The organism is Streptomyces sp. DT2A-34, from assembly GCF_030499515.1.
Taxonomy (GTDB): Bacteria; Actinomycetota; Actinomycetes; order Streptomycetales; family Streptomycetaceae; genus Streptomyces.
The window spans coordinates 966577-1022750 of the sequence record NZ_JASTWJ010000001.1 but is presented as its reverse complement, the minus strand read 5'-3'; the positions used below and the strand labels follow the sequence as shown (position 1 = coordinate 1022750).

At 70.9% G+C, this 56174-nt stretch carries 54 protein-coding genes, 1 tRNA gene, 2 pseudogenes and 1 riboswitch (1 of these 58 running past the window's edge); of the genes and pseudogenes, 40 read left to right on the top strand and 17 right to left on the bottom strand.

Annotated features, from left to right (window positions below):
- The first annotated feature begins 4 nt into the window (after positions 1-4).
- From shc to QQM39_RS04340, 8 genes are all read left to right on the top strand, one after another.
- The gene (gene shc, locus QQM39_RS04375) at positions 5-1993 is read left to right on the top strand and encodes a squalene--hopene cyclase (RefSeq protein ID WP_301995298.1); all 1989 of its coding nucleotides are present in this window, start codon (positions 5-7) and stop codon (positions 1991-1993) included.
- Positions 1993-2634, top strand: a complete 642-nt coding sequence (locus QQM39_RS04370; RefSeq protein WP_301995297.1) for a 1-hydroxy-2-methyl-2-butenyl 4-diphosphate reductase — start codon at positions 1993-1995, stop codon at positions 2632-2634. Before shc ends, QQM39_RS04370 begins: the two co-directional genes overlap by 1 nt.
- A gap of 5 nt (positions 2635-2639) precedes the next feature.
- The gene (gene hpnH, locus QQM39_RS04365; RefSeq protein WP_301995296.1) at positions 2640-3662 is read left to right on the top strand and encodes an adenosyl-hopene transferase HpnH; all 1023 of its coding nucleotides are present in this window, start codon (positions 2640-2642) and stop codon (positions 3660-3662) included.
- A 4-nt stretch (positions 3663-3666) separates the two neighbouring features.
- Positions 3667-4842, top strand: coding sequence for a flavodoxin-dependent (E)-4-hydroxy-3-methylbut-2-enyl-diphosphate synthase (gene ispG, locus QQM39_RS04360; protein WP_301995295.1), 1176 nt, complete (start codon positions 3667-3669; stop codon positions 4840-4842).
- A gap of 31 nt (positions 4843-4873) precedes the next feature.
- Entirely contained in the window at positions 4874-6937 is a 2064-nt protein-coding gene (dxs, locus tag QQM39_RS04355) for a 1-deoxy-D-xylulose-5-phosphate synthase (protein WP_301995294.1), read from the top strand.
- Entirely contained in the window at positions 6934-8319 is a 1386-nt protein-coding gene (locus tag QQM39_RS04350; protein WP_301995293.1) for an aspartate aminotransferase family protein, read from the top strand. The genes dxs and QQM39_RS04350 overlap by 4 nt, the downstream gene beginning before the upstream one ends.
- A gap of 121 nt (positions 8320-8440) precedes the next feature.
- Positions 8441-9070: a helix-turn-helix domain-containing protein gene (locus QQM39_RS04345; RefSeq protein WP_301995292.1), complete on the top strand. Its 630-nt coding sequence runs from the start codon at positions 8441-8443 to the stop codon at positions 9068-9070.
- The gene (locus tag QQM39_RS04340) at positions 9067-9186 is read left to right on the top strand and encodes a DUF6126 family protein (protein ID WP_301995290.1); all 120 of its coding nucleotides are present in this window, start codon (positions 9067-9069) and stop codon (positions 9184-9186) included. The genes QQM39_RS04345 and QQM39_RS04340 overlap by 4 nt, the downstream gene beginning before the upstream one ends.
- A gap of 73 nt (positions 9187-9259) precedes the next feature.
- Here the strand turns inward: QQM39_RS04340 and QQM39_RS04335 are convergent, their stop codons facing one another.
- Positions 9260-10057 carry a tyrosine-protein phosphatase gene (locus QQM39_RS04335; RefSeq protein ID WP_301995288.1) on the bottom strand — a complete coding sequence of 266 codons (798 nt, stop codon included), beginning with the start codon at positions 10055-10057 and terminating at the stop codon, positions 9260-9262.
- A gap of 180 nt (positions 10058-10237) precedes the next feature.
- On the opposite strand from QQM39_RS04335, the gene QQM39_RS04330 reads away from it, so the two are divergent.
- From QQM39_RS04330 to QQM39_RS04310, 5 genes are all read left to right on the top strand, one after another.
- Positions 10238-12307 carry an alpha-galactosidase gene (locus tag QQM39_RS04330; RefSeq protein WP_301995287.1) on the top strand — a complete coding sequence of 690 codons (2070 nt, stop codon included), beginning with the start codon at positions 10238-10240 and terminating at the stop codon, positions 12305-12307.
- Positions 12308-12612: 305 nt separating this feature from the next.
- Positions 12613-12770, top strand: a riboswitch (cyclic di-AMP (ydaO/yuaA leader).
- 4 nt (positions 12771-12774) lie between these two features.
- Positions 12775-13737: a LysM peptidoglycan-binding domain-containing M23 family metallopeptidase gene (locus QQM39_RS04325; RefSeq protein ID WP_301995286.1), complete on the top strand. Its 963-nt coding sequence runs from the start codon at positions 12775-12777 to the stop codon at positions 13735-13737.
- A 219-nt stretch (positions 13738-13956) separates the two neighbouring features.
- The gene (locus QQM39_RS04320) at positions 13957-15018 is read left to right on the top strand and encodes a GDSL-type esterase/lipase family protein (RefSeq protein WP_301995285.1); all 1062 of its coding nucleotides are present in this window, start codon (positions 13957-13959) and stop codon (positions 15016-15018) included.
- 156 nt (positions 15019-15174) lie between these two features.
- A complete protein-coding gene (locus QQM39_RS04315) occupies positions 15175-15894 on the top strand; it encodes a DUF6250 domain-containing protein (RefSeq protein ID WP_301995284.1) in 720 nt (239 codons plus the stop codon).
- A 145-nt stretch (positions 15895-16039) separates the two neighbouring features.
- Positions 16040-16825, top strand: coding sequence for an SGNH/GDSL hydrolase family protein (locus QQM39_RS04310; RefSeq protein WP_302003471.1), 786 nt, complete (start codon positions 16040-16042; stop codon positions 16823-16825).
- A 99-nt stretch (positions 16826-16924) separates the two neighbouring features.
- On the opposite strand, the gene QQM39_RS04305 is transcribed toward QQM39_RS04310, so the two are convergent.
- Positions 16925-17545, bottom strand: coding sequence for a TetR/AcrR family transcriptional regulator (locus QQM39_RS04305; RefSeq protein ID WP_301995283.1), 621 nt, complete (start codon positions 17543-17545; stop codon positions 16925-16927).
- A 67-nt stretch (positions 17546-17612) separates the two neighbouring features.
- A complete protein-coding gene (locus QQM39_RS04300) occupies positions 17613-18791 on the bottom strand; it encodes a Glu/Leu/Phe/Val dehydrogenase dimerization domain-containing protein (RefSeq protein WP_301995282.1) in 1179 nt (392 codons plus the stop codon).
- Between the two features lie 319 nt (positions 18792-19110).
- Here QQM39_RS04300 and QQM39_RS04295 point away from each other — a divergent pair, with 319 nt between their 5' ends.
- Positions 19111-20286 carry an MBL fold metallo-hydrolase gene (locus QQM39_RS04295; RefSeq protein WP_301995281.1) on the top strand — a complete coding sequence of 392 codons (1176 nt, stop codon included), beginning with the start codon at positions 19111-19113 and terminating at the stop codon, positions 20284-20286.
- 290 nt (positions 20287-20576) lie between these two features.
- Here the strand turns inward: QQM39_RS04295 and QQM39_RS04290 are convergent, their stop codons facing one another.
- Entirely contained in the window at positions 20577-21779 is a 1203-nt protein-coding gene (locus tag QQM39_RS04290) for an IS110 family transposase (RefSeq protein WP_302003442.1), read from the bottom strand.
- Positions 21780-22585: 806 nt separating this feature from the next.
- On the opposite strand from QQM39_RS04290, the pseudogene QQM39_RS04285 reads away from it, so the two are divergent.
- The 12 genes and pseudogenes from QQM39_RS04285 to QQM39_RS04230 all read left to right on the top strand — a co-directional run.
- A pseudogene (locus tag QQM39_RS04285) lies at positions 22586-24448 on the top strand (ATP-binding protein); the annotation flags it as partial.
- Between the two features lie 890 nt (positions 24449-25338).
- Entirely contained in the window at positions 25339-25773 is a 435-nt protein-coding gene (locus QQM39_RS04280; RefSeq protein ID WP_301995280.1) for a roadblock/LC7 domain-containing protein, read from the top strand.
- 2 nt (positions 25774-25775) lie between these two features.
- Positions 25776-26147: a DUF742 domain-containing protein gene (locus tag QQM39_RS04275; protein ID WP_301995279.1), complete on the top strand. Its 372-nt coding sequence runs from the start codon at positions 25776-25778 to the stop codon at positions 26145-26147.
- Positions 26125-26724, top strand: a complete 600-nt coding sequence (locus QQM39_RS04270) for an ATP/GTP-binding protein (RefSeq protein WP_301995278.1) — start codon at positions 26125-26127, stop codon at positions 26722-26724. Before QQM39_RS04275 ends, QQM39_RS04270 begins: the two co-directional genes overlap by 23 nt.
- A gap of 61 nt (positions 26725-26785) precedes the next feature.
- Complete coding sequence (locus tag QQM39_RS04265) at positions 26786-27361, top strand: GAF domain-containing protein (protein ID WP_301995276.1); 576 nt, start codon at positions 26786-26788, stop codon at positions 27359-27361.
- A gap of 35 nt (positions 27362-27396) precedes the next feature.
- Positions 27397-27603: pseudogene (locus QQM39_RS04260) on the top strand (gfo/Idh/MocA family oxidoreductase); the annotation flags it as partial.
- 152 nt (positions 27604-27755) lie between these two features.
- Complete coding sequence (gene tdh / locus QQM39_RS04255) at positions 27756-28784, top strand: L-threonine 3-dehydrogenase (protein WP_301995275.1); 1029 nt, start codon at positions 27756-27758, stop codon at positions 28782-28784.
- Positions 28785-28855: 71 nt separating this feature from the next.
- Entirely contained in the window at positions 28856-30049 is a 1194-nt protein-coding gene (locus QQM39_RS04250; protein ID WP_301995274.1) for a glycine C-acetyltransferase, read from the top strand.
- A 38-nt stretch (positions 30050-30087) separates the two neighbouring features.
- Positions 30088-30990 (top strand): LysR family transcriptional regulator, encoded by a 903-nt coding sequence (locus tag QQM39_RS04245; RefSeq protein ID WP_301995273.1) that lies wholly within the window; start codon positions 30088-30090, stop codon positions 30988-30990.
- 46 nt (positions 30991-31036) lie between these two features.
- Entirely contained in the window at positions 31037-31621 is a 585-nt protein-coding gene (locus QQM39_RS04240) for a helix-turn-helix domain-containing protein (RefSeq protein ID WP_301995272.1), read from the top strand.
- Positions 31618-32130: a GNAT family N-acetyltransferase gene (locus QQM39_RS04235; protein WP_301995271.1), complete on the top strand. Its 513-nt coding sequence runs from the start codon at positions 31618-31620 to the stop codon at positions 32128-32130. The genes QQM39_RS04240 and QQM39_RS04235 overlap by 4 nt, the downstream gene beginning before the upstream one ends.
- Positions 32131-32223: 93 nt before the next feature.
- Positions 32224-32745 carry a YfbM family protein gene (locus tag QQM39_RS04230; RefSeq protein WP_301995270.1) on the top strand — a complete coding sequence of 174 codons (522 nt, stop codon included), beginning with the start codon at positions 32224-32226 and terminating at the stop codon, positions 32743-32745.
- Here QQM39_RS04230 and QQM39_RS04225 read toward each other — a convergent pair.
- Positions 32700-33528, bottom strand: a protein-coding gene (locus QQM39_RS04225) for an IS5 family transposase (RefSeq protein ID WP_302003470.1) whose coding sequence is annotated in 2 segments (ribosomal slippage) — positions 32700-33192 and positions 33191-33528 — 831 coding nt in all. Because the reading frame shifts where the segments join, the coding sequence is not laid out codon by codon here. The genes QQM39_RS04230 and QQM39_RS04225 overlap by 46 nt on opposite strands.
- 147 nt (positions 33529-33675) lie before the next feature.
- Between QQM39_RS04225 and QQM39_RS04220 the strand changes: the two genes are divergently transcribed.
- The 3 genes from QQM39_RS04220 (at position 33676) to QQM39_RS04210 (ending at position 34743) form a co-directional block, all read left to right on the top strand.
- The gene (locus QQM39_RS04220) at positions 33676-34035 is read left to right on the top strand and encodes an MmcQ/YjbR family DNA-binding protein (RefSeq protein ID WP_301995269.1); all 360 of its coding nucleotides are present in this window, start codon (positions 33676-33678) and stop codon (positions 34033-34035) included.
- Positions 34036-34159: 124 nt separating this feature from the next.
- Positions 34160-34233 (top strand) — tRNA-Pro (locus tag QQM39_RS04215).
- Positions 34234-34380: 147 nt separating this feature from the next.
- Positions 34381-34743, top strand: a complete 363-nt coding sequence (locus QQM39_RS04210) for a DUF2218 domain-containing protein (RefSeq protein ID WP_301995268.1) — start codon at positions 34381-34383, stop codon at positions 34741-34743.
- A 66-nt stretch (positions 34744-34809) separates the two neighbouring features.
- Here QQM39_RS04210 and QQM39_RS04205 read toward each other — a convergent pair whose 3' ends face one another.
- The 5 genes from QQM39_RS04205 to QQM39_RS04185 form a co-directional block, all read right to left on the bottom strand.
- Positions 34810-35865: an FAD-binding oxidoreductase gene (locus QQM39_RS04205; RefSeq protein ID WP_301995267.1), complete on the bottom strand. Its 1056-nt coding sequence runs from the start codon at positions 35863-35865 to the stop codon at positions 34810-34812.
- Positions 35846-36373 carry an NUDIX hydrolase family protein gene (locus tag QQM39_RS04200; protein WP_302003469.1) on the bottom strand — a complete coding sequence of 176 codons (528 nt, stop codon included), beginning with the start codon at positions 36371-36373 and terminating at the stop codon, positions 35846-35848. Before QQM39_RS04200 ends, QQM39_RS04205 begins: the two co-directional genes overlap by 20 nt.
- Positions 36374-36616: 243 nt before the next feature.
- On the bottom strand, positions 36617-37426 hold the full coding sequence (locus QQM39_RS04195; protein WP_301995266.1) for an SAM-dependent methyltransferase: 810 nt from the start codon (positions 37424-37426) through the stop codon (positions 36617-36619).
- A 135-nt stretch (positions 37427-37561) separates the two neighbouring features.
- Complete coding sequence (locus QQM39_RS04190) at positions 37562-38386, bottom strand: hypothetical protein (protein WP_301995265.1); 825 nt, start codon at positions 38384-38386, stop codon at positions 37562-37564.
- A 109-nt stretch (positions 38387-38495) separates the two neighbouring features.
- Positions 38496-39200 (bottom strand): response regulator transcription factor, encoded by a 705-nt coding sequence (locus QQM39_RS04185; RefSeq protein ID WP_301995264.1) that lies wholly within the window; start codon positions 39198-39200, stop codon positions 38496-38498.
- A gap of 361 nt (positions 39201-39561) precedes the next feature.
- Between QQM39_RS04185 and QQM39_RS04180 the strand changes: the two genes are divergently transcribed.
- From QQM39_RS04180 to QQM39_RS04145, 8 genes are all read left to right on the top strand, one after another.
- Positions 39562-40746, top strand: a complete 1185-nt coding sequence (locus tag QQM39_RS04180; protein WP_301995263.1) for a sensor histidine kinase — start codon at positions 39562-39564, stop codon at positions 40744-40746.
- A gap of 210 nt (positions 40747-40956) precedes the next feature.
- Positions 40957-41613 (top strand): helix-turn-helix domain-containing protein, encoded by a 657-nt coding sequence (locus tag QQM39_RS04175; protein WP_301995262.1) that lies wholly within the window; start codon positions 40957-40959, stop codon positions 41611-41613.
- Positions 41614-41658: 45 nt separating this feature from the next.
- Positions 41659-42999 carry a Xaa-Pro peptidase family protein gene (locus QQM39_RS04170; protein ID WP_301995261.1) on the top strand — a complete coding sequence of 447 codons (1341 nt, stop codon included), beginning with the start codon at positions 41659-41661 and terminating at the stop codon, positions 42997-42999.
- Positions 42999-43976 (top strand): thiamine pyrophosphate-dependent dehydrogenase E1 component subunit alpha, encoded by a 978-nt coding sequence (locus tag QQM39_RS04165; protein WP_301995260.1) that lies wholly within the window; start codon positions 42999-43001, stop codon positions 43974-43976. Before QQM39_RS04170 ends, QQM39_RS04165 begins: the two co-directional genes overlap by 1 nt.
- Positions 43964-44944 carry an alpha-ketoacid dehydrogenase subunit beta gene (locus tag QQM39_RS04160; protein ID WP_301995259.1) on the top strand — a complete coding sequence of 327 codons (981 nt, stop codon included), beginning with the start codon at positions 43964-43966 and terminating at the stop codon, positions 44942-44944. The genes QQM39_RS04165 and QQM39_RS04160 overlap by 13 nt, the downstream gene beginning before the upstream one ends.
- Positions 44945-44966: 22 nt before the next feature.
- Complete coding sequence (locus tag QQM39_RS04155) at positions 44967-46319, top strand: amidohydrolase family protein (protein ID WP_301995258.1); 1353 nt, start codon at positions 44967-44969, stop codon at positions 46317-46319.
- Entirely contained in the window at positions 46316-47191 is an 876-nt protein-coding gene (locus QQM39_RS04150) for a cupin domain-containing protein (RefSeq protein ID WP_301995257.1), read from the top strand. Before QQM39_RS04155 ends, QQM39_RS04150 begins: the two co-directional genes overlap by 4 nt.
- Positions 47188-47877 (top strand): SDR family oxidoreductase, encoded by a 690-nt coding sequence (locus QQM39_RS04145; protein WP_301995256.1) that lies wholly within the window; start codon positions 47188-47190, stop codon positions 47875-47877. Before QQM39_RS04150 ends, QQM39_RS04145 begins: the two co-directional genes overlap by 4 nt.
- A gap of 21 nt (positions 47878-47898) precedes the next feature.
- Here the strand turns inward: QQM39_RS04145 and QQM39_RS04140 are convergent, their stop codons facing one another.
- From QQM39_RS04140 to QQM39_RS04120, 5 genes are all read right to left on the bottom strand, one after another.
- Positions 47899-48729 carry an SAM-dependent methyltransferase gene (locus tag QQM39_RS04140; RefSeq protein ID WP_301995254.1) on the bottom strand — a complete coding sequence of 277 codons (831 nt, stop codon included), beginning with the start codon at positions 48727-48729 and terminating at the stop codon, positions 47899-47901.
- Positions 48730-48778: 49 nt separating this feature from the next.
- On the bottom strand, positions 48779-49426 hold the full coding sequence (locus QQM39_RS04135) for an endonuclease (protein WP_301995253.1): 648 nt from the start codon (positions 49424-49426) through the stop codon (positions 48779-48781).
- Entirely contained in the window at positions 49423-49755 is a 333-nt protein-coding gene (locus QQM39_RS04130) for a DUF3140 domain-containing protein (RefSeq protein ID WP_128436752.1), read from the bottom strand. Before QQM39_RS04130 ends, QQM39_RS04135 begins: the two co-directional genes overlap by 4 nt.
- A gap of 107 nt (positions 49756-49862) precedes the next feature.
- Positions 49863-50345 (bottom strand): Dps family protein, encoded by a 483-nt coding sequence (locus QQM39_RS04125; RefSeq protein WP_301995251.1) that lies wholly within the window; start codon positions 50343-50345, stop codon positions 49863-49865.
- 125 nt (positions 50346-50470) lie between these two features.
- Positions 50471-51280: an alpha/beta hydrolase gene (locus QQM39_RS04120; RefSeq protein WP_301995250.1), complete on the bottom strand. Its 810-nt coding sequence runs from the start codon at positions 51278-51280 to the stop codon at positions 50471-50473.
- Between the two features lie 138 nt (positions 51281-51418).
- Between QQM39_RS04120 and QQM39_RS04115 the strand changes: the two genes are divergently transcribed.
- Positions 51419-52606, top strand: coding sequence for a thiolase family protein (locus QQM39_RS04115; RefSeq protein ID WP_301995248.1), 1188 nt, complete (start codon positions 51419-51421; stop codon positions 52604-52606).
- 100 nt (positions 52607-52706) lie between these two features.
- Positions 52707-53480, top strand: a complete 774-nt coding sequence (locus QQM39_RS04110; protein ID WP_301995246.1) for a sulfite exporter TauE/SafE family protein — start codon at positions 52707-52709, stop codon at positions 53478-53480.
- Here the strand turns inward: QQM39_RS04110 and QQM39_RS04105 are convergent.
- Positions 53466-54278 carry a TIGR01458 family HAD-type hydrolase gene (locus tag QQM39_RS04105; protein WP_301995245.1) on the bottom strand — a complete coding sequence of 271 codons (813 nt, stop codon included), beginning with the start codon at positions 54276-54278 and terminating at the stop codon, positions 53466-53468. The genes QQM39_RS04110 and QQM39_RS04105 overlap by 15 nt on opposite strands.
- Positions 54279-54313: 35 nt before the next feature.
- Entirely contained in the window at positions 54314-55780 is a 1467-nt protein-coding gene (locus QQM39_RS04100; RefSeq protein WP_301995244.1) for a hypothetical protein, read from the bottom strand.
- 175 nt (positions 55781-55955) lie between these two features.
- Between QQM39_RS04100 and QQM39_RS04095 the strand changes: the two genes are divergently transcribed.
- Positions 55956-56174: the start of a cobalt-precorrin-6A reductase gene (locus tag QQM39_RS04095; RefSeq protein ID WP_301995243.1), read on the top strand. Its footprint extends 528 nt past the window's final position; the window shows 219 of its 747 coding nt (coding positions 1-219); its start codon is at positions 55956-55958; the stop codon falls past the right edge of the window.

Here is a 56174-nt window from a genome sequence, read left to right as displayed (position 1 = left end):
AGCCATGACAGCGACGACCGACGGAAGCACCGGGGCACTCCCGCCCCGGGCAGCCGCGGCCAGCGACACCGAAAACCCCGGGGCGGCCGGGGTGCACGAAGCCGCCGTACGCGCGGTCCGGCGCGCCACCGACTTTCTGCTGGCGAAGCAGGACGCCCAGGGCTGGTGGAAGGGCGACCTGGAGACGAACGTCACCATGGACGCCGAGGACCTGCTGCTCCGTCAGTTCCTGGGCATCCGCGACGAGCCGACCACCCACGCCGCCGCCCTGTTTATCCGCGGTGAGCAGCGCGAGGACGGCGCCTGGGCCACCTTCTACGGCGGCCCGGGCGAACTCTCCGCCACCATCGAGGCGTACGTCGCCCTCCGCCTCGCCGGCGACGCGCCGGACGCCCCGCACATGGCCAAGGCCTCCGCCTGGATCCGCGAGCAGGGCGGCATCGCCGCCGCCCGGGTGTTCACCCGGATCTGGCTGGCTCTGTTCGGCTGGTGGAAGTGGGAGGACCTGCCCGAACTCCCGCCGGAGCTCATCTACTTCCCCAAGTGGGTCCCGCTCAACATCTACGACTTCGGGTGCTGGGCCCGGCAGACCATCGTCCCGCTGACGATCGTCTCCGCGAAGCGTCCGGTACGGCCCGCGCCGTTCCCGCTCGACGAACTGCACACCGACCCCGCCAACCCGAACCCGCCCAAGCCCCTTGCTCCGGCGGCCAGTTGGGACGGTGCCTTCCAGCGGCTCGACAAGGCGCTGCACCAGCTGCGCAAGGTCGCCCCGCGCAGGCTGCGTAAGGCCGCGTTGAACAGCGCCGCCCGCTGGATCATCGAGCGGCAGGAGAACGACGGCTGCTGGGGCGGCATCCAGCCGCCGGCGGTCTACTCGATCATCGCTCTGCACCTGCTCGGCTACGACCTCGAACACCCCGTGATGCGCGAGGGGTTGGCGTCGCTGGACCGTTTCGCCGTCTGGCGCGAGGACGGGGCCCGGATGATCGAGGCCTGTCAGTCGCCGGTGTGGGACACCTGCCTGGCAACCATCGCGCTCGTGGACGCCGGTGTGCCGGCCGACCATCCGCAGCTCGTCAAGGCCGCGGACTGGATGCTGGGCGAGGAGATCGTCCGGCCCGGCGACTGGGCGGTCAAGCGGCCCCAACTGCCGCCGGGCGGCTGGGCGTTCGAGTTCCACAACGACAACTACCCCGACATCGACGACACCGCCGAGGTGGTCCTCGCCCTGCGCCGGGTCAAGCACCACGACCCGGAGCGGGTGGAGGGCGCGATCGGGCGCGGGGTGCGGTGGAACCTCGGGATGCAGTCGAAGAACGGGGCGTGGGGCGCCTTCGACGTCGACAACACCAGCCCGTTCCCCAACCGGCTGCCGTTCTGCGACTTCGGCGAGGTCATCGACCCGCCGTCGGCGGACGTCACCGCGCACGTCGTCGAGATGCTCGCCGTCGAGGGCCTCGCCCACGACCCGCGCACCCGGCGCGGCATCCAGTGGCTGCTCGCCGAACAGGAGCCGGACGGGTCGTGGTTCGGGCGCTGGGGCGTCAACTACGTCTACGGCACCGGGTCGGTCGTACCCGCCCTGGTGGCGGCCGGGTTCCCGGCCTCGCACCCGGCGATCCGCCGAGCCGTGAGCTGGCTGGAGTCCGTCCAGAACGACGACGGCGGCTGGGGCGAGGACCTGCGCTCCTACAAGTACGTCAAGGAGTGGAGCGGCAAGGGCGCCTCGACCGCCTCGCAGACCGCGTGGGCGCTGATGGCCCTGCTGGCCGCGGGGGAGAAGGACTCCAAGGCCGTCGAGCGCGGCATCGAGTGGCTCGCGGCCACCCAGCGGGAGGACGGCTCCTGGGACGAGCCGTACTTCACCGGGACCGGCTTCCCGTGGGACTTCTCGATCAACTACCACCTCTACCGGCAGGTGTTCCCGCTTACCGCACTGGGCCGGTATGTGCACGGAGAGCCCTTCTCCAACCGGCACAAGGGCAGCTGATGAGCCCCCGGCCCGCCCCGGCCCCGCTGCTGATCGCCTGCGCGCTCGGCATCGAGCAGTTCGCCCTGCGCACCAGCGACCGTGGCGGCGCCGGCGGGCCGGTCACCGTCCTGCGGACCGGCATGGGGCCCCGGGCGGCCGAGCGCTCGGTCACCCGTGTGCTGGCCGACCCGGTTCTCGGCGGGGCCGCCGTGCTCGCCACGGGCTTCTGCGCGGGGCTCGCCCCCGGTATGCACCCCGGCGACCTGGTCGTCGCCGAGGAGACCCGGGATCCGGGCGGAACCGTTCCGTGCGTCGGAACGGGCCTACTCGTCAAAGAGCTCGCGCGCGCCGTCCCCGGCCGCACCGTCCACACCGGACCGCTCACCGGTTCCGACCACATCATCCGTGGTCAGGAACGGTCCGATCTGTGCGCGACCGGCGCAATCGCGGTCGACATGGAGTCGGCGGCCACGCTCCTGAGCGCCGTCCGCGCGGGCGAGCGCCCGGTTGCGGCCGTCCGGGTGGTCGTGGACGCTCCAGAACATGAACTCGTCCGGATCGGCACGTTGCGCGGTGGAATATCAGCTTTTCGTGTCCTTCGTTCCGTTCTCCCCGCTTTCTTCGAATGGCACCGTTCTTTGCTGCTCCCCAGGAGGTGAGCCAGATGGCCATGCCGCTGCGTCAGTCCATCAAGGTCGCTACATACTTGGCCGAACAGAAGCTCCGTAGGCGGGAGAAGTTTCCGCTGATCGTCGAGCTGGAACCGCTCTTCGCCTGCAACCTCAAGTGCGAGGGCTGCGGCAAGATCCAGCACCCGGCCGGAGTGCTCAAGCAGCGCATGCCGGTCGCGCAGGCGGTGGGCGCGGTGCTCGAATCCGGTGCGCCGATGGTGTCCATCGCCGGCGGTGAGCCCCTGATGCACCCTCAGATCGACGAGATCGTGCGGCAACTGGTGGCCAAGCGGAAGTACGTGTTCCTGTGCACCAACGCCATGCTGCTGCGCAAGAAGATGGACAAGTTCACGCCCTCGCCGTACTTCGCCTTCGCGGTCCACATCGACGGCCTGCGCGAGCGGCACGACGAGTCCGTGGCGAAGGAGGGCGTCTTCGACGAGGCCGTGGAGGCGATCAAGGAGGCCAAGCGGTGCGGCTTCCGGGTCACCACCAACTCGACCTTCTTCAACACCGACACCCCGCAGACCATCATCGAGGTCCTCAACTACCTCAACGACGACCTCAAGGTCGACGAGATGATGATCTCGCCCGCCTACGCCTACGAGAAGGCCCCCGACCAGGAGCACTTCCTCGGCGTCGAGCAGACCCGCGAGCTGTTCAAGAAGGCCTTCGCGGGCGGCAACCGCAGGAAGTGGCGGCTCAACCACTCGCCGCTGTTCCTCGACTTCCTCGAGGGCAAGGTCGACTTCCCGTGCACCGCCTGGGCGATCCCGAACTACTCGCTGTTCGGCTGGCAGCGCCCCTGCTACCTGATGAGCGACGGGTACGTCCCGACGTACCGCGAGCTGATCGAGGACACCGACTGGGACAAGTACGGCCGCGGCAAGGACCCGCGCTGCGCCAACTGCATGGCGCACTGCGGCTACGAGCCCACCGCCGTCCTCGCCACCATGGGCTCGCTCAAGGAGTCGCTGCGCGCCATGCGCGAGACGGTCTCCGGGAACCGGGAGTGACACCATGACCGCCATCTCCTTGGGCGTCCCCGAGGTACCCCTCCGGCCGATCGCCGAGCGGCGCGTGTCGCGGCGGATCCAGGTCGGCCCGGTGGCGGTCGGGGGCGGTGCCCCCGTGTCGGTGCAGTCGATGACGACGACCCGTACGTCCGACGTCGGCGCCACCCTCCAGCAGATCGCGGAACTCACCGCGTCCGGCTGCCAGATCGTCCGCGTCGCCTGCCCCACGCAGGACGACGCGGACGCCCTCGCGACCATCGCCCGCAAGTCGCAGATCCCGGTGATCGCGGACATCCACTTCCAGCCCAAGTACGTCTTCGCCGCGATCGAGGCCGGCTGTGCGGCCGTACGCGTCAATCCCGGCAACATCAAGCAGTTCGACGACAAGGTCAAGGAGATCGCGCGGGCCGCCAAGGACCACGGCACGCCGATCCGCATCGGCGTCAACGCCGGGTCGCTCGACAGGCGGCTGCTGCAGAAGTACGGCAAGGCGACGCCGGAGGCGCTGGTGGAGTCGGCGCTGTGGGAGGCCTCGCTCTTCGAGGAGCACGACTTCCGGGACATCAAGATCTCGGTCAAACACAACGACCCCGTGGTGATGGTCAACGCCTACCAGCAGCTCGCCGAGCAGTGCGACTACCCGCTGCACCTCGGGGTGACCGAGGCCGGTCCTGCCTTCCAGGGCACGATCAAGTCGGCCGTCGCCTTCGGGGCGCTGCTGTCGCGGGGCATCGGCGACACCATCCGGGTGTCCCTGAGCGCTCCGCCCGCCGAGGAGGTCAAGGTCGGCATCCAGATCCTTCAGTCGCTGGGCCTCAGGCAGCGGCGTCTGGAGATCGTCTCCTGCCCGTCGTGCGGGCGTGCGCAGGTCGACGTCTACAAGCTGGCCGACGAGGTCACGGCCGGCTTGGACGGCATGGAAGTGCCGTTGCGTGTCGCCGTCATGGGGTGTGTCGTGAATGGCCCCGGTGAGGCGCGGGAGGCGGATCTGGGGGTCGCCTCCGGCAACGGCAAGGGGCAGATCTTCGTGAAGGGCGAGGTCATCAAGACCGTCCCCGAGTCGAAGATCGTCGAGACGCTGATCGAAGAGGCGATGAAGATCGCCGAGCAGATGGAGCAGGACGGGGCCGCATCGGGCGCCCCCACCGTCACGGGGAAACCAGAAGTGACTGTGAGTTGAAGCAAGGCACGGACCGAGAGGGGGCCCGAGCGTGACGATTCTGGAGAGCATCCGGGGACCACGTGACCTGAAGGCGCTGTCCGAGGCGGAACTCGGTGAACTGTCCGACGAGATCAGGGAGTTCCTGGTGCACGCGGTCGCCAGGACCGGCGGACATCTCGGGCCCAACCTGGGGGTGGTGGAACTCTCCATCGCGCTCCACCGGGTCTTCGAGTCACCGGTCGACCGCATCGTCTGGGACACCGGTCACCAGAGCTACGTACACAAGCTTTTGACGGGACGTCAGGACTTCTCCAAGCTGCGCGGCAAGGGCGGTCTGTCCGGCTATCCCTCGCGCGAGGAGTCCGAGCACGACATCGTCGAGAACAGCCACGCCTCCACCGCGCTCGGCTGGGCCGACGGCCTCGCCAAGGCCCGGCAGGTACAGGGGGAGAAGGGCCACGTCGTCGCGGTGATCGGCGACGGGGCGCTCACCGGCGGCATGGCCTGGGAGGCGCTGAACAACATCGCCGCCGCCAAGGACCGGCCGCTGATCATCGTCGTCAACGACAACGAGCGGTCCTACGCCCCGACCATCGGGGGCCTGGCCAACCACCTGGCGACCCTGCGCACGACCGACAGCTACGAGAAGGTCCTGGCCTGGGGCAAGGACGTACTGCTGCGGACCCCGCTCGTGGGCAACACCATCTACGAGTCCCTGCACGGCGCGAAGAAGGGCTTCAAGGACGCCTTCGCCCCGCAGGGCATGTTCGAGGACCTGGGCCTGAAGTACGTCGGCCCGATCGACGGGCACGACATCGGGGCCGTCGAGTCCGCGCTCAGGCGTGCGAAACGCTTCCACGGGCCCGTCCTCGTCCACTGCCTCACGGAGAAGGGGCGCGGCTACGAACCGGCCCTCGCCCACGAGGAGGACCACTTCCACACCGTCGGCGTGATGGACCCACTGACCTGCGAGTCGCTCGCGCCCTCCAACGGGCCTTCCTGGACTTCGGTGTTCGGGGACGAGATCGTGCGGATCGGCGAGGAGCGGGAGGACGTCGTGGCGATCACGGCGGCCATGCTGCACCCGGTCGGGCTCGGCAGGTTCGCGGAGCGGTTCCCGGACCGGGTGTGGGATGTCGGGATCGCCGAGCAGCACGCGGCCGTGTCGGCGGCGGGGCTGGCGACGGGCGGGCTGCACCCGGTCGTCGCCGTGTACGCGACGTTCTTGAACCGGGCCTTCGACCAGCTGCTGATGGACGTCGCGCTGCACCGCTGCGGGGTGACGTTCGTGCTGGACCGGGCGGGCGTCACCGGCGTGGACGGGCCCTCCCACAACGGCATGTGGGACATGTCGATCCTCCAGGTCGTGCCCGGCCTCAGGATTGCCGCGCCGCGCGACGCCGACCAGCTGCGGGCACAGCTGCGGGAGGCCGTGGCCGTCGACGACGCTCCTACGCTCGTGCGGTTCCCGAAGGAGCCGGTCGGGCCGTCGATCCCCGCGGTCGACCGGGTGGGCGGCCTGGACGTGCTGCATCGGGACGCCGGCGAGCCGGATGTCCTGCTGGTCGCCGTCGGCGTGATGGCCCCGGTGTGCCTCCAGGCGGCCGAGCTGCTTCAGGCCCGTGGCATCAACTGCACCGTCGTCGACCCGCGTTGGGTCAAGCCGGTCGACCCCGCGCTCGCGCCCCTGGCCGCACAGCACCGGTTGGTGGCCGTCGTGGAGGACAACAGCCGCTCGTCCGGGGTCGGTGCCGCCGTGGCGCTGGCGCTGGGCGACGCCGATGTCGACGTGCCCGTACGGCGGTTCGGCATCCCGGAGCAGTTCCTCGCGCACGCCAAGCGGGGTGAGGTGCTCGCCGACATCGGGCTCACGTCCGTCGAGATCGCCGGACGGATCAGCGCGAGCCTGGCCCTGAAGGAGGCCGAGGACGGCCTCGCCGGGGCTGAGCGGGGCGACGGCGGCCAGGTCGGTCGTGGCGTTGTACCGGTCAAGGAGAAAGCCGTGTCGGGCAACGGGAAAGCCGTGTCGGGCAGGGAGAAGGCTGTGTCGGGCAAGGGGAAAACCGTGTCGGGCAGGGAGAAGGCCGTGTCGGTCAAGGAGAAGGCGGAATGACCACCGAGTTCGACCTCGGCAGACTCCTGTCCGAGCGCGGAGCCGAGCGCTACGAGCTGCATACCAGGTACCTCAACCACCAGCTCCCGCGCATGCTGCACACCATCGGCTTCGACAAGGTCTACGAGCGGGCCGAGGGCGCGTACTTCTGGGACGCGGACGGCGACGACTACCTGGACATGCTCGCCGGGTTCGGGGTGATGGGCCTGGGGCGCCACCACCCCGTCGTCCGCAAGGCGCTGCACGACGTCCTCGACGCCTCCCTCGCCGACCTCACCCGCTTCGACTGCCAGCCGCTGCCCGGGCTGCTGGCCGAGAAGCTGCTCGCGCACAGCCCGCACCTGGACCGGGTGTTCTTCGGCAACAGCGGTACGGAGGCGGTGGAGACGGCGCTGAAGTTCGCGCGGTTCGTCACCGGCAAGCCGCGGGTCCTGTACTGCGACCACGCCTTCCACGGGCTGACCACCGGTTCCCTGTCCGTCAACGGCGAGTCCGGCTTCCGGGACGGCTTCGCCCCGCTGCTGCCCGACACGGCCGTACCGCTCGGCGATCTCGACGCCCTGGCACGGGAGTTGACCAAGGGTGACGTCGCCGCCCTGATCGTCGAGCCGATCCAGGGCAAGGGCGTGCACGAGGCTCCGCCCGGATATCTGCGGGCCGCCCAGGAGCTGCTGCACCAGCACAAGGCGCTGCTCATCGCCGACGAGGTGCAGACGGGCCTCGGCCGTACCGGCGACTTCTACGCCTACCAGCACGAGGACGGTGTCGAGCCGGACCTGGTGTGCCTGGCCAAGGCGCTCTCCGGTGGCTATGTGCCGGTGGGCGCCACCCTCGGCAAGGACTGGATCTTCAAGAAGGTCTACTCGTCCATGGACCGCGTGCTGGTCCACTCGGCGAGCTTCGGGTCCAACGCGCAGGCCATGGCGGCCGGGCTCGCCGTGCTGTCGGTCATGGAGAACGAGCAGATCGTCGCGAACGCGCGGGCGACCGGGGAGCTGCTGAAGTCCCGGATCGCGGCACTGACCGACAAGTACGAGCTGCTCGCCGACGTCCGTGGCCGGGGCCTGATGATCGGCATCGAGTTCGGCAGGCCCAACTCGCTGAAGCTGCGCGGCCGTTGGACCATGCTGCAGGCCGCGCGCAAGGGCCTGTTCGCGCAGATGGTCGTCGTACCGCTGCTGCGGCGGCACCGGATCCTCACCCAGGTCTCCGGGGACCACCTGGAGGTGATCAAGCTGATTCCGCCGCTGATCATCGGCGAGCGGGAGGTGGACCGGTTCGTGGACGCCTTCACGGACGTGATGGATGACGCGCACAGTGGGGGCGGGCTGATGTGGGACTTCGGCAAGACGTTGATCAAGCAGGCGGTTGCCAACCGGTGAGGGCCGGGTAGCCGGGGACGGTTGGGGTCGCCGGGGACGGCTGGGGTGGCCGGGCCGGAGGTTTTTGCCTGAGAGGCAAGAAATTTGCCTGTGAGGCAAGCCCTCCGGCTGAATGAAGAGCATGAGCTCTTCCGAGATCGAGCCGGAGGCCGATTCGACGGGGCTGGAGGCCCTCCCCGTCGTCGCGCCCCAGCTCCGTGCGCTGCGCCGCCGCGCCTCCCTCACCCTGGAGGCCGCGGCCCGCGCCGCCGGGCTGTCGCCGGCCCACCTGTCCCGCCTGGAGACCGGGCAGCGCCAGCCCTCGCTGCCGATGCTGCTCGCGCTCGCGCGCATCTACGGTACGACCGTGTCCGAGCTGCTCGGCGAGACGGTCGCCGACCGGGACGCCGTCGTGCGCGCCGCCGACATGGAGCCGACCTCGGCGGGCGGCTGGACGTACTGGCAGGCGGGCGCGCCCGGGCGTGGGATGCAGGCCCTGCGCGTCCATGTGCCGTACGGCGCGCAGGGCGACATCGTGCGCGTGCACCCCGGCGAGGAGTGGCTCCACGTGCTCCAGGGGCGGCTTCGGCTGCGCTTCGGGGACACCACGCACCGGCTCGCCCCCGGCGACAGCGCGCACTTCGACTCGCTGACCCCGCACCGTATCGCCGCCCAGGACCAGGGCGGGGTCGAGCTTCTCTTCGTCCACACCCTGCTGCAGAGCCCCACGGCCACGCTGTGCCTGGGCCCCACCCCTGGAGTGACGCCATGAGCGACATGGAGGAGAGGTTCCCCCGCGCCCTGTGGGTGCGGCTGATCATCTACATCGCGGTGGGGCACGTCTTCGCGGCCTTCATCTACCTGCTGTTCGAGGTGGGAGCGAAGTAGAGGTGCGGAGCGAAGGAGTAGATGCGCGGAGCGAAACACAGGCGCGGGGTGGGTGCGAGGCGGCGGCCGGGGGTCAGTCGAGCAGCCGCTCCCGGAGCCGCTCCCGGATCTCCGGGGTGACTCCCAGAGCCTGCTCCAGGTAGGCGTCGACGCCGCCCCATGTCTCCTCGATCGTCTCGAAGGCCGCCGTGAGGTATTCGGCGCGTGCGTCGAAGAGCGGGCTGAGCAGCTCCATGACCTCGGGGGAGTAGGCCGAGGCGGAGCTGCTGCTGCGGTGCACCTTGTAGCGGCGGTGCTTGGCGTTGGACTCCAGGTAGTCGGTGAGGATCGCCTCGCGCTCGACGCCGAGGGCGAGCAGTGTCACGGCGATGGACAGCCCGGCGCGGTCCTTGCCGGCCGCGCAGTGCATCAGGGCGGGCACGCTGTCCTCCGTGAGCGCGTGCAGCACCCGGGAGTGCTCGGCGGTGCGCTCCTTGATGATCGTGCGGTACGAGGCGATCATCCGGCCCGCGCCCTTGCCGTCCGCCAGGATCGCCCTGAGCTGGTCGAGGTTGCCGTCCCGGACCATCTTCCAGAACTCGGCGCCGTCCGCGGGATCGGACAGCGGCAGGTTCACATTGCGTACGCCCGGCAGCTCGACGTCCGGCCCTTCGAGCTTCTGGTCGGCCGCGTTGCGGAAGTCGAAGATCGTGTGCAGGCCCAGGGAGTCCAGAAAGGCGGCGTCCTCCTCGGTCGCGTGCGCGAGGTGGCCGCTGCGGAACAGCACTCCGTACCGCACCCGCCGTCCGTCCACGGTCGGCAGTCCGCCCACATCGCGGAAGTTGCGAACTCCGGCCAGTTCGGGCTCGGTCGACGGGATCTGCTGCGTCACGGGGGCTCCTCCCAGTCGGCCCCGCCGACGCGGCTCTGCGGTGCGGCCGACGGGGTGCGTTCTCGACGATACGACATGGCTTCCTGGGCCAATGGGTTGTCCACAGGCGTTGCCTCGGCATCGCGGCGCCCATGATGATGTTGGTACTCGATCGCACCTGTTTGGATCTGTGAGGGCTTGATGCTGGAGATCTCCGACGACGGCCGTACGTGGCTCCTGACTGGGCCGACCAGCAGTTACGCCGTCCATCTGACCGAAGGCGACGAGCTCCTGCACCTCCACTGGGGGCCACGCGTCGCCCTCGACGACGCCGAGGCCCTCGCCGTGCGCCCGCTGCCGGAGTACTGGCCCTTCGAGTCCCCGCTCGACGGACGCGAGGAGTACCCGGTCGAGGGCGGCCCCCGCTTCGTACGGCCCGCCCTGTCCGTGCGCACCGACGAGCGGCGCGGCACCGAGTGGGGTTTCGAGCGGTACGAGACCGAGGGCGACGAGCTGCGGTTGCGTTTTTGTGACGGCGGGCTGAGCGTCACCCTGCACTACCGGATGCGCGGGGACGTCGTGGAGCGGTGGGTGACCCTGGACAACCAGGGGCCCGCCCTGGAGCTGCTGCGCGCCGACTCGGCCACCTGGACGCTGCCCGACCGGGAGGACTGGCGGCTGTCGCAGCTGCACGGCCGCTGGGGCGCCGAGTCCCGGCTCGCGCGGTCCCCACTCACTTACGGGGAGAAGGTCATCGGCAGCCGCCGCGGGCACACCGGGCACCAGCACCTGCCGTGGGTCGCGCTGGACACGGACGCCACCGAGGAGCGCGGCGAGGTCTACGGCTGCGCCCTCGGCTGGTCCGGAACCTGGCGCATCGCCGTGGCCCAACTCCCGGACGGGCGCGTGCAGATCACCGGAGGGGCCGGATACGACGACTCGGGCCTGCTGCGGCTGGCCGCGGGGGAGTCCTTCACGACCCCCGTCTTCGCCGGACTGTGGAGCGACGGCGGCTTCGGCGGGGCGAGCCGGGCCTGGCACGCGTACCAGCGCGCGTATGTGATCCCGGACGCCGACCGGGACCGGCCGGTGCTGTTCAACTCCTGGGAGGCGACGGAGTTCGACATCTCCGAGGAGCAGCAGCGCGTGCTCGCGCGGCGGGCCGCGGCCATCGGCGTCGAACTGTTCGTGGTCGACGACGGCTGGTTCGGGACGCGCACCAGCGACCGCGCCGGGCTCGGCGACTGGACGCCCAACCCGGACCGCTTCCCGTCGGGCCTCAAGCCGCTCGCCGAGTACGTGCAGGCGCTCGGCATGCAGTTCGGCATCTGGGTCGAGCCGGAAATGGTCAATCCGGACAGCGAGCTGTACCGCACCCACCCGGACTGGGTGCAGCACCAAACGGGACGAAAGAGGACGGAGTTCCGCAATCAGCTCGTATTGAACCTCGCGCGCGACGACGTCCAGGAGTACCTCTGGGAGCGGCTCGACGGGCTCCTCTCCAGCGCCCCGATCGACTATGTGAAGTGGGACTTCAACCGCTGCTTCACCGACGCCGGCTGGCCCGGTGGGCCGTATCCGCAGCGCCTGTGGGTCGACCACGTGCGTGCCCTGTACCACTTGCTGGACCGGCTGCGGGCCGCGCACCCGGGCGTCGCCTTCGAGTCCTGCTCGGGCGGGGGCGGGCGGATCGACCTCGGCGTGCTGAGCCGTACGGACCAGGTGTGGACCTCGGACAACACCGACCCCCTCGACCGGCTCGCCATCCAGCACGGCTTCAGCCAGATCCACCCGGCCCGGGTCATGGCCGCCTGGGTCACCGACAGCCCGAACGCCATGCTCAATCACCGTGCCAGCTCGCTGCGCTTCCGGTTCGTGAGCGCCATGGCGGGCGTGCTCGGCGTCGGCGGTGACCTCGCCACGTGGAGCGAGGAGGAGCTCGCCGAGGCCCGGGAACGGGTGACGCTCTACAAGGAGATCCGGCCCGTGGTGCAGCGCGGCGACCTCTATCGGCTGCGGCCTCCGCGGGGCGGGTTGAGCGCGGTGCAGTATGTGCTCGGGGGCGAGACGGTCGTCCTCGCCTGGCTCCAGGCCCAGAGTTACGGCGCGCCCGTCCCGGCGCTGCGATTGCGCGCCCTTGACCCGACAGAATCGTACGAATGCCTTGAAACGGGCGAAATTCACCGAGGTGCCGTACTGGTGCATCACGGACTGCGCGTCGGTTTGCATGGCGACCTTGATGCGGCAGTTATCCGACTGCGTCGCATCTAGGGGTTCTGTCCGAATTAGCGCCTTCATTCCAACTCGCTCTGGAGTGAAGGGAGCTGGAGCGGTGTCACGTGAGGAGTGTCATATTCGTGACCGTGCGTCGCCCGTCATGTTCACGTAATTCCCGTGCTTTTCCAGGGGTTTTACGTCCGGCGGCGCACCGGTAATCCACGGAGTGTGACTGGGAATTCCCACAAGGGATCAACAGGAACGCATTCGGACGGAACCCCTCACTTGTTCCCTTGCGTCTTCCTCGCTTACGTTCGCCACCAATCCGGACGGACGCCCAATCCTGCCGCCGCCCGGAGACCGCACACTCACCCGACCACGGCAGGAGCGGGGGACCCACAGGTACAACCGCCTGTTCCGGTCTCCGGAACGGCTAGGGGTAAAGCCGCGTTTCGGCGCGGCCGGGCATCTCCAGCCCGCACCCGACAGCTCACCTCGCAGGCGCCGGAGAGGAATTCGCCATGCCCGCGAAGGGTAAGCACCGCCGCCCGAAGTCCCAGCGCTTCACCCGCTCCATAGCCGTCGCCGGAACCGGTGGCGCCGCTCTCGCCCTCCCTCTCATCGGAGCCACCGGCGCCCACGCCGCTCCCTCGCAGTCCGTTTCGGAAAAGGCCGTTCAGTCACTTCCGGCCGCCGAGAAGAAGGCGGTCGAGAAGACGGCCGCCGAGAAGAAGGCGGTCGAGAAGACGGCCGCCAAGAAGAAGACGGCCGTGCGGACCTATTCGGTGAAGGTCGGCGATTACCTCTCGAAGATCGCCGACGAGCAGGACGTCAGCGGTGGCTGGAAGAAGCTCTACGCCGACAACCGCGAGGTCGTCGGCGAGGACCCGTCGCTGATCCACCCCGGCCTGAAGCTCACGATCGGCAAGAAGGCCACGGCGAGCGCCCCCAAGTCCTCGTCGTCCTCGCCCTCTTCCTCCTCGTCGTCCTCCAAGGACTCGTCCGCCGCGAAGTCCTCCGCGTCGAAGAAGACGACCACGGCCGCCCAGAGCGTCGAGAGCACCGGCACGACCACCGGCTTCTCCGCCCCCGTCGCGGGTGCCGCCGTCAGCACCGCCTACAAGGTGGCGGGCAGCATGTGGTCCAGCGGCTACCACACCGGCGTCGACTTCGTCACCCCGACCGGCACCGCACTGAAGGCCGTTGGCGCGGGCACCGTCGTCTCCGCGGGCTGGGGCGGCGCCTACGGCAACCAGGTCGTCATCCAGCTCGCCGACGGCTACTACGCCCAGTACGCCCACCTGTCGTCGCTCTCCGTCTCGGCCGGCCAGACCGTGACCGCGGGCCAGCAGATAGGCTTCTCCGGCGCGACCGGCAATGTGACCGGCCCGCACCTGCACTTCGAGATCCGCACCACGCCGGACTACGGCTCGGACGTGGACCCGGTCGCCTACCTCCGCTCGAAGGGCGTCCCGGTCGGCTGACGACCCCTTCCTCGGAACCACCTGCCTGACACGCCACCGAAGGCCGGACCTCGATCCCTAGGTCCGGCCTTCGGTGTGTCCGGCTGCGCCCGTTCATGATCGCTTCATTGCGGTCTTGTGCCAGAGCCGGCCCGGGGTGTCGACAAGGAGGGGAGGGTGAGGACACAGTGATCCCCGTCATGGTGCAAGCGCTTTCTGCGTCGGCTCCCGGAGGTTCCCGTGTCCCGCGTCGACAGACGTACGTCCCTGGCCGCCGCGGTGGCTGTGGGGTTGCTCCTCGGCGCCCCGCAGCCCGTCTTCGCGTCCGATGCGTCGACCGTCGTACGCCCCGACGACAGGCGTCTCGTCTACGAGGGGCACTGGGGCCGCACCCCCGAAGCGGCCAGCACCGTCAACTCGGGCTCCCGGCTGCGCTTCCGCTTCACCGGCGGTAGCGTCCACGCCCTCTTCGACGTCGGCTCGATCACCGTGCCCGCGCAGATCTACGTGTCGGTCGACGGCGGGCCGAAGCGCCTGCACGCGGTCGACCGGGGCGATCTGCGGATCACCGCGGACGGCCGGGGACCCCACTCGGTCGAGATCTCCGTCAAGGACGTCTTCTCCCGGGCCAACCGGTGGACTCCGCCTCTGGAGACGGGCGTCGTGCTGACCGGTCTGCGGCTCGACGACGGCATGCGTCTGCTGCCTCAACCCGCCCCCGGCGCCCGGAAACTGGCCTTCTACGGCGACTCCATCACGCAGGGCGTCATGGCTCTGTGCGAGGTGAACACCTCCGACTGCGCCGACGGTACGGCCACCTACCCCACCCTCGTCGCCGACGCCCTGCGCGCCTCGCTCACCCAGGTCGGCTTCGGCCGCCAGGGTGTGATCCAGACCGGCAACGGGGGAGTACCGGCCGCGCCGGACGCGTACGGCTGGAACCACGCGGGCTCCCGGGCCGACTCCGACCGCCGGGCCGACGTGATCGTGGTGAACCAGGGCACCAACGACGCGGCGTACGGCTCGGCCGAATTCCGGTCCGCCTACCGCGCCTACCTCGACAAGCTGCGGGCCGCCGCCCCGCGCGCCCGCATCCTCGCGCTGTGCCCGTTCAACGGCGCGCACGCCGACGACATCGCAACCGTGGTCGGTGAACTCGCCGACCCCCGCACCGAGTTCGTCGACACAACCGACTGGCTCTCGCCGGCGGACGGGGACTTCAACGGCACCGTCCACCCCAGCGCCCAAGGCCATCGCAAGGTGGCCACCCGGCTGATCGCCCTTCTCGCAAAGGGGTTCTAGTGCCCCCGCCGCCACACCCTCGCCCAGAACCCCGAGTACCGCCTCGGCCGGACCGCGCGGGGTCACCCGCAGCCGACGTACACGGACCACCACCTGGGCACCGACACCCGTCGCGTGCCGAAGCCCGCCATCACTTCCCGGAAGGGGCCGTCTCCCGTGACGACCACGCGTAGAGCATTCGGAACCCTGGCCGCCGGCGCCGCCCTCGCAGCCCTCGCCCCGGCGGGAACGGCGAGTGCCGCGCCGCCCCGGCACCGCCGCCTCATCGCCCACGACGACTTCCGTCATGGCTTGGGGCAGTGGGCGGTGGAGCTCGAGAAGGGCGGCACCGTCACCGCCTCCCGCGGGATCCTGGAGGTCGATGTCCCCGCCGGTGCGACGGTCTGGTTCAAGAAGCGGCTGGAAGGGCCGTACGTCATCGAATACACGGCCACGCCCATAGCGGAAGGCGGTGTCAACGACCGCGTCTCCGACCTGAACAACTTCTGGAACGCCACCGACGTCCGCTCCCCGGACGACATCTTCGCCACGCCGCGGAGCGGGGCGCTCGCCGAGTACGACCACCTCAAGACGTACTACGTCGGCTACGGCGCCAACACGAACACCACGACCCGGATGCGCCGGTACGTCGGCCAGGCGGGGGTCCGCCCGCTGCTCTACGACTACACGGAGCCGCTGCTCGTGGCGAACGAGCCCAACCGGGTCCGGATCGTCTCCGACGGCTCGACGGCGCGGTGGTGGGACAACGAGCGGCTCGTCTTCGACCACAGCGACCAGGAGCCGTACACCAGCGGGCACTTCGCCTTCCGGACCACCTGGAGCCACTTCCGGATCAGCGACTTCAGGGTGTGGCGGTTGAGCCCACAACGCCCCTGATCAGAGGCTTATTCCAGGTTTGGCCAACACTTTACAAGTGGCTTATCTCACCGCCCGTCAACCCTTCCTTACGGTCGCGTAGGTCACATTCGAAGGTGAATCATGTGCCGATGTGGCAGACGATTCGAAGAGTGACAGCAGATCAGTGATCGGGTCGTACGTTGCGGTGGGGGACAGCTTCACCGAGGGCGTCGGCGACCCCGGCCCCGACGGGGCGTTTGTCGGCTGGGCCGACCGGTTCGCGGTTTTGCTCGCGGACCGGCGGCCCGAGGGCGACTTCAACTACACCAACCTCGCCGTGCGCGGCAAGCTGCTCGACCAGATCATCGAGGACCAGCTTCCGAGGGCCGCCGAAATGGCCCCGGACCTGGTCTCGTTCTGTGCGGGCGGCAACGACATCATCCGACCCGGAACCGACCCCGACGAGGTGGCCGAGCGCTTCGAGCAGGCGATCGTCCGGCTCACCTCCGCCGTCGGCACCGTCATGGTGACGACCGGCTTCGACACCCGTGGCGTGCCCGTGCTGAAGCATCTGCGCGGCAAGATCGCCACGTACAACGGTCATGTGCGGGCCATCGCCGACCGGTACGGCTGTCCGGTGCTCGACCTGTGGTCCCTGAAGACCGTTCAGGACCGCAGGGCCTGGGACGGCGACCGGCTCCATCTGTCTCCCGAGGGGCACACGCGCGTGGCGCTCCGTGCGGGGCAGGTCCTCGGCCTGGAGGTGCCGGCCGACCCGGACCAGCCCTGGCCGCCGCTCCCGCCCCGCGGCACCCTCGAGATCCGCCGGGACGACGTCCACTGGGCGCGCGAGTACCTGGTGCCGTGGATCGGGCGGCGCCTGCGCGGCGAGTCGTCGGGGGACCATGTGACGGCCAAGGGCGCGCTGTCCCCGGACGCCATCAAGATGCGGATCGAATCGGTGGCTTGAGGCGGCGCCTCGACGGTGTGGGCCGCGCCCTGTTCGAGGGGGCGCGGCCCACACCCCTGTCGTGGCCCGGGTGAACCGGCGCCTCGGCGATCGACGCCCTCACCGCGCCGACGCCGTCAACGCCTCCCGCTCCAGCCCCAGTTCCCGGGCGAGCGCCTCGTCCACCCACTCCTGGGCACGCGCGCGTGACACCGCGCCCGGGTACGACGTCAGCTGGACGGCGAGCCCGTCGAGGAGGGCCGTGAGGCGCAGGGCCGTGCCGGTGGGGTCCGGGCAGCGGAACTCGTCCGCGGCCACGCCCTGGGCGATGACCTCGGCGATGGCCGCCTTCCACTGCCGGTCGAGGTCCCGGGTGACCTCCTGCAGCGCGGGCTCGCGCAGGGCCGCCGCCCAGCCCTCGATCCACAGCCGCCAGCCCTTGGCCTGACCGGTCGGCGCATACCAGCGCACGGCCGACCGCAACCGTCGCAGCGCCGTCGTACGGCGGCCGAGAAGCCTGCGCAGATGGGCCAGATCGCCCTCCGCCGCGTACGCGAACGCGGCGGCGACCAGCTTCTCCTTCGTGGCGAAGTGATAGAGCACCAGGGCGTTGCTCACCCCGAGCGCCGAGGCCACGTCGGCGATCCTGACCGCCGACACGCCCCGTGCCTCTATCTGCTCCACGGCGGCCCGCAGCAACTCCTCACGCCGCTCCGCCACGCTCAACCGCACTCTTGCCACGCCGTCACCCTAAAGCCTCGCCCGAACCGTCCCTGTGGTCGCGGTCGAGTGGCCCCTCGCTCCGCCGTCACCGGTGCCGGCCGAAGCGCTCGGCGATCAGCGGCAGCCGTTCGGCCGCGAGGGCGTGCGCGGCGGCCCGGGGTGTCGTCCCGTCGGCCTCGGCGCGGGCCAGGACGCGGTCGGTGAGGGCGCGCATCGAGCGTTGCGTGTGGGCGAACGCCTCGTCCGCATCCGCGCCGATGTCGCCGAACAGCGTCCACCACCACCAGGCGTTCGTGGCCGAGTTGACCACGACGTCCGGCAGCACGGTGACACCCCGGGCGGCCAGTGGTTCCTCCGCGTCGGGCCGTACGGGCATGTTGGCCGCCTCGGCGATCCAGCGGGCGGTGATCCGGGTCTGGTTCGCGGCGTCGATCACGTACGAGACGGCCGCCGGCACCAGCACCTCGGCCTCGGCCGACAGCCAGGCGTCGCCCGGCAGTTCACGGTCGCCGGGGCGCAGCGCGGCGCGGTCGACCGTGCCGTACGTGTCGCGTGCCGCCAGCAGGGTCTCGATGTCGAGGCCGGCCGGGTTGGCGATGGTGCCCTTGATGTCGGCGACGGCCACGACCGTGAGCCCCGCGCGCGTGAGGAAGCGCGCCGTGGCCCCGCCCATGGTTCCAAGACCCTGTACGGCGACGCGCGTCCTCCAGTACGGCACACCGGCCCGGTCCAGCGCCGTGAGCACCGACTCGGCGACCCCGCAGCCGCCGACCAGTTCGTCGAGCCCGATGCCGTCCACCTCGACCGCGAACGCGTCCGCGAGCCGTCGACGGGCGCCTGCCTCGTCGTCGAGCAGCGGATACACGGCCTGGATGGACGAGACGAGCCCCACCTCGGAGGCCGCCCGGTCGACCACGTCCTGGGTGAGGCCGAGGTCCTCGCCCGTGGTCCAGAAGCTCTCGATGTACGGCCGCATGGTCCGCAGATAGCGCACCAGGAGCCCGTACGCCTCCGGGTCGCGGGGATCGCAGTCGATGCCGCCCTTGGCGCCGCCCAGCGGGACGTACCGCGCCTGAGGGTCGTAGTGCAGGGCCTCCTTCATGCTCATGCCGCGGGCGAGCCCGGTGACCTCGTCCAGCGTGCAGCCCGGCCGCATCCGCAGCCCGCCGCTGGACACGCCGCGCACCAGCCGGTCGACGACCAGGAAGCCCTGGCGGCCGGTGACGTGGTCGGTCCAGGTGAGCGACAGCAGGGGCGTGGTCATGAGGTCTCCGGAGGGGGGCGAGGTTCGTGTGCCGCACGCTTGCTGACGACGGGGTTACTGAACGATGAGTCAGTATCGAAGCGAAGGCGCGGACATGTCAACATACTGAATGGATCTTCAGCGGCGGGTTGGGTCGCCCAGGGCACCCGGGTCGTCTCAAGGGGGCGGCCGGGTTGTCACCAGGGAGGCGGTCGGGGTTGGCACCAGGGGCGTCCGGGGTTGTCACCAGGGGGGTTCGGGGTCGTCACCAGGGGGCGGCCAGGGTTGTCCGAGGGCCCGACCATAATGGAATTCCTCACCGACTCCACCTGGAGGTACCGTGGCCGGTTTTCGTTTCCCGAGTGCCGGGCTCAGCGCCCTGCGGCCCGAGGCCTTCGGCGTGGACCCGAGCGGTGAGCGCATGGCGCGTATCCGCAGATCGCCGCACTTCCGGGACGGGGTCTTCCAGAACCCCGGGGGCGTTGCCCGGACCAGACCCTCAGGCTCGATGACGGAGTTCGCGAAGGTCTTCTTCGACAAGGACACCCGGCCCCGCCGCGCCCCGAAGGGCACCGTGCCGGTGCACCCCACCACCTACGCCGACCTGGCGAAGCCGCCCATCGGCGGGCTGCGCGTGACCTGGATGGGGCACTCCAGCGTCCTCGCGGAGATCGACGGTCACCGGGTGCTCTTCGACCCGGTGTGGGGCGAGCGCTGCTCCCCGTTCCCCTTCGCCGGGCCCAAGCGGCTGCATCCGGTGCCACTGCCGCTCGCCGCGCTCGGACCGGTCGACGTCGTCGTCATCTCCCACGACCACTACGACCACCTCGACCTGCCCACGATCAAGGCACTGGCCGACACGGACACGCTCTTCGCCGTACCGCTCGGCGTGGGCGCCCACCTCGAACACTGGGGCGTGTCCGCCGACCGGCTGCGCGAGCTGGACTGGCACGAGATGACGAAGGTCGGCGGCCTCACCCTGACCGCCACCCCGGCCCGCCACTTCTGCGGCCGCGGACTGCGCAACACGCAGCACACACTCTGGGCGTCGTGGGTCGTCGCCTCGGACGAACACCGGATCTACCACAGCGGTGACACCGGCTACTTCGACGGCTTCAAGGACATCGGCGCGGACCACGGCCCGTTCGACGCCACGATGATCCAGCTCGGCGCCTACTCGGACTTCTGGCCCGACATCCACATGACGCCGGACGAGGGCGTCCGCGCCCACCTCGACCTCCAGGGCGGCGATCCGGCCGCGGGCGTCATGCTGCCGATCCACTGGGGCACCTTCAACCTGGCGACACATCCGTGGGCGGAGCCGGCGGAGTGGACGATGCGGGCCACCCGCAAGGCCGGGGTCACGATGGCGGCTCCGCGCTGCGGCGAGCCCTTCGAGCCGGCCTCGGTGCCGCCCGTGACGCCGTGGTGGCGGGAGGTGGCAGAGGCGCCCGCCGAGGGCTGGCCGGCGTGGCCGCCGGTGGCGCCGGGGGCGGACAGCGTTGTGGTCGCCTAGGGCGCGGGGGCTGGACCTCGTGGTGGGCGTTGACCGGTCCTGATGTGGTGGCTGGGGAACGTTCGGGCGGACGGGGTGGTCCGGGGCGGGCAGGGGTGGGCCGGGGCGGGGTGGGATGGAGCCGGGCGGGCCCGGGCGGACCCGACCCGGGCGGACCCGACCCGGGCGGGGTGCGGAGGGGCGGGGGCGCGGAGGGGCGCGCGTCCCGGGGGGAGACAGGTGGGCCGTTCCGTGCCGGGGGGTGATCCCCACTCCTGTCGGGCCGGGGGGGGGTGCCCCTATGGGTTTCGTCAAGCTGATGGGGCGGGTTGGGGGTCGTAGAAGGTGCCGTCGCGGAGCATCGCGAAGAGCACGTCGGCTCGTCGTCTCGCGAGGCAGAGGAGGGCTTGGGTGTGGTGTTTTCCCTGGCTGATCTTCTTGTCGTAGTAGGTCCGGGAGGCCGGGTCGGCCAGAGCCGCGAACGCGGACAGGAAGAAGGCCCGTTTGAGCTGCTTGTTTCCGCGGCGGGATGGTTGTTCGCCGCGGATCGAGGAGCCAGAACTGCGGGTTGTGGGGGCGAGGCCGGCGTAGGCGGCGAGGTGGGCGGCGGTCGGGAACGAACGGCCGTCGCCGACGTCGATGAGGATGCGGGCTCCGGTCCTGACGCCGATCCCCGGCATGGACGTCAGGACCTTGGAAAGAGGGTGGTTCTCCAGCAGTTCCTCGATCCGGGTGGCCAAGAGTTTCCGCTGGTCAAGCACCGCTCGGAGCGAGTTGGCGAGGCTGGGGACGATCAGAGCGGCCGCGTCGGTGCCCGGGACGACGACGGTCTGTTCGTCCAGTGCGGTGAAGATGTCCTCGACGAGCCGCTCGGCCATCCGCGGTGCCTTCGGGCGTATCAACGCAATGAGCCGTCGGCGTCCGGCTTTGCGGATCTGGGCCGGGGAGCCGAACTGGTCGAGGAGCTTGAGCACGGCCGGGTGTTGGACGCGTGGGCCCAGGATCCGTTCCAGCGACGGGTGGATCTGGGTGAGCAGGCCCCGCAGGCGGTTGCTGATGCGGGTTGCTTCGCCGGCCAGGTCGTCGTCGAAGCCGACGATCATCTCCAGCTCGGCGATGGTCTCGTCCTGGAGGTCGACCGAGCGGAGCGTGTGAGGCATGACGCGGGCCGCGTCTGCGATGACGAACGCGTCGCGGGCATCTGTCTTGGCCTCGCCGGGATAGAGGTCGGCGATCCGCCGCATCGTCAGGCCGGGCAGATAGGCGACCGGGCAGCCCATGTCCCGGGCCACCGCCAGCGGCAGAGCCCCGATCGAGGCCGGCTGGTCGACCACCACGAGCACGGTCCCGTGCTTGGCCTGCAGTTTGCCGAACACTTCGCGGAGCTTCGGCTCGCTGTTGGGCAGCCGCTTGTCGAAGGCCTTCTTCCCGGCCGGGGTGACGGCGGTGGCGTGGTGTTCGCCCTTGCCGACGTCCAGGCCGAGGAAAGCGCCGATGTCACTGACGTCGATCACGTGCGTCCTTCGGTCGTCCTCGCCCGGCCGTCCCACGGCACCGATCGCCACATCCACATTACGAAGAGCCTCCCGACCTGCGAAGAAGCCGGTGGTCATGCCCCTAATCAGCGGTCTGTCGATGCCTCCGGAGCCGGTGACACCACCCCCCAAGACATGCGATCGACAGGGGGAGAAAGTCATGCCAACTCCGAAGGCCGGGCGCCCCATTGCGGGGCTACCAAAAAGGTAATGGGGGGGCGGGGGTGCCTGTCGGGGCAGGGTTTCCGTCCTGGCGTAAAAAGCGGAACAGCGTGCGCGGTTGTCAGCTCCGCGCCCCTGCGGGGCGGTTCGCGCGGGGCGCGTGGGCGTGCGTCTGGGCGCCCACGGGGCTGAGTGCGCCGCTACGGCCGGTGACGTTCTGGGCAGCGGAGGGCTGGGCGTGCTGGGCGCTGAATCGTCCCGGCCGGGGCCGGCGACGGCGGGTGGGCGAGGGGTGGGGCGCGTGAAGTGCCCCGCCCCTCGACTTTTCTTCGTGACCATTTCTGACCAGGTCTGATCGCTGGATTGCCCCTTGTGGGCGAACGGCGGAGCGGGTTATCGGTCTGTCGTACGAGACCTCATACCAGAGCGGGACGTTGCCTGCCGGACTTTGTCAACTGCCCACCGCACATGATGCAGAGGCGACTACTGTCAGTGTCCGTCGGGCGACGCGGAGCCGAATGTGTCGGCTCTGTCGACCGACATCGCGATGGCGCATGCCCCGGGCCGCGCAGACCCGCGCGCACCCCAAGGCCCCGACCGACGGACCAGTACTGAGGACCCCGATGTCTCAACTCCGCGCCCCGGCCGCACGCGCAGACCGCCGTGAGGGCGGGCGGCACGGGCGCCCGGCCGCCCGCACCGCAACCGCGCTGCCCGAGACCCATATACGGCCCCAACTGCTGCGTCTGGCCGTGCTGCCGCCCATCGCGGTGGCGCTCAGCGCCTGCGCGGCGGTGCTGTTCGTCGTGCGCACCACCGGAGCGCGGCCGAGCCTCACGCTGTGGGCCGTGCTCGCCGGCGCGGTCTCGGTGACCCTCGCGGGCATCCTGATCGCCGCGGTGGCCGCCAACCGCACCGCCAAGTCCGTGAGCGACCGCATCGGCGCCCTGCGACGCAGCAGCGCGCGCGGCGAGGCCGATCTGCGGGCCCTCGTCGACACACTGCGGCGCGGGGACGGGCCACCGAAGCGCAAGGCACGCAGCGGTCCGCCCGAGGACGCCGACGACTTCGAACTGCTCGCCGCCGACCTGGCCCGCGCCCACGACGGGGCCGTCACCGCCGTCGTCCAGGCCTCCCAGCTCTCCAGCCAGGCGGGCAGCGAACAGAAGCTCGAGGTCTTCGTCAACCTCGCCCGGCGTCTTCAGTCGCTCGTGCACCGCGAGATCTCGATCCTCGACGAGCTGGAGAACGAGATCGAGGACCCCGACCTGCTCAAGGGCCTCTTCCACGTCGACCACCTCGCCACCCGCATCCGCCGGCACGCCGAGAACCTCGCCGTGCTCGGCGGCGCCGTCTCCCGCCGGCAGTGGAGCAACCCGGTCTCCATGACCGAGGTGCTGCGCTCGGCCATCGCCGAGGTCGAGCAGTACTCCAGGGTCAAGCTCGTGCCGCCGATCGACGGCACCCTGCGCGGGCACGCCGTCGCCGACGTCATCCACCTGCTGGCCGAACTGGTCGAGAACGCCACGGTGTTCTCCGCTCCGCACACCCAAGTGCTGCTCCGGGCCAACCTCGTGACCTCGGGCCTCGCCGTCGAGGTCGAGGACCGCGGCCTCGGCATGCCCCTCGGCGAGCAGAACCGGATGAACGCCCTGCTCGCCGACCCCGACCAGGTCAACGTCGCCAGCCTGCTGGCGGACGGGCGCATCGGGCTGTTCGTCGTGTCGCAACTCGCCAAACGGCACGGCATCCATGTGCGCCTGCAGACCAATATCTACGGCGGTGTCCAGGCTGTTCTCGTGGTGCCGCAGGCGTTGTTGGGGACGGAACCGGGGGCCCGTGGAGGCGCGACGCGGGCACAGGAGCAGGAGCCGCCGCTGGTCCCACCGCAAGGGGCCGCGGGAACGTCCGTACCGCCGCACTCCCTGGCGCAGTCCCGTCCGCGGCAGGCGTCGGTGCCGGTGCCGCCCCAGCAGCAGCGGCAGTCCGCGCCGGCCGGGTCCGAGGGCGGGCAGCAGGGTGGGCAGCGGGGCGCACAGCACGGCGGGCAGTGGGGTGGGCAGCATGGCGGACCGCGGGGTACCGCCGAGGCGGCGCCGGGGACGCCGGGTCGGCAGGAGCCGCAGGCCGGTGCAAGGGGCGCGGCACCCAGGACGAACGGCAGCGGACCGGCACCGTTGCCCGTGCGCGGCGCCCGCGGGGAGCGGGCCAACCCGGCGGAGGCCGTGCCCGGCATCAGGCCCGACGAACGCCGGCGCCTCGAGGAGAACACGGTCACACCGCCGACCCCGCGCAACGACACCGTCCGCGGCACCATGGCCAAGCCCCAACTGCCCCGTCGCCGGGCACAGGAACACATCGTCCCCCAACTGCGTGAAGGCCCCGCCCCGCGTCAGCAGTCCGACAGCCTCGCCGGGCACGACCCTGGGCTGATGGCGGCCTTCCAGCGGGGGGTCGGGCTTGCGGAGACGCAGCAGCAGATGGAGGCGGCGCATATGGATGCGGCGCACGTGGAGACCGGGCACGTGGGGGCCAGGCACATGGACGTCGGGCACGTAGATGCCGGGCACGTGGAAGCTGGCCGGATGGGTGCCGGGCACGTGGGAGCCGGACACATGGATGCCGGACATATGGATGCCACGCACATGGGTGGCGGGCACATGTCCGACGAGTCCGAGGAGTGGGGGCGCGCGGAATCCGGACGAGGGGAACCGGGACTGGGCGGCGCGCACATGGATGCGCGGCATATGGGCGCCAGCCACATGGACGCCCCGCACATGGCGTCAGGCCACACGGCGTCGGGCCACACAGCGTCGGGCCACACGACGTCTGGTCACGTGATCGCGGAGCACATGGTGTCGGGGTACATGGAGGCGGGCCACATGGGCTCGGGCCACATGGGCTCGGCATACACGCCCACCGCGCAACCGACCGCAGCCGCATCCGTATACAAGCGCTCACCGCACACGACCTCTGACACGAGGTCGCCCGACCTCCAACCGACACGCCTGGACCCCAACCCCTCCGAGCCAACCCACCTGGAGTCCGTGCGTCCGGCGTCGATCCGTCTGGAGCCGACGAGCCTCGACCCGGGGCGACCGCAGCCCACACATCTGCGCCCCACCTCCCTGGATGCGCTCCACACCGACGTGACCCCCATGGCCCCCCGGCCGTCCATGGACGTATCGGCCAGGGACCAGGCCCACATAAGCGAGACGAACCCCGGGTCCGCCACCGGCGTCGACCACACCACCCGGCACGACGGGAGCGCACCAGCCGGATGACCATGCCCCTGACCAGCTCGAAGTCCGCCTGGAAGACCACCCCCACCCCCAGCGCTCCCGCAGACCTTCGTACCTCAAGGAGTCGATCCATCATGGCGAGCGAAGCGCCGACCGCCCATGTGTCCGATCTCGACTGGCTGATGAGCGGCCTCGTACAGCGCGTACCGCACACCACGAGTGCGGTGCTCCTCTCCTGCGACGGGCTCGTGAAGTCGGTTCACGGCCTCGACCCGGACAGCGCCGACCACATGGCCGCCCTGGCCTCCGGCCTGTACTCCCTCGGCCGCAGTGCCGGGGCCCGCTTCGGCGACGGCGGGGACGTGCGCCAGGTCGTCGTCGAACTCGACTCGACCCTGCTCTTCGTGACCACGGCCGGTTCCGGCACCTGTCTCGCCGTGCTGGCCGGCCGCGAGGCCGACGCGGCGGTGCTGGGCTACGAGATGGCGATGCTGGTCAAGAGCGTCCGCCCCTACCTGGTGACGGCACCCCGGCAGTACTCCGTCGAACCGTCGGCGTTGAGGCCTTGAACGTGACGGCGGCCGGCGACGGGCCTTGGCTCGACGATGCGGCCGGACGGCTGGTGCGCCCTTTCACGGTCAGCAACGGCCGTACCCGGCCCACCGTCGCGCTCGACCTCATGTCGCAGGTGATGGCCACCGGGGCGATCCCCCTCGGCTACCTCGGCCCCGAGCACGAGCAGGCGCTCGACCTGTGCCGCGCCCCCGTCTCGGTCGCCGAGGTCGCGGCCCACCTGAAGCTGCCGGCGGTGGTCACCAAGGTGCTGCTGTCGGACCTCGTCGACGGTGGGGCGCTCACCACCAAGCCCCCCGAGTTCCACCACAACCCGACAGACCGGGCTCTTCTGGAGGCAGTGCTCGATGGACTACGACGACAGCTCTGACCCGTTCCCCACCGCACTGAAGATCTTGGTGGCGGGAGGGTTCGGGGTCGGCAAGACGACCTTCGTGGGCGCGGTGAGCGAGATCGCGCCGCTCAGCACGGAGGAACTGCTCACCACGGTCAGCGCCGCGACCGACAGTCTGGAGGGCGTCGAGAACAAGGTCGAGACGACGGTCGCCATGGACTTCGGCCGCATCACACTCGATCCGGAACACGTCCTGTATCTGTTCGGCACGCCCGGACAGGAACGCTTCTGGTTCATGTGGGACGAACTCTCGGAGGGCGCGCTCGGCGCGGTCATCCTCGCCGACACCCGGCGCCTGGAGGACTGTTTCGCCGCCGTGGACTTCTTCGAGCAGCGAGGCCTCGGTTTCATCGTTGCGATCAACGAGTTCGACGGTGCCCACCGGTACGAACCCGAGGAGGTCCGCGCCGCCATCGACCTCGACCCGGAGATCCCCGTCGTCCGATGCGATGCCCGGATCTCCAGCTCCAGTGTCCAGACCCTGCTGACCCTCGTCCGGCACCTCATCGCCCACACACCGGCACACGCGCCGAGCCACGGCGCCCACATGTGACACCCGCACACCCCAGGACGGAGCCGCATATGACCTACGCCCACAGTGACGGAATCCGCCCATGAGCTACGGCCCACCCCGCCCGGTCGCTCGCCTGCTGCTCACCCCCGAGGACAAGGAGGGTCCCGCCCGCGCACGGCACTTGCTGAGACTGGGCCTGGGAGAGCAGGCGGACCCGGCCCTCGACGTCTTCGCCGACCATCTCGCCGCACTCACCGGGGCGCCGTACGCCATGGTGAACTTCATCGGTGAGAACCGGCAGTTCTTCGCCGGCCTGCATGTGCGGCACGCCGTGAGCCTTGCGCGGGCCGCCGACATCAAGCCGCAGTTGGGCCGCTATATGGAGCGCGACCATGGGTTCTGCCCCCATGTGGTCGTTCGACGCAAGGCGCTGGTCCTGGAGGATGTTTGCGACTATCCGCGGTTCGCGGGAAACCCGATCGTCGACGAGTTCGGTATCCGCTCCTATCTGGGCGCCCCGCTGATCGACTCCACGGGGATGGCGCTGGGCACGGTGTGCGTGGTCGACGTGGAGCCGCGGCCGTGGGGGAAGGCCGGGCTGGAGACGATCAAGGCATCGGCGGCGGAGCTGGTGATACGGCTGGAGCGGCGGGCGGCGGACGGGCTGCCGCTGTAGGCGTCAAGTTGGTTGTGGACCAGGGGAAACGCGGGCACGGCGGGGCGGACGCGCTGATCATCGACGAGTTTCTGCGCTTCGTGCGGCAGGGAGGGCGTACGGACACCTCGCCGGTGGCTGCGCGGATGGCGGTCGCGGCGGGGTGCGGGGCGACCGAGTCGCTGCGTGCGGGGGGTGCCGTACGGGACATCCCGGACCTGGATCCGGAGCTGGTCGCCTACTTCGAACGAGGGCAGGCGTGAAGGAAAGCTGTGGCGCCGCTTAAGAAATCCTCGATGGACCGGGGCGCCGCCGTACGGCAGATTGCTACGCGATTCCACCCCTCTCCCCGGTTGCGGGCTCCCTCGGCATGCCCGCGGCCCGCAGCCGGGACTCACCCTCAGGAGCCGTAGCGTTGAAGGCGCTGGTCAAGGAGAAGGCGGAGCCCGGGCTCTGGCTCGCGGACGTCCCGGAACCCGCCGTCGGACCCGGCGACGTACTGATCAAGGTGCTGCGCACCGGGATCTGCGGCACCGATCTGCACATCCGGTCCTGGGACGGCTGGGCCCAGCAGGCGATCCGCCCCCCGCTCGTGGTCGGGCACGAGTTCGTCGGCGAGGTCGTGGAGACCGGCCGCGACGTCGCGGACATCGCCGTGGGCGACCGGGTGAGCGGTGAGGGCCATCTCGTCTGCGGCAAGTGCCGCAACTGCCTCGCCGGACGGCGCCACCTGTGCCGGGCCACCATCGGCCTCGGCGTCGGCCGCGACGGTGCCTTCGCCGAGTACGTCGCCCTGCCCGCCGCCAACGTCTGGGTGCACCGCGTGCCCGTCGACCTCGACGTCGCCGCGATCTTCGACCCGTTCGGCAACGCCGTGCACACCGCGCTGTCGTTCCCGCTGGTCGGCGAGGACGTCCTGATCACGGGCGCCGGTCCGATCGGCCTGATGGCGGCCGCGGTGGCCCGGCACGCGGGCGCGCGCAACGTCGTGATCACCGACGTCAGCGAGGAACGGCTGGACCTGGCGCGCAAGGTGGGCGTGAGCCTCGCGCTGAACGTGTCGCAGGCGAGCATCGCCGACGGACAGCGCGAACTCGGCCTGCGCGAGGGCTTCGACATCGGCCTGGAGATGTCCGGCCGCCCCGAGGCCATGCGCGACATGATCGCCAACATGACCCACGGCGGCCGTATCGCCATGCTCGGCCTGCCCGCGCAGGAGTTCGAGGTCGACTGGGCCCGGATCGTCACCTCGATGATCACCATCAAGGGCGTCTACGGCCGCGAGATGTTCGAGACCTGGTACGCGATGTCCGTCCTGCTGGAGGGCGGCCTCGACCTCGCCCCCGTGATCACCGGGCGGTACGGCTACCGCGACTTCGAGGCGGCGTTCGCCGACGCGGCGAGCGGCCGCGGCGGCAAGGTCATCCTCGACTGGACCGCGTAACCCACCCCGTAACGCACCGCGTAATCCACCCCGTAACTTCCCTCTCCCGCAAGCACCTTCAGGAGCTTCCGATGTTCGACTCCGTGCGCGACGACCTGCGCGCCACCCTCGACGAGATCCGCGCCGCCGGCCTGCACAAGCCCGAGCGCGTGATCGGCACCCCGCAGTCCGCGACCGTCGACGTCACCGCGGGCGGCCGCCCGGGCGAGGTCCTCAACTTCTGCGCCAACAACTACCTCGGCCTCGCCGACCACCCCGAGGTGATCGCCGCCGCCCACGAGGCCCTGGACCGCTGGGGCTACGGCATGGCCTCGGTCCGCTTCATCTGCGGCACGCAGGAGGTGCACAAGGAGCTGGAGGCGCGGCTGTCCGCGTTCCTCGGCCAGGAGGACACGATCCTGTATTCCTCCTGCTTCGACGCCAACGGCGGCGTGTTCGAGACGCTGCTCGGCCCCGAGGACGCGGTGATCTCCGACGCCCTGAACCACGCGTCGATCATCGACGGCATCCGCCTGTCCAAGGCCCGCCGCTTCCGCTACGCCAACCGCGATCTGGCCGACCTGGAACGCCAGTTGAAGGAGGCGCAGTCCGCGAGGCGTCGGCTGATCGTCACCGACGGCGTCTTCTCCATGGACGGCTATGTGGCCCCGCTGCGCGAGATCTGCGACCTCGCCGACCGCTACGACGCCATGGTCATGGTCGACGACTCGCACGCCGTCGGCTTCGTCGGCCCCGGCGGCCGCGGCACGCCCGAGCTGCACGGCGTCATGGACCGCGTCGACATCATCACCGGCACCCTCGGCAAGGCACTCGGCGGCGCGTCCGGCGGCTACGTGGCCGCCCGCGCCGAGATCGTCGCCCTGCTGCGCCAGCGCTCCCGGCCGTACCTCTTCTCCAACACCCTCGCCCCGGTGATCGCGGCGGCCTCGCTCAAGGTCCTCGACCTGCTGGAGTCGGCGGACGACCTGCGCGTGCGGCTGAACGAGAACACCGCGCTGTTCCGCCGTCGGATGACCGAGGAGGGCTTCGAGATCCTCCCCGGCGAGCACGCCATCGCGCCCGTGATGATCGGCGACGCGGCCAAGGCGAGCCGGCTGGCGGAGCTGCTGCTGGAGCGGGGCGTGTACGTCATCGGCTTCTCGTACCCGGTCGTGCCGCAGGGCCAGGCCCGCATCCGCGTCCAGCTGTCCGCCGCGCACTCGACGGACGACGTGAACCGTGCCGTGGACGCCTTCGTCGCGGCCCGGGCGGAACTGGAAGCCTGACGTCCGGCCGGCCCGGACATATTGCGATAATCGATCCCATGATCGAAGCGCGGCGGCTCCACATTCTCCGTGCGGTGGCCGACCACCGTACGGTGACGGCGGCTGCCGCCGCGCTGTATCTGACCCCGTCGGCGGTCTCCCAGCAGCTGACGGCGCTCGAGCAGGAGACGGGCCACCGCCTGGTGGAACGCGGCGCCAAGGGCGTACGGCTGACCCCCGCCGGCGAGATCCTGCTCAGCCACACCAACGCCGTCCTCGCCCAGCTGGAGCGTGCGGAGGCCGAGCTCGCGGCGTACAGCTCGGGCGCGGCCGGCACGGTCACGGTGGCCTCCTTCGCGACCGGCATCGCCCAGGTCGTCGCGCCGGCGGTGGCCCGCCTCGCCGGGACGTCCCCCGGCATCCGCATCCGCGTCCAGGACGCCGAGGGCGACGCCAGTCTGCCGATGGTGCTGGACCGGCAGGTCGACATCGCGGTGGCCGTCGAGTACCGGGGGGCGCCGCCCGCCGACGACCCGCGCCTGTCCCACGTACCGCTGTACGCCGAGCCCTTCGACGCGGTCGTGCCGGTGAGCCACCGCTTGGCCGACGCGGCCGAGGTCCCGCTCGCCGAGCTGGCCAAGGACCCGTGGATCGGCCCGTACCCCGGCAACCCCTGCCACGACGTGGTGGTCCTGGCCTGCGAGAACGCCGGCTTCCAGCCCCGCCTGGAACACTCCTCGGACGACTTCCGCGCGGTCGTGGCCCTCGCCTCGGCCGACGCGGGCGTGGCGCTCGTACCGCGCTCGGCGCTGCGCGGCATGGACCTCACGGGCGTCGTCGTACGGCCCGTGGACGGGGTGGCGCCCACGCGCCGGGTCTTCGCGGCCGTGCGCCGAGGCGCCGAGGAGCACCCGCTGATCCGGCCTGTGCTGGAAGCGCTCGGGGAGGCGGCGGGGGAGTGAGCCTGCCGTAACGCCGCTGTTTCATATGTGGGATATGGTCCCGGATATGAAACAGACGGACGACGGTGTCGACGCGAGCACGGTCGACACCCGCCTCGGCGCCCGCCTGGCCGAGCTGCGGGCCGAACACGGCTGGTCGCTCGGGGAGTTGGCGGAACGCGCCGGCATCAGCCGTTCGACCCTGTCCCGGGCCGAGCGGGCGGAGATCAGCCCCACCGCCGCGCTGCTGAACCGGCTGTGCCACGTCTACGGCCGGACCATGTCCCAACTGCTCAGCGAGGTCGAGTCCGAGCCCGCGCTGCTGGTGCGGGCGACCGAGCAGCCGGTGTGGGAGGACCGGGCCTCCGGATTCGTACGACGATCCGTGTCGCCGCCGCACACCGGGCTGCGCGCCGAACTCGTCGAGGGCCGGCTCACGGCGGGCGCCGACATCGTGTACGACCGGCCGCCCGTACCGGGGTTGGAGCAGCACATCTGGGTGCTGGAAGGGGAACTCGGCGTGACGGTCCAGGAGGTCGAGCACCGCCTCGGTGCCGGGGACTGCCTGCGGATGCGCGTGTGGGGGCCGACACGCTTCCGGTGCGCGGGGCCCGGAGCGGTGCGGTACCTCCTGGCGGTGGTGCTGCCGTGACAGTGACGCGACTGGACGAGGCCCAACTGATGGATCGGGTGGAGGAGTTGGCCGACCTGCTGGTGGACACCGTGGAGGACGGTGCCTCGATCGGCTTCCTCGCACCCCTGGACCGTACGGCGGCCACGGCCTGGTGGAAGGGCCGCGCGGCCGGCGTCGGCGCCGGGCGGCTGGCCGTGTGGGTGGCGCGGGAGGGCGGGCGAACCGTCGGCACGGTCAGCCTGGACTTCCCCGACAAACCCAACAGCCGCCACCGTGCCGAACTGGTCAAGCTCATGGTTCACCGAGACGCGCGGGGGCAGGGCCTCGGCCGCAGACTCCTGACGACCGCGGAGCAAGCGGCGAAAGGTGCAGGGGTCACCCTCCTCCACCTGGACACCGAGACCGACAGCCTCGCCGAGAGCCTGTACGACTCGGCCGGCTGGACCCGGGCCGGGGTGATCCCCGACTACGCGGCGAGCCCGGCCGGAGTTCTGCGGCCCACGACGATCTACTACAAGTACCTGTGACCGTTCGCCCGATTGTCAGTGCCGCCTGGAACACTCGCCGTCGTTGATCGACACCGGGTCGAACAAGCGGTACACCGAGGGGGATTGCCTGGCATGGGCGTGAGCATTTCGTTCATCAGCGCGACGACGGAGGAGCTGGACAGGGCGGCGAAGGACCCGAGTCGGGCCGATGAATACGTCCACCGGCTGTACGACAGCGACAACTTCCCGGCGCCGGACCGCCCGTACGGAGGGCCGGACAAGGCCTGGGGCGGCCTCCAGTTCCTGTTCGACGAGGCGGAGGTGGAGCTCGAGTTCCTCATGGACGGGTTCGTGATCCTGGAGGACGGCACCCTGTTCGGGTGGGACGCGGAACAAATAGAGGGCCTGGCACGGCAGCTGCGGGAGACCCCGTGGGAGCGGTTGGCGGCCCACTACGACCCGGAGCGGATGGCGAAGGATGACGTGTACCCCAACATGTGGACATTCGACCCCGAGGGTCAGCTGGGCTGGCTCGAGTACGCCTACAAGGAGTTGGTCGAGTTCTTCGCCGCGGCGGCCGAGCGCGGCCTAGGCGGTGTCTTCAAATGTCACGCCCACATCAGGAGCGATGCGAGGGTGACGGCTGCTTGGTAGGACTCGGCGGTCTTCTCGTAGCGGGTGGCGATGCCTCGCCACTGCTTCAAGCGGTTGAAGCATCGTTCGACCACGTTGCGCCGCTTGTAGAGCTGCTTGTCGAAGGCGGGCGGGCGCCCGCCGCGGTGGCCGCGCCGGAGCCGGTTGCGGATCTGGTCGGAACGTTCCGGAATGGTGTGGCCGACGCCCCGCCGCCTGAGCCAGGCCCGGATCGCTTTGGAGCTGTAGCCCTTGTCGCCGATGACGTGGTCGGGCCGGACACGGGGCCGTCCCGGCCCGAGGCGAGGCACCCGTATCGCGTCCATCACGGCGGTGAACTGGGTGCAGTCGTTGGTGTTCCCGCCTGTGACGGTGAAGGCGAGCGGGCGTCCCAGGGCATCGCATGCCAGGTGAATCTTGCTGGTCAGGCCGCCTCGGGACCGACCGAGTCCGGGGCTGCGGAGCCCCCTTTCGGGCCCCGGCAGCGTGCTGGTGGGCACGGACCACGGTTGAGTCGATCGACACGAGCCAGTCGATGTCGCCGCTCGCGTCCGCCCTCGACTGGGCGGCCTGGAGCATCCGCTCGAACGTGCCGTCCAGGGCCCACCGGCGAAACCGGGTGTGCAGCGTGGCCCACGGACCGTACCGCTCGGGCACGTCCCGCCAGGCCGTCCCGGTACGGAACTTCCACACGATCCCGTTGAGCACGGTGCGGTCGTCCAGCCGCTTCCTGCCCCGCAACGATGCGGGCAGCAGCGGCCGGACGAACTCCCATTCGGCATCCGACAGTTCATGTCGACGTATCACCCGACCATGATCCACCACTCAAGATCATTTGAAGACACCGCCTAGGGGCGTTCATGAACTTCAGCTTCTAGGGTCCGTCTCGTGGGGGGCGGACCGGACCCTCTCACCGGGTGATTGTCAGTGCCGGCCGCTACCGTGCGTCTCATGCCGGATGCCGAAGACGTACGCCGTATCGCCCTTTCTCTGCCGGACACGACGGAGAAGATCGCCTGGAGCATGCCCACGTTCCGGGTCGCGGGCAAGATGTTCGCCACACTGCCCGAGGACGAGACCTCCATCGCGGTGCGCTGCCCCAAGGAGGAGCGCGACGAACTCGTCCTGGCCGAGCCGGAGAAGTTCTGGACAGCCGACCACGAGGCGCAGTTCGCCTGGGTGCGGGCCCGGCTCGCCGCCGTCGAGGACGAGGACGAACTGCGCGACATCCTCGCCGACTCCTGGCGCCAGGCCGCGCCGCCGCGCCTGCTGGACGCCTACCCCGAGTTGGGCCTGCCAACGGGAGAGTGATCACCCGCCCGGCATGCCGCGGACATCCCGGGCACCCCGGATAAAGGAGTGCGCGACCACCGACCCGAGTGCGGTATTGTTTCCATGCGCGTTCGGCCGGGGGAAACCCCAGGTCAGACGGCACCGGGACGTGGCGCAGCTTGGTAGCGCACTTGACTGGGGGTCAAGGGGTCGCAGGTTCAAATCCTGTCGTCCCGACGGTGTCGACCAGCGGGTTTGCCGATCATGGCAGACCCGCTGGTCGCTTTTGCGCGACAGGTGATGGATGTCGTCGCATCCATACCTTGCACATCGTGTGGTCGTGGACCGTGCCCGCCGTTCGTCTTCCTGCGGCACTATCGAGTCATGTCCCGCTCCGAAGCACGCGTCGCCACCGACCGCCCGCACCGCTACGCCAAGCAACTCGCCTCCCACCTGGGCCGCCGCAGCCAGACCAGCTGGGACGAAGAGGCGGGGGAGGGCCGGATCGTCTTTCAGGGCGGCACCGGCACCCTTGCCGCGACCGAGGGGGCGCTACTGCTGTCGGTGGAGGCCGACGCCGAGCGCCTGGGGCTGTTCGAGGACGTCGTGGGCCGGCATCTGGTCCGCTTCGGCACGAAGGACGAGCTGGTGGTGGAGTGGCACCGGGACAGCGGAGAGCCGGGCACGGTCCAGCGCAACGCCGGGGAGCCGGGCACGAGCCGCCACAACGCCGGGGAGCCGGAGTGAGCGCGTGAGGACCACGTAGCCGACTGCCGAATTGCTCTTCTGAGGGCGCTCTGTCGCATCGCCGCCTCAGGCGGCGCTCCTCGGTCGGCAGCGGCGCAGCTCGGCGGCGGCTTCGCCGGTGACGAGTTCCCGCGCGACCAGCCGTCCGACCGTGGGCGCCAGGGTGACGGCCGAGTGCAGGACGGCCACGTACACGGACCCGCCCGGGATGAGAGGGCCCAGCAGGGGGCCGTCGGCCGGTAGCGGGCGGGCGCTGACCCGGGAGTCCAGGACACGGCAGCCGTCCGCCCCGCGGAAGGCCGCTTGCAGACGGCTCAGCGCGGTGCCCCCGTCGGACGGCCGGGGGACGGTCATCAGCAGCTGCCCCTCCCGACCTTCCCGCACCTCGAAATCCGGCCCCGCGACGATCGTGCGCACCAGCCTGGGCGGCGCCGCGAGACGCACCAGGGAGGCGGGGGATGAGCCGATGGGCAGCTCGACGCCCAGCGGCACGACCATCTCGGGGACCGCGGTGCCGGCCGCCAGGACCACCGTCGACGCCGGATGGAACCCCGCGGACGAGGTCACCCCTGTGACCCCGCTACCGGTGATCTTCAGGGCAACTCCGGCCGCACCGAGGACCACCTGAGCGCCCAGCGCGCGAGCGGCTCGCACCAGCGCGCCCGTGACCGCCACCGGATCCACCCCACCGTCCGACGGCGTGTGCACGGCCCGGTCCGGAGGCACCCGCAGGCCAGGTTCCATCCGCCTGATCTCGTCGGCCCCCACCCGGAACCGGCCCTCGCCCAAATCAGGCCCCACCGGAGTGCCGTCCCACGTCAGCGAGCCGCTCCAGCGCACCGCGACGTCCGGCAGCTCGGCCTCCAGCCGCCGGTAGTCCGCAAGTACCGAACCCCGCAGATCCTCCGCGCCACCGGGCCAGTCACCGCCCCAGCCCCCGAGCCACGCGAAGGAACCGCCGGTCACCCCGGTCGCCGGTGCGGCTCTCCGGTCGATCAGGGTCACCGGCGCTCCACAGCGCGCCAGGTGGTACGTCACGGACGCACCGACGATCCCGGCGCCGACCACGACAACGGGCCCGCCCCCGCGGCCCGCTCGCAGGTCAGAGCACGCAGCCCACATGCGCCAGCGCCTGCTTCAGCAGCACCCCGTGCCCGCCCGGCATCTCGCTCTGCACCGCCGGTGACAGGGCCTCCTGCGGGCTGAACCAGACCAGGTCGAGGGCGTCCTGGCGGGGGCGGCAGTCGCCGGTGACCGGGACGACGTAGGCGAGGGAGACCGCGTGCTGACGCGGGTCGTGGTACGCCGTGACGCCCTGCGTCGGGAAGTACTCCGCGACGGTGAACGGCTGCAGGGAGGTCGGGACGCGGGGGAGCGCCACCGGGCCGAGGTCCTTCTCCAGGTGGCGCAGGAGGGCGTCGCGAACGCGCTCGTGGTGCAGTACGCGGCCGGAGACCAGGGTCCGGCTGACCGTACCGTCCGGTCCGATGCGCAGCAGGAGGCCGATGCTGGTGACCTCGCCGCTGTCGTCGACGCGCACGGGCACGGCCTCGACGTACAGGATCGGCATGCGAGCGCGTGCCATCTCCAGCTCGTCGGGGGACAGCCAGCCGGGCGTGGTTTCGGTCATGTCAGACATTGCTTGATCATACTTTCCGGGGATTGCGAACGCTCAGTCGCGGGGCTGACGGGGTTCGGGGGCGGGCAGTCCATAGAGGTCGGCCAGACCATACGCGTCGGAGCTGTACAGCAGCTGGCGGAACGGGGTGATCTCCAGCGCCTTCGCCACGAGGACCGAGCCGGGTCCAGGCCGAAGCCGGTGCGGTGGGCGGCCACCGACTTCACGGCCATCACGTGCGCTCCCTGTTGGGCGTCAGGGTTTCACGGCCACCGCGCCGTATTGCGGCACCGGGGCGGGGGAGCCGGGGGCGCGCCACTGCGAGCAGGACACCAGGCCCGGCTCCAGCAGCTCCAGCCCGTCGAAGAACGTGGCGATGTCCGTGCCGCTGCGGGCCGTGATCGGTGGCGTGGCGTTCTCGTTCCAGAACTTCATCGCCGGGATCTGGCCCTCGCCGCCGAGCTCGGAGTCGAACGTCGGGTGCGTCAGGACCAGGAGGCTGCCGGAGGGGACCGCGGCCAGGACGCGCCGCACGATCTCGCGGGCCTTGTCGTAGTCCAGGACGAAGTTGAGGATGCCCAGCATCATCACGGCGACGGGCTCGGTGAAGTCCAGGGTCTGCCCGGCGCGTTCGACGATGGCGTCCGGGTCGTGCACATCGGCGTCGATGTAGGCGGTGACGCCCTCGCGGGTGCCGGTGAGCAGGGTGCGGGCGTGCACGAGGACGATCGGGTCGTTGTCGACGTACACGATCCGTGAGTCGGGCGCGACGAGCTGGGCGATCTCGTGGGTGTTCTCCGCCGTCGGCAGTCCGGTGCCGATGTCCAGGAACTGCCGTACGCCCCGCTCCTCGGCCACGAAGCGCACCGCCCGGCCGAGGAACTCGCGGTCCGCGCGGGCGATGTCCCGGATGATCGGGAACATCCCGGCGACCTGTTCGCCGACCTGCTGGTCGACCTCGTAGTTGTCCTTGCCGCCGATCCAGTAGTTCCACACGCGCGCGTTGTGCGCCACACCGGTGTTCAGCTTCGCCGACCCGCCCGACGGGGTGTGGCCATCACTCACGACTCGTCCTCTCCTCGCACGAACGACCGAAACCGGCCATCGCCGCCATTGTGCCGTCCCGTTGATCACGCTGTCCCGGGAATCGGCAGAGCCGGTACGGCTGTTGGCGTGCGGCGGGGAGAACTGCCGGAGGTGTCACTGGATCTCGCTGGGGCTCGCCGCGGGCGTCTTGCCGGCCCGGACGTCCTTGAGGCGCTGGGTGCCGTTCTCCAGGGCCTGCTTGACGGAGTCGTCCTCGTCCCCGTCGAGGCCGCCCGCCGTGACGGTGATCGCGTCGGCGCCGACGCGTACGGCCGCGACGTTCAGGGTGAGCGTGGCGGGCGTGTCGTCGACCGTACCCTTCACCGTCACCAGCAGGCCCTCACGGGCGTCGCCCACGTCGGGCAGCGACGTCTCGATGACCTGGACGGTGCGCTCCTCGCCGTTGTCGGTCGCGGTGAACCGGTCGCACTTCTGAGGCAGGGTCGCCATCCACTCCAAGGAGTCCTGCGGGTCGGTCCGGTCATGGGCGGCGACCTGGTACAGCAGGCGCGAGTCTCCCTCCTCGAAGCCGCGCAGCGCGGACGCCCCCGACGGCCTGCCCAGCAGATCGTCGTCGAAGAGGGAGTCGAGGAGCCGCTGACAGTCGGCGGCGTCGGCCTTGGCGGTGAGGAAGTCCGAGACGTCGACGGTGCCGATGAGCAGGCTGTCGTGCCAGTTCTCGGCCGTGGTGTCCTTGACCTGCGTCCAGTCGTCCTCGATGTCCGCCTCGGTGATCAGCGCGGCCTGTGCGCCGGCCTCGCCGAGAGTGGGGCCGGGAGAGTAGGTCGGCTGCTTCCGCGCGAGGGGGGACGCGGAGACCTCCGAGGCCCGTGCACCGTTTCCGGCGTCGTCGTCCGAGCAGGCCGCGGTGGTCAGCAGCGCGCCTGCCGCCAGGGCAGCGGCGACGACACGGACGGGGCGGGAAGGACGACGGCTCATCGCAGGGCCTCCTGGGACACGGACAGGTGTCCTCAGGGCACCACCGGCCCTCTCGGCCCACCAGCGGCACCGGCCCGTTCGGGTGAGCACGGCCGGGAGGGCCGACGGGTCACGTGCCGGGCTGTCCGTACCCGTGCTGCCAGGCCCAGGCGGCGATCTCGACACGGTTCCGGGCGGACAGTTTGAGCTGCACGCTGGACAGGTGCGTCTTGACCGTGGACAGGGAGACGTACAGCTCGGCGGCGATCTCGGCGTTCGTACGGCCGAGGGCGACCAGGCGGACGACGTCGAGCTCGCGGTCGGTGAGGGGCTCCGAGGGCGGGGCGGGCTTCGCCGGAGCAGGGGCGGCGGAGACGGTCTGCGGGGCGGTGATGTGCTTGAGCAGCCGGACCGTGACCGACGGCGAGACCAGCGAGTCACCGGCCGCGGCGGCACGGACCGCCTCCGCGAGGAGGGTGGGCCCCGAGTCCTTCAGCAGGAACCCGCACGCGCCGCCGCGCAGCGCCCCGTACACGTACTCGTCGAGGTCGAACGTCGTCACCACGACCACCCGCATCGGGTCCGCCACCTCGGGACCCGCCAGCAGCCGGGTCGCCTCCAGGCCGTCCAGCTTCGGCATCCGGATGTCCAGCAGACACACGTCCGGCCGCTCCCGCCGGGCCAGCGCCACCGCCTCCTCGCCGTCGGCGGCCTCGGCGACCACGGTGATGTCGGGTTGGGCGTCGAGGAAGAAGCGGAAGCCGGTGCGGACCATGTCCTGGTCGTCGGCGATGAGGACGCGGATGGGCGCGCCGGGCGGGGTCGGGACGGTCATGGGTCGATCATGCCCTACGGGGTTGACGGGTGGGGCGGCCCGAGCAGCCCTGGCGAAGTCGCCTGCGGCTCGGCAGCGCGCCCCAAGGGGTGCGGGCGGCGGCGATGTGCGGCTCCATCGCGTGGGCGCGACAAGCCCGTCCTTCAGGCCGGCCGGGCAGGTGATGCCGGAGACCTTCTCGCCGACCCAGGGCACCGGGTGGATCTTGCTCCGGAGAGCAACGTATCCCCGTGGTGAGGATGCGGCTCCACCCTCGCCCGCGCGCCCGGGCACGCGCCTCGGCCATAAGGTCGGGGTCAGCGGCGACCCCTCGGCCGTTCGGCCGATCCCGCCGCGCACGGCCTCGCTTACCGTGATCGGCATGAAGTCCGTTTCCCCCCGCGGCTGCGCCCGGGGCTTCGCCGTCGGTGTCCTGCTCGCCGCCTGTGTCGTCGACGTCCTCTACGCGGGCTCCGACGGGACGAGCCTCCTGCCGACGGCGAGCCCCGTCTGGCCGGCCCTGGCCGTGCTGGCCGTGGGCCTCGCCGGCGTGCTGTGGCCGGCCGGGCGGCCCGAGTGGCTCACGCCGCAGGTGCGCACCGCCGTGCCCGCCCTCGCCTCGATCCTCTACTCGGCGGGCACGCTGCTGACCCTCAAGGCGAACACCTTCGGTCCCGGCGAGGTCCTGATCCTGCTGTGCCTGCTGTTCGTCGCGGTACGGCACTGCCCGCCGCGCTGGGCGTGGGGGTGCGGCGCCCTCGACGCGGGCGCGCTGCTGCTGTTGCCGGTTCGGTATCTCGGGCCGTTGGACGCCGGCGCGCTGGGCTTCATGGTGGCCGGCCTGGTCCTGGTCGGTCTCTTCGCCGGGCTCGCCGTATACCTGCGCACGATGGACTACCGGCGGACGCTCGCCGTCAGCGAGACCCGGCGCGGCGAACGCGTGGCCATCGCCGCCGACCTGCACGACTTCGTCGCCCACCATGTCACCGGGATCCTCGTGCAGACACAGATGGCCCGCATGATGGCGCAGACCCAGCCGCAGGAACTCGACCCGGTCCTGGCCGGCATCGAACGCGCCGCGACCGAGGCGCTCGCCTCGATGCGCCGCACGGTCGGTGTGCTGCGCGACAGCGGCGACGAGGCGACCGACCGCCGCCCGGTCGGTGACCTGGCGGCCATCGCCGAGCTGACGGACGGATTCGCGAGCCCGGTCCAGCAGGTCACCCTGCGCCGCGACCCGGCTGTGTCCGACGACCTCCCGCACGAGGTGCAGGCCGCGGCCTTCCGGGTCGTGCAGGAGGCGCTCACCAACATCCGCCGGCATGCCGCCGACGCCATGCACGTCGAGGTGCGCCTGCGGGATTACGCCGGGCGCCTGGAGGTGTCGGTCGCGGACGACGGGCGGGGCGGCACACAGCTTCCGGCGGCCGCGCACGGCGGCGGGTTCGGGCTCGTCGGTCTGAAGGAGCGGGTCACCGCGCTGGGCGGCGAACTGCATGCCGGGCCACGGGGCGGGGTGGGGTGGGAGGTGCGGGCGGTGCTTCCGACGGGAGCGCTCCGTGGGTAGCGCCGTGACAGCGGGTGCCGCGTTGTGTCGTCTGTCGTGTGCGGCTCCGTCGTGGCTGGTCGCGCCCACGCGGCGGAGCCGCATGGTGACACAGCCCCGCGCCCCTTTGAGGGCGCTGTCCAACCGCCCTCGACCAGGCGCCCCTTGCGGCTGTTCAATGGTGCTGCACAAATCCAGTGAGCGGCCCGCAGCGCCGGGGAGGAGTCGTCCGTGTCAGCCGCCATCGTGCCGCCCGTCGGCGCGCGCATCCGGCAGGCGCGTCTGGAGCGTGGGACGAGTCTGCGGGCGCTGGCCCGTGAGGTCGGCGTCTCGGCGAGTCTGATCTCGCAGATCGAGACCGGCAAGAGCCAGCCGTCGGTGAGCACGCTGTACGCGATCACCACGGCCCTCGGCATCTCCGTCGAGTCCCTCTTCGACGCGGGCGAGGCCGCCGCCGTGTCCCCGGTGACGGTGGCGGCCCCGGTGACGGCGGCCTCCGGCACTGTCCTGCACGCCCTGGCCGCCTTCGCCGCCGACCCCGGCCGCCGTATCGGCCCGCTGGTCACGCCGGACGAGCGGGAGGTGCTGGAGCTGGACTCGGGTGTCGTGTGGGAGCGTCTCGGCCATGTTCCCGGCACCGATGTCGACTTCCTGCAGGTGACCTACCGGCCCGGCGGCGCCTCCTCCGGCTCCGGCGGCCTCATGCGCCACGCGGGCACCGAATACGGCTGCCTGACCTCGGGAGAGCTGGTCCTCACTCTCGGTTTCGACGAGTACACGATGCGTCCCGGCGACGCGGTCTGCTTCGAGTCGACGACCCCGCACCGCTACCGCAATGATGGTGACGTACCGGCCGTGGGCGTCTGGTTCGTGTTCAGTGACACTTGACACTCGCCGCGTGCGGTCGTTCACTCCGAAGTGGGGGTGGTCGCCATGGCGATCCGCACGTTCGGACCCAACGCCGTCGACTGGGAAGAGCGCGTCGACCCGGGCCGGCTGCGAGGGCAGCGGCTGGCCCGCCTCAACGAGACCCTGAACCGCTCCGAACTGGGTGCGGTGCTCAGTTTCGACTTCGCCAACATCCGCTACATGACGGCCACGCACATCGGCACCTGGGCGATGGACAAGCTGATCCGCTTCGCCCTGCTGATGCGCGGCGGCGAACCGATCGTCTGGGACTTCGGCTCCGCCGCCCGCCACCACCAGCTCTACAACCCGTGGCTCGACTACAGCGACGGCAAGGAGGGCGGCCCGCCCACCGGCGCCCGCGCCGGCATCTCCACACTCCGCGGTGCCTTCCACCCGGAGGCGGGGATCGCCCAGGACGTCGCCGCGAAGATCGCCGCCGAACTGCGCGAGCACGGTCTCGCCGGCGAACCCCTCGGCATCGACGTCGCCGAGATGCCGATCCTCACCGCCCTGCGCGCCGAGGGCATCGAGGTCGTCGACGGACAGCAGGTCTTCCTGGAGGCGCGCCGCATCAAGACGCCGGACGAGATCTCCCTGCTCACTCAGGCCTGCGCCATGGTCGACGCGGCGTACGAGGAGCTGTACGGCTACCTGCGGCCCGGCGTGCGCGAGAACGAGTGCGTCGGAGTCGTCAGCAAGGTCCTGTACGACCTCGGCAGCGAGTACGTCGAGGGGGTCAACGCGATCTCCGGCGAGCGCTGTTCACCCCACCCGCACGTCTACAGCGACCGCCTGATCCGCCCCGGCGACCCCGCCTTCTTCGACATCCTGCACAGCCACCTCGGTTACCGCACCTGCTACTACCGCACCTTCGCCGTCGGCAGCGCGTCCAGCGCCCAGCGTGACGCGTACGTCCGCTGCCGCGAGTACATGGACCAGGCCATCGCCCTCGTCCGCCCCGGTGCCACGACCGCCGACATCGTCCGAGTCTGGCCGCGTGCCGAGGAGTTCGGCTTCGCCGACGAGACCGCCGCCTTCGCCCTCCAGTACGGGCACGGCGTCGGCCTGTCGATCTGGGAGAAGCCGATCTTCAGCCGGCTGGTCTCCCTCGACCACCCCGAGGTCCTCGAAGAGGGCATGGTGTTCGCCCTGGAGACCTACTGGCCCGCCGCCGACGGCTGGTCCGCCGCCCGCATCGAGGAGGAACTGGTCGTCACCGCCGACGGCTGCGAGGTCATCACCAAGTTCCCGGCCGAGGAACTGCTGGTCGCGGGCCGCAAGTACTGGACGGTGGGCGGCGAGCTCAACACCCGCCGCGAGTCGCAGTCCCACCTCAACACCCCGCACGGCAACGGGACGCGCTGATGGAACCGGCCGAACTCCTCGCCGCCTACGAGCAGATGGCCGTCATCCGCCGTACGGAGAAGGCCGCCCACGACCTGTTCCTGCAAGGCCTCGTCAAGGGCACCACCCACCTCGCCGCCGGACACGAGGCCATCGCCGTCGGCGCGAGCGCCGCACTGCGCCCCGACGACTACGTCTTCGCCACCTACCGCGGCCACCATCACGCGCTGGCGCGCGGAGCGACCCCGCAGGAGTGCCTCGCCGAGCTGATGAGCCGGGCCACCGGACTGTGCAAGGCCAAGGGCGGCTCCATGCACCTGACCAAGGCAGCCACCGGCATGCTCGGTTCGTACGCCATCGTCGGCGCCCACCTCCCGATGGCGGCCGGCGCCGCCTGGTCGGCACGGCTGCGCGGCACCGAGCAGATCGCGGTCGCCTTCTTCGGCGACGGCGCCACCAACATCGGCGCCTTCCACGAGGCGCTCAACCTGGCCGCCGTATGGAAGCTGCCCGTGCTGTTCGTCTGCGAGAACAACCTCTACATGGAGTACACCCCGATCGCCGACGTCACGGCGGTGCCCCGGCCCGCGGCCGACCGGGCGCCCGGGTACGGCATCCCGGGCGAGGTGGTGGACGGCAACGACGTCGTCGCCGTACAGGAAGTGGTGGCCCGGCTCGCGGGGCGGGCCCGGGCAGGAGGCGGGCCGGCGCTGCTGGAGGCGGAGACCTACCGGCACTTCGGGCACAGCCGTGCCGACCCGGCCACCTACCGTCCGGCCGAGGAGGTCGAACGCTGGCTGAAGCACGACCCGTTGGACCTGGCGCGCGGGCGGCTCGTCGAGCTGGGGGTGGCGCCGGAGACGATCACCGAGGCCGACGAGCGCGCGAGTACCGTCGTACGGGAGGCGGTCGAGGTCGCGAAGGCCGCCCCGCCGCCCGATCCGCGCGAGGCGCTGACCGACGTATGGGCGGACGGAGGTGCGGCGTGGCGGACGTGATCAGCTACCGGGAGGCGGTCGCCGAGGGCATCGCTCGGGAGATGCGGCGCGATCCCACCGTCGTATGCCTGGGGGAGGACATCGGTGAGGCGGGCGGGGTGTTCAAGACGACCGTCGGGCTGCGAGCGGAGTTCGGGTCCGAGCGGGTGTGGGACACGCCCATATCCGAGCAGGCCATCGTGGGGGCCGCCATGGGCGCCGCGATGACCGGGATGCGGCCGGTCGCCGAGATCATGTTCTCCGACTTCCTGGCCTGTTGCTGGGACTACCTCGCCAACGAGATCCCGAAGGTGCGGTACATGACGGGCGGCCAGGTCACCGTGCCGCTCGTCGTGCGCACCGCCAACGGCGGCGGGCTCGGCTTCGGCGCGCAGCACTCCCAGGCCACCGAGAACTGGGCGTTCACGATCCCCGGCCTGAAGATCGCCGCACCGGCGACCCCCGGCGACGTGATCGGCATGATGGCGGCGGCGATCCGCAGCGACGACCCGGTCGTCTTCTTCGAGCACAAGGCGCTGCTCGCCACCAAGGGCACGCCTCCGCCGCCGGACCACGTCGTCGAACTGGGCCGCGCCGCCGTCGTCCGCGAGGGCGCCGACGTCACGCTCGTCGCCCTCGCCTCGATGGTGCCGCTCGCGCTGAAGGCCGCCGAACTGCTGTCCGGCGAGGGCATCGAGGCGGAGGTCGTCGACCTGCGCTGTCTCGTACCGCTGGACATGAGCACCGTGCTCGCCTCGCTCGGCAGGACCTCGCGGCTCGTCACCGTCGAGGAGAACCCGTACCAGGGCGGCTGGGGCGGCACGCTCGTCTCGGTCGTCGCCGACGAGGGGTTCGGCCTGCTGGACGCGCCGGTCAGGCGGGTGACGGGGGAGTGCGTGCCCCTGCCGTTCGCCGACGCACTCGAAGAGGAGGTCATCCCCACCGTCGAGAAGGTCGTGGCGGCCGTCCGGGACCTCGCCGCGTACTGAACACCCCATGGGAGGAAGAACGATGACCCATCGGATACTCCTGCGCGCCGGTCACGTGCTGTCGATGGACCCCGCCACCGGGGACCTGCCCCAGGGCGACGTCCTCATCGAGGACGGGACGATCGCCGCGGTGGACCGGGAGATCAGCGCCGACGCCGAAGTGCTCGACATGACCGGCCGTATCGTGATCCCCGGCTTCGTGGACACCCACCGCCACACCTGGGAGGCGCCGATCCGCAACGTCGCCCCGGACGCCACCCTGGACGACTACTTCGTCGACATCCTCGACACCTTCGCGCCCCTCTACACCCCCGAGGACGTGTACGCCGGCAACCTCGCGGGCTCGCTGGAGTGCCTGAACGCCGGCATCACCACCCTCGTCGACTGGTCGCACATCAACAACACGCCCGAGCACCCGGACGCCGCGATCCAGGCGCTCACGGAGACCGGCATCCGCGCCCAGTACGCGTACGGCAGCGCCAACACCTCGCTCGCCGACTACTGGTTCGAGAGCAAGATCGCCGTCCCCGGGGACGACGTACGGCGGATCCGCGCCAAGTACTTCGCCTCCGACGACGGCCTGCTCACCATGGCGCTCGCCACCCGTGGCCCCGGCTTCTGCACGAACGAGGTCGTCACCTCCGAATGGGCCCTCGCCCGCGAGCTGGGCATCCCGGTCACCGTGCACGTGGCCATGGGGCGGCTCGCCGGCCGCTTCGGCATGGTCAAGCAGCTGAACGACCTCGGTCTCCTCGGACCCGACACCACCTACATCCACTGTTGCTACCTCCACGAGGACGAGTGGCGGATGGTCGCCGACAGCGGCGGCACGGTGTCGATCGCGCCGCAGGTCGAGATGCAGATGGGACACGGCTGGCCGCCCGTGATGAAGGCCATCGAGTACGGACTGCGGCCGTCCTTGAGCATCGACGTCGTCACCACCGTGCCCGGCGACATGTTCACCCAGATCCGCGCGGCCTTCGGCGCCGAGCGCGCCCGGGTCAACGCCGACTGCTGGAAGGCCAACATGCCCGTGCCGGACAGCATGTTGACGGCACGTCAGATGCTGGAGGTCGCGACGCGCAACGGCGCCCACGTGGCGGGCGTCGAGGACCGCACCGGCTCCCTCACCCCCGGCAAACGCGCCGACGTCGTCGCGATCGACGCCACCGCGCTGAACGTCGCCCCGGTGCACGACGCGGCCGCCGCGGTGACCCTGTCGGCCGACGTCTCCAACGTCGACACGGTCATCGTCGACGGCGTGATCCGCAAGCGCGGCGGCCGGCTCGTGGCCGACGTCGACCGGGCCCGGCGCCTGGTCCAGGAGTCCCGTGACCGGCTCCTCGCGGCGAAGGAGGCGAAGAGCGCGGCATGACCCGACACCTGGTGAACCGGGCCGCCGAGGTTCCGGAGCCGCCGTACGACGAACTCGGGTACCGGCGGCGGACATTGGTCGGCGAGGGCGACGGCAGTGTGCACACCGGCTTCGGCCTGTGCGGGATACGGCCCGACGGCCGGGTCCCGGCCCATGTGCACTCGTACGAGGAGAGCTTCCATGTGCTCTACGGCGCTGTGATCCTCGATGTGCCCGAAAGGGCGTACCTGCTCGAAGAGGGCGACTACGGCCTCCTCCCGACCGGCGTCCCGCACGCCTGGCGCGGCGCCGGAGACCTCGCCGGCCGCTGGGCCGACATGCTCGCCCCGGTGCCGCGGGCACGCTACGGGTACGACACGCAGGCGGTGCCCGCGCTACCCGAGCGCGACCCCGTCCGCATCGACGTCCGCGATCCGCGCACCCGGTACTTCGGCCACTTCGCACCCGTGCAGATGGACGCCGGCAAGCAGTCCCAGGACCTGCTCGCGGTGTCGGCGAGCATGCGCACCGCCCTGCTCGTGTACAGCGGGATCACCGTGAAGACGATGGTCGACAGCGATCTGGGCGCGGTCGCCTCGACCATGTTCATGGTGCAGTACGCGCCCGACGGCGTCGCCGGCTCGCACGACCACCCCTTCGAGGAGACGTACCTGTTTCTCGAAGGGGAGGCGGACGCGGTGTTCGACGGCGAGCGGTACCGGCTCGGCCCCGGCGACTGCGCCTGGGCGGGCGCCGGTTGTGTGCACGGGTTCGCCAACGCCGGTCGGGGACCGCTGCGTTGGCTGGAGACACAGGCGCCGCAGCCGCCGCCGCGCCACTCCTACCGGTTCACGCGGGACTGGGAGTACCTGAGGGAGGCCCTGGAGTCATGAGCAGCGTCCTCGTCGTGGGCGGTACGTCGGGCATCGGGCTGGAGTTCGCCCGGATGCGGGCCGGGCGTGGGGACGAGACCGTCCTGACCGGCCGTGACGCCCATCGCGCCGACATCGTCGCCAAGGGGATCGGCGCCCGCGGACTCGCCCTCGACCTCGGCCGGCCGCAGGAGATCGGTGCCGCGCTGGCCGGCGTCGGACGCCTCGACCACCTGGTGCTCGCGGGCGTGTCGCGCGACGACAACAAGGTCACCGAGTACGACATCGACGCCGCCCTGCGGCTCGTCACCCTGAAACTCGTCGGCTACACCGAGGTCGTGCATGTCCTGCGGGACCGGCTCCACGACGACAGCGCGATCGTGCTGTTCGGCGGGCAGGCCAAGGAACGGCCCTATCCGGGCGCGACGACGGTGGCGACGGTCAACGCGGGCGTGGGCGGCCTGGTGAACACCCTCGCCGTCGAACTCGCGCCGATCCGGGTGAACGCCGTGCACCCGGGTGTCGTCGGGGACAGCCCCTACTGGCAGGCCAAGCCGGAGCGGGTGCTCGCCGCCCTGCGCACCGAGACCCCCACCGGGCGGCTGGCCACCATGGCCGACGTGGTCGACGCGGTGGAGTTCCTGCTGCGCAACGGGTCGGTCAACGCGGTCGAACTGGCCGTGGACGGAGGGTGGTTGCTCGGCTGAGTGGGCTGGCGGGCTGCGGGATCAGCGCTTGAGGCCGACCGCGCCGTACAGCGACACGGGTTCTTCCCTCGTCTCGGACACGGGTACTTCCCTCGTCTCGTTCTCGTCCGCGGCCGGCCGCCAGTCGGACAGGGAGACGATGCCCGGTTCCAGCAGCTCAAGTCCCTTGAACAAGCGGCCCATCTCGGCGTGCGAACGGGCCACGAGCGTCACCCCGCTCGCGGTGTAGGCCGCGATACCCCGACGGACGTTCTCCGGATCGAAGTCCGCCGTCATCGCCGACAGCACCAGACAGCTGCCCGGCGCCAACGCGCCGACCAGCGTGTCCACGAGCTGGTGGGCGCCGTCGTCGTCCGCGATGAAGTGCAGGAGCGCGATCAGTGACAGGGCGACGGGCCGGTCGAAGTCGAGGACGGAGGCGGCCTGTTCCAGAATCCGCTCCGGTTCGCGCGCATCGGCCTGCACATATGCGGTCACACCCGCCGGGGTGCCGTGCAGCAGGGCCTCGGCGTGTGCGAGCACGATCGGGTCGTTGTCGACGTACACCACTCGTGCGTCGGGGACGACGGACTGGGCGATCTGGTGCAGGTTGGGCTCGGTCGGGATGCCGGAACCGACATCGAGGAACTGGCGGATCCCCGTCTCCCGGACGACCGCCCGCGTGGCCCGCTCCATGAAGCGGCGGTTGGCCCGCGCATGCCGCGGAGCGTCCCCCTGCAGCGCGGTGATCCGCCGTCCGAGTTCCTCGTCGACGGGGTAGTTGTCCTTGCCGCCGAGGAACCAGTCGTACACCCGGGCCGGATGCGGCCTGCTCGTGTCGATACGCGATACGGCCGGCTCGGTCCCGGTCACGCGGGCCTCCTGTGCTCGACAACGGCGTGATCCGAGCAGTCTTTCACGATCATGCGGCCCGGCGGAGGCTGTCTTCGGCCACCTCCTTGTCGACGGCCGCCCGCACCAACGCGGCGGCGAGCACGGCCGGTTCGGTGTTCCCGGCGAGGTCGGCCAGCCGGTCCGGGTCCTTGGGCAGGCCGAGCCGCCGCGCGCCCGAGAGGGCCTTGCCGTCCAGGTAGGGCGCCACTTCCGGCCAGACCCGCTGGGCCTCGCGCAGGAAGATGTCGGCGCCGGCCGGACCCATGCCGGGGAACTCCTGCAGCAGGCGGCGCAGTTCGGCGACGTCGCCGTCCGCCTCCTTGCGCAGCCGCCGCAGATCGCCGCCCCACCGGTCGGTCAACAGCTCGGCGCCGTCGCCGAGTTGGGTGGCGGTCCGCTCGTCGTAACGCCGGTAGCCGCCCCGGCCCAGCGCGTCCACCCGCTCCTGCCAGTCGGCGTCGGCCATGCGGCGTGGATCACGCAGCCCCGCCTCGTACAGTTCGCGGGCGGTGTCGACGGCGATCGAGCCGCGGATCCGGGCGCTGAGCAGATGCGCCAGCACCAGCAGCCGGTACAGCGGCTGCGGGGTGTCCTTCAGCGGGATGCCCGCCTCTTCGGCGAACGTCTGGCCGTGCGCGCGCACGAGTTCCCGTACGACGCGCCTGTCGTCGCTCATGGCCTCAGCGGATCGTGGCCGATCGTCATCAACTGATGCCGACGGCGCGTCTGTTCGGGCTCGGGCTCGTTCTCCAGGTCCGCCTCGGCGGTGACGGTGTCCACGACGTCGTACATCACCTGGATGTCGTCGTCCGTGAGGTCCGTGCGCCGCTTCTGGAGGATCGCGAGGACATGCTGCCCGGTCGGTGTGCCGGCCTGGTCCGGCAGCGGCTCGGTCTCCTCGTCCGCGTCACTGACCCGCAGCCAGGTGGCCAGCTCCTGCGAGGTCATGTTCACCACGCGGTGGAAGTCCTGCCACAGCGTGTCGAGTTCGAGGGCGTCGGTCATGGTGCCCCTCCTTGGCGAGTACGGCTCTTGGCGAACGGTGTACGGCTCTTGTCGTAGGGCTGTTTTCCGTACGGGCCTTTCCTTACGGGCTTTTCCGTACGGTCTTGTCACTCGTCGCGCGGCCAGTTCTCGGCGTCGAACATCCAGCGCTGCTTCTCCAGCTCGCTCGTGATGCCGATCAGCAGGTCCTGCGTCACCGGGTCCGCCTCGGCGGTCGCGTCGATACGTTCGCGCAGCCGCTCTATGGCCGCCGCCATGGCGTCCACGACCAGCTGGACGACCTCCGTGTCGCGCAGCCAGCCCTCCTTGGGGCCGGGCAGCGTGTAGGCCGCGGCGATGGTCTCCGGCCGGCCGTCGGGCGGCAGGCCGAGCGCCGCGGAGCGTTCGGCGACCGTGTCGGAGTACGCGCGGGCCACCGACACCACCTCGTCGAGCTGCAGATGGATCGAGCGGAACCGCGGTCCCACGATGTTCCAGTGCGCCTGCTTCCCGATCAGCGAGAGTCCGAGAAGATCGACGAGAGTGCTCTGCAGGGCCTCCCCGGCGACCCGGCGAGCCGGTTCGGGAAGCGTGCTCTTGACGACAGTCATACCGAGCTCCTCCTTGTGGCTTGGTCATGGCCGGTACGGAGCGGCGCCGCCATCACTCCAGGCGCCGCAACCCCTCCATGCGGGCGCGGGTGCCCAAGGCGAACCGGTGCAAAACGCGAGGTGTCTCAGTGCGCGAACACACCGTCCAGGAAGTGGATGAGGTCCCTGAACACTTCCGCCTTGTTCGTCTCGTGGAACACCTCGTGCCGGGCCCCGGGGTAGACGCGCTCGGTCAGCTCGTGCCCGCGCAGCTCCTCGACGCCGACGCGGCTGCCGGGGAGCGGGACCAGCCGGTCCTCGTCGCCGTGCAGCCACAGCAGGGGCAGGCGCCCGATGCCGCCGCCCTTGGACACCGTGTCCAGCATCCGGGCGAACGCCTCCACCGTCGGCCGCTTCATCGGGCCGTGCCAGACCAGCGGATCCGCCGCGTACGCCGCGCCCACATCGGGGTCACGGGAGAGCGCCGCCGGGCTGATCGGGGTGTCGGGGATCTCGTCGAGGGCGAGCAGCCGCCGGGGCAGGGCCCAGTCGCCGATCACGGGCCCGGACAGCACCAGGGCGGCGAGCGCGTCGCCGTGGAGCTGCGCGTAGCGGGCCGCGATCAGGCCGCCCATGGAGTGCCCGATCAGGACGACGGGCAGGCCCGGATACGCGGCCCGGGCCAGGCCGGCGACGGCGTGCACATCGGCGACCACGTCCTCGAAGTCCTCGATCATCACGCGCTCGCCCGCCGACCTCCCGTGACCGACGTGATCGGGCCCGAACACGGCCGCGCCGTGCTCGACGAGGACGTCCGCCACCTCGGCGTACCGGCCGGCGTGCTCCCCGTAGCCGTGGATCACGAGCGCGACGGAGCGGGGCCGAGGGTTCGGCCATGCGCGTACGGCGATCGATCCCCGGCTTCCGGCAAGGACATGCTCGCGGTCGTCGGCCATGTCTCCTCGTCCCCCTCGGCTGCGTCGGTGAAGGTGTCCGGGGATCTTCTCAGGGCGCGGCGGGTCGGTCTATAGTCCAAAACTAGCGGTGCTAATTAAATGGGTGTCGATTCATACTGCCCGGTCAGGAGACCTGTCGTGCGTCCCGTCCACTTCGCGGCCGCCCGCCGCACCCCCATCGGCAAGCTGCGCGGAGCGCTGTCGTCGGTACGGCCCGACGACCTCGCCGCGACCGTGATCCGGGGTCTCGTCGCGGATGTCCCCGCACTCGACCCGGCCCGTGTCGACGACGTCTACTGGGGCGCCGCCAACCAGGCCGGCGAGGACAACCGCAACGTCGCCCGCATGGCCGCGCTGCTGGCCGGCCTGCCGGAGACGGTGCCCGGCGCGACCGTCAACCGCCTGTGCGCGTCCGGTCTGGAGGCGGTGACGACGGCCGCCCGCACCATCGCGGCGGGCGAGGCCGACATCGTGCTCGCCGGCGGCTCGGAGTCCATGAGCCGCGCTCCCTTCGTCCTGCCCCGCCCCGACGAGGCGCTGCCGCACCGCATCGAGACCGCCGACACCCGCCTCGGCTGGCGCCTGGTCAACCCGGCGATGAAGGACCTGCACGGCCTGCTGTCCATGGGCGAGACGGCCGAGGAGGTCGCCGAGCGCCACGGTGTCCCGCGCGAGCGGCAGGACGAGTTCGCGCTGCGCAGCCACCAACGGGCCGCCGAGGCCCGCAAGAACGGACACTTCGACGACGAACTGCTACCTGTGCAGCGCCCGGACGGGGTCCTGGTCGACAGCGACGAGTGCGTCCGCGAGGACACGTCGTACGAGAAGCTCTCCCGGCTGAAGCCGGTCTTCCGGCAGGGCGGCACCGTCACGGCGGGCAACGCCTCACCGATGAACGACGGTGCCGCCGGCCTGCTCCTGGTCAGCGAGGAGGCCCTCAACGAACTGGGCCTGGAGTCCCTCGGCCGCTATGTCGCCGGCGCCTCGGCCGGCGTCCACCCCGACGTGATGGGCATCGGTCCCGTCCCCGCCACCCGCAAGGCCCTGGCCCGCGCCGACTGGACGATCGGCGACATCCAGGAAGCCGAGTTCAACGAGGCGTTCGCGGCGCAGGCACTCGCCTGCGTGGACGAGCTCGGCATCGATCCCGAGCTGGTCAACCCCAGCGGAGGCGCGATCGCGCTGGGACACCCGCTGGGCTGCTCGGGCGCCCGCATCCTCACGACGCTGCTGCACCGGATGCGGCGGACGGGAGCGGCGCGGGGGCTGGCGACCATGTGTGTGGGCGTGGGGCAGGGGAGTGCGGTGCTGGTGGAGAGGCACTAGCGATCCCCGAAGCAACCCGACGCGATCCCCGAAGCAATCTCCCAACTGGCGAGACGCTCCTTACGGGCATCGGTTAGGTGCGCATAGCATCGGTCTCCGCATGGACACGATGACTCTCTGGCACATCACCGGTTGGGAATTCGCCGCGCTCGCCCTCGCGGCCCTGCTCGTCGGCTTCTCGAAGACGGCCGTGAGCGGGGCCAACACGGTCAGCCTCGCGATCTTCGCCGCTGTGCTCCCCGCCCGCGCCTCCACCGGCGTCCTGCTGCCGATCCTGATCGCCGGGGACGTCCTCGCCGTCCTCACCTACCGACGGCACGCCCACTGGCCCACGCTGTGGCGGCTGTTCCCCGCGGTCGCGGCCGGCGTCGTGTTCGGCACGCTGTTCCTGGTGTGGGCGGACGACGGCATCGTCCGTACGTCGATCGGCGCGATCCTGCTGCTGATGGCCGGCGTGACGGTGTGGCGCCGCCGCACGGGCGAGAAGGAGGAGGAACCCGACTCGGTCACCACGCGGGCCGGCCGGGTCAAGGCCCGCTCGTACGGCGTCCTGGGCGGCTTCACCACCATGGTCGCCAACGCGGGCGGCCCGGTGATGTCGATGTACCTGCTGTCGGCCGGCTTCCGAAAGCTCGGCTTCCTCGGGACGTCCGCCTTCTTCTTCCTGATCGTCAACGTCTCCAAGGTGCCCTTCAGCGCCGGACTCGGCCTGATCGACGGCCCCTCGCTGCTGCTCGACGCGGCGCTCGTGGTGTTCGTCGTGCCCGGCGCGCTGCTCGGCAAATGGGCGGTGAACCGGATCAACCAGCGGCTGTTCGAGCAACTGGTCATCGCGGCGACGGTCGTGGGCGGCCTCCAGCTACTGCTGCGCTGACTCCCGCGGTTCCGCCAGCAGGGCGGGCAGGTCGGCGATGGAGTCGATCACATGGTCGGGCGTACCGCTCGCGTCCCGGTGGGTCTCCGGGAGGTACTTGCCGGTCTTGACCAGCACGCCCGTGACCCCGGCCCGCTGTGCCGCGAGCACATCGGACTCGATGTCGTCGCCCACCATCACCGCCTCCCGCGCACCGACCCCCACGTGTGCCAGCGCCGCCTCGAAGAACGCGGCCGACGGCTTCCCCGTGATCTCCGCCTCCACCCGCGCGGCCCTCTCCAGGCCGACCAGGAACGCGCCGGTGTCCAACTGCAACCCCTCCTCCGTACGCCAGTACAGATTCCGGTGCATGGCCACCAGCCGCGCCCCGCGCTGCACATGCCCGAAGGCCCGGTTGAGCGCCGCGTACCCGAACTCGGGCCCGGCACCGCCGACGACCACCACGTCCGGGGCGGAATCGTCGCCCTCGTCCTCGCCGACGAGGGTGACCCCGCCCAGGTCCTCCGCGATGTCCCCGCTGTTCAGCAGCGCGCACCGCGCCCCCGGACAGTGCTCGGCGAGATACGCGGCGGTGACGGCCGGCGCGGTCAGGATGTCCTCCGCGGACACCGGGAACCCGGCGTCCGCCAGCGTCCGGGCGACCGACGCCCGTGTCCGTGAGGTCGTGTTGGTGACCAGCGCCACACCGAGCCCGGCCTCGCGGATCTCCCGCAAGGCCTCGACCGCACCGGGCAGCGGCTGCCACGAGACGGTGAGAACCCCGTCGATGTCCATGAGGACGGCACGTACGGATCCCATGCGAGGACGATAGTCATCGACCGGCCCCGCGCCGCTCAAGGAGCGATCCCGACACCCTCGATCCTGCTCCAGGCCCGCTCCTGAGCCGCCGTCATCGCGGGCCACCGCAGCCCACCCGGGCGGGGCTCGACGCGCGAGGCGTACGGCGAAGGGCGGTACTCCAGATCGTAGAAGCAACCGGTGCCGTACGTACGGTCGAACGCCGCGCACGAGGCCGCGACGGACCGGACCGTCGGCCTCTCACCCGTCCGCACCCATGTCTCCAAGGCCGCCATGGAGGCGGCGGACTCGGCGTCGCTCAGCACACTGTGCTCGCGCTCCCGCGTGAACGTCTGCACCAGATGCTCGTCCCGGCCGGCACCGCGCAGGGTGTCCCGGAACGCCGCCTCGTGCTCCACGAACGCCGTCGGATCGTCGATCGCGCGCAGGGTGAGCACCGGAATCGAGACCTCGCCCGTGAGATCGCTGTCGTAGGACAGATCGCGTACGGCCGTCGGGTCCGCGGCGAACCGCTCGACGCCGGCGTTGAGTGCCTTGTCGTCATGCGATCCGGAGTACCGAACGCCCTGGTTGCCGAACGGATTCCGGCCGCCGAGACGGTGGTGCACGATGTCCCGGAACGTGAAGGTCGCCCACCGCAGATGCGCCTCCAGCGTGCGCGCCGGAACCTTCGTGACCGCCAGGATGTCGTCGAGATTGCGCTGCTGGAGCGCGGTCCGCTCCTCGGGCGCCGACGCGTACCCGGTGCACTCCTGCAACCGGGCGCGCAGCCCGGCGGTCGTCATGGCCGAGTCGGCGCGCAACCCCTGCCACAGGGGGTACTGCGGCTCGGTCGGGCGGGGGTGGTTGCGGCAGTAGTACTGGTAGACGACGCGCAGGTCGACGCGGTAGTCGTAGCCGCGCGAGCCACCGGCGAGGACGCCGTTGGTGAGCAGCGCCCCGTCGTACGCCCCCTGCCGCCCGCCGTAGGTCTCCACGACCTTCGCGGCGACGTTCCCGCCCCACGACTGGCCGTGCACATACGTCCGCCGCGGCGTGCCGAACTCCTCGACGAACAGCCGGCGCACGCTCTCGGTGTCGGCGGCGGCCATCCGCGTCCCGTAGCCGCCCCGGCGATACGACGAACCCGCCCAGGCGTAGCCCTCCTTCACCATGACCGTCCAGCGGCCCAGATCGTCGAGGCTGCGGGCGGGGTCGGAGTCCGCGCCGAGGTCGGGGCCGCCGTGGGCGTGCACGACGAGGGAACCGTTCCAGTCGTCGGGCACGGCGATCGCGTAGTACGCGCCGCCCGCGTCGCGGCCGGTGTAGCAGTCGGCCTCACCGGCCAGAGCGGCGGGGCATGCGGTGCGCGCGGGTCCCGCCGCCTCCCCCCGGGCGTTCGAGGCGCCGACGAGGATGCCGACGGCGAGGGCACCGGCCAGCACGGCGGAAAGCGTCGTACGCCGCCGGGCGGGCGAGGGGACAGACCTGCGGATCAGTGAGTGCGTTCTCGTCCAGTCCAAGACGCTGCTCCTCGTTCTCGTCGGCGCGTCGTCGAGCCGTGCGCCGCGATGCTAGGGAGCGAGGGGGTGAGGGACCACGATCTGATCGTTGTGTTCATAGTGTTCGCCCGAAAAGACGTCGGAGCAGGTGGCACCCGAGGTGCCACCCTCCGGACGCCACCTCGTACGCTCCCCCATGTCCCCCCGGCACATCCTGATCCTCGGCGGCACCACCGAGGCCCGCGAACTCGCCGCCGCGCTCACGGCGCGCCACGGCGTCCGCGTCACCACCTCGCTCGCGGGGCGCGTGGCACGGCCGGGCGCGGTCGAGGGGGACGTACGCATCGGGGGCTTCGGCGGAGCGCAGGGCCTGGCCGACTGGCTGCGCGCCGAGCACGTCGACACCCTCGTGGAC

What these genes read in the sequence shown, in the direction of transcription:
- QQM39_RS04245 (WP_301995273.1), top strand. Translation starts at nt 30,088, where the DNA reads ATGATCGAAGCGCGGCGGCTCCACATTCTCCGTGCGGTGGCCGACCAC.
- QQM39_RS04345 (WP_301995292.1), top strand. Translation starts at nt 8,441, where the DNA reads ATGAGCTCTTCCGAGATCGAGCCGGAGGCCGATTCGACGGGGCTGGAG.
- hpnH (WP_301995296.1), top strand. Translation starts at nt 2,640, where the DNA reads ATGGCCATGCCGCTGCGTCAGTCCATCAAGGTCGCTACATACTTGGCC.
- QQM39_RS04110 (WP_301995246.1), top strand. Translation starts at nt 52,707, where the DNA reads ATGGACACGATGACTCTCTGGCACATCACCGGTTGGGAATTCGCCGCG.
- shc (WP_301995298.1), top strand. Translation starts at nt 5, where the DNA reads ATGACAGCGACGACCGACGGAAGCACCGGGGCACTCCCGCCCCGGGCA.
- QQM39_RS04265 (WP_301995276.1), top strand. Translation starts at nt 26,786, where the DNA reads ATGAGCTACGGCCCACCCCGCCCGGTCGCTCGCCTGCTGCTCACCCCC.
- QQM39_RS04240 (WP_301995272.1), top strand. Translation starts at nt 31,037, where the DNA reads ATGAAACAGACGGACGACGGTGTCGACGCGAGCACGGTCGACACCCGC.
- QQM39_RS04270 (WP_301995278.1), top strand. Translation starts at nt 26,125, where the DNA reads ATGGACTACGACGACAGCTCTGACCCGTTCCCCACCGCACTGAAGATC.
- QQM39_RS04325 (WP_301995286.1), top strand. Translation starts at nt 12,775, where the DNA reads ATGCCCGCGAAGGGTAAGCACCGCCGCCCGAAGTCCCAGCGCTTCACC.
- QQM39_RS04180 (WP_301995263.1), top strand. Translation starts at nt 39,562, where the DNA reads ATGAAGTCCGTTTCCCCCCGCGGCTGCGCCCGGGGCTTCGCCGTCGGT.
- QQM39_RS04190 (WP_301995265.1), bottom strand. Translation starts at nt 38,386, where the DNA reads ATGAGCCGTCGTCCTTCCCGCCCCGTCCGTGTCGTCGCCGCTGCCCTG.
- QQM39_RS04330 (WP_301995287.1), top strand. Translation starts at nt 10,238, where the DNA reads ATGCTGGAGATCTCCGACGACGGCCGTACGTGGCTCCTGACTGGGCCG.
- ispG (WP_301995295.1), top strand. Translation starts at nt 3,667, where the DNA reads ATGACCGCCATCTCCTTGGGCGTCCCCGAGGTACCCCTCCGGCCGATC.
- QQM39_RS04120 (WP_301995250.1), bottom strand. Translation starts at nt 51,280, where the DNA reads ATGGCCGACGACCGCGAGCATGTCCTTGCCGGAAGCCGGGGATCGATC.
- QQM39_RS04145 (WP_301995256.1), top strand. Translation starts at nt 47,188, where the DNA reads ATGAGCAGCGTCCTCGTCGTGGGCGGTACGTCGGGCATCGGGCTGGAG.
- QQM39_RS04125 (WP_301995251.1), bottom strand. Translation starts at nt 50,345, where the DNA reads ATGACTGTCGTCAAGAGCACGCTTCCCGAACCGGCTCGCCGGGTCGCC.
- QQM39_RS04300 (WP_301995282.1), bottom strand. Translation starts at nt 18,791, where the DNA reads ATGACCACGCCCCTGCTGTCGCTCACCTGGACCGACCACGTCACCGGC.
- QQM39_RS04155 (WP_301995258.1), top strand. Translation starts at nt 44,967, where the DNA reads ATGACCCATCGGATACTCCTGCGCGCCGGTCACGTGCTGTCGATGGAC.
- QQM39_RS04210 (WP_301995268.1), top strand. Translation starts at nt 34,381, where the DNA reads ATGTCCCGCTCCGAAGCACGCGTCGCCACCGACCGCCCGCACCGCTAC.
- QQM39_RS04200 (WP_302003469.1), bottom strand. Translation starts at nt 36,373, where the DNA reads ATGACCGAAACCACGCCCGGCTGGCTGTCCCCCGACGAGCTGGAGATG.
- QQM39_RS04165 (WP_301995260.1), top strand. Translation starts at nt 42,999, where the DNA reads ATGGAACCGGCCGAACTCCTCGCCGCCTACGAGCAGATGGCCGTCATC.
- QQM39_RS04185 (WP_301995264.1), bottom strand. Translation starts at nt 39,200, where the DNA reads ATGACCGTCCCGACCCCGCCCGGCGCGCCCATCCGCGTCCTCATCGCC.
- QQM39_RS04230 (WP_301995270.1), top strand. Translation starts at nt 32,224, where the DNA reads ATGGGCGTGAGCATTTCGTTCATCAGCGCGACGACGGAGGAGCTGGAC.
- QQM39_RS04205 (WP_301995267.1), bottom strand. Translation starts at nt 35,865, where the DNA reads ATGTGGGCTGCGTGCTCTGACCTGCGAGCGGGCCGCGGGGGCGGGCCC.
- QQM39_RS04370 (WP_301995297.1), top strand. Translation starts at nt 1,993, where the DNA reads ATGAGCCCCCGGCCCGCCCCGGCCCCGCTGCTGATCGCCTGCGCGCTC.
- QQM39_RS04280 (WP_301995280.1), top strand. Translation starts at nt 25,339, where the DNA reads ATGGCGAGCGAAGCGCCGACCGCCCATGTGTCCGATCTCGACTGGCTG.
- QQM39_RS04340 (WP_301995290.1), top strand. Translation starts at nt 9,067, where the DNA reads ATGAGCGACATGGAGGAGAGGTTCCCCCGCGCCCTGTGGGTGCGGCTG.
- QQM39_RS04130 (WP_128436752.1), bottom strand. Translation starts at nt 49,755, where the DNA reads ATGACCGACGCCCTCGAACTCGACACGCTGTGGCAGGACTTCCACCGC.
- QQM39_RS04350 (WP_301995293.1), top strand. Translation starts at nt 6,934, where the DNA reads ATGACCACCGAGTTCGACCTCGGCAGACTCCTGTCCGAGCGCGGAGCC.
- QQM39_RS04150 (WP_301995257.1), top strand. Translation starts at nt 46,316, where the DNA reads ATGACCCGACACCTGGTGAACCGGGCCGCCGAGGTTCCGGAGCCGCCG.
- QQM39_RS04220 (WP_301995269.1), top strand. Translation starts at nt 33,676, where the DNA reads ATGCCGGATGCCGAAGACGTACGCCGTATCGCCCTTTCTCTGCCGGAC.
- QQM39_RS04170 (WP_301995261.1), top strand. Translation starts at nt 41,659, where the DNA reads ATGGCGATCCGCACGTTCGGACCCAACGCCGTCGACTGGGAAGAGCGC.
- QQM39_RS04105 (WP_301995245.1), bottom strand. Translation starts at nt 54,278, where the DNA reads ATGGGATCCGTACGTGCCGTCCTCATGGACATCGACGGGGTTCTCACC.
- QQM39_RS04135 (WP_301995253.1), bottom strand. Translation starts at nt 49,426, where the DNA reads ATGAGCGACGACAGGCGCGTCGTACGGGAACTCGTGCGCGCGCACGGC.
- QQM39_RS04250 (WP_301995274.1), top strand. Translation starts at nt 28,856, where the DNA reads ATGTTCGACTCCGTGCGCGACGACCTGCGCGCCACCCTCGACGAGATC.